The sequence below is a fragment of the Acinetobacter sp. NIPH 298 genome (genome assembly GCF_000369505.1).
Lineage (GTDB): Bacteria > Pseudomonadota > Gammaproteobacteria > Pseudomonadales > Moraxellaceae > Acinetobacter.
In genome coordinates this window covers 2263542-2321212 of sequence record NZ_KB850055.1, presented here as the reverse complement: position 1 = coordinate 2321212, position 57671 = coordinate 2263542, and the positions used below count along the sequence as shown (strand labels likewise).

At 39.6% G+C, this 57671-nt stretch carries 56 protein-coding genes and 1 pseudogene (2 of these 57 cut by a window edge); 44 read left to right on the top strand and 13 right to left on the bottom strand.

Annotated elements, in window-relative coordinates:
- On the bottom strand, positions 1-86 hold the 5' portion of the coding sequence (locus tag F903_RS16515; protein ID WP_005198548.1) for a YhfG family protein. 82 nt of this gene lie to the left of the window's left edge; only the first 86 of its 168 coding nucleotides appear in the window; its start codon is at positions 84-86; its stop codon lies off the left edge, out of view.
- Positions 87-583: 497 nt separating this feature from the next.
- Between F903_RS16515 and F903_RS15735 the strand changes: the two genes are divergently transcribed.
- From F903_RS15735 to arsH, 17 genes and pseudogenes are all read left to right on the top strand, one after another.
- Positions 584-2314, top strand: a complete 1731-nt coding sequence (locus F903_RS15735) for a class I SAM-dependent DNA methyltransferase (protein WP_005198546.1) — start codon at positions 584-586, stop codon at positions 2312-2314.
- A 13-nt stretch (positions 2315-2327) separates the two neighbouring features.
- A pseudogene (locus tag F903_RS15730) lies at positions 2328-2702 on the top strand (LexA family protein); the annotation flags it as partial.
- The gene (locus tag F903_RS15725; RefSeq protein WP_005198542.1) at positions 2699-4036 is read left to right on the top strand and encodes a restriction endonuclease subunit S; all 1338 of its coding nucleotides are present in this window, start codon (positions 2699-2701) and stop codon (positions 4034-4036) included. The pseudogene F903_RS15730 and the gene F903_RS15725, both read left to right, overlap by 4 nt.
- Before the next feature lie 2 nt (positions 4037-4038).
- Positions 4039-4590, top strand: a complete 552-nt coding sequence (locus F903_RS15720; protein WP_005198540.1) for a hypothetical protein — start codon at positions 4039-4041, stop codon at positions 4588-4590.
- Positions 4587-5411: a hypothetical protein gene (locus F903_RS15715; RefSeq protein WP_005198538.1), complete on the top strand. Its 825-nt coding sequence runs from the start codon at positions 4587-4589 to the stop codon at positions 5409-5411. Before F903_RS15720 ends, F903_RS15715 begins: the two co-directional genes overlap by 4 nt.
- A 259-nt stretch (positions 5412-5670) precedes the next feature.
- Positions 5671-8790: a type I restriction endonuclease subunit R gene (locus tag F903_RS15710; protein ID WP_005198527.1), complete on the top strand. Its 3120-nt coding sequence runs from the start codon at positions 5671-5673 to the stop codon at positions 8788-8790.
- A 137-nt stretch (positions 8791-8927) separates the two neighbouring features.
- Entirely contained in the window at positions 8928-10472 is a 1545-nt protein-coding gene (locus tag F903_RS15705) for a DUF262 domain-containing protein (protein WP_005198525.1), read from the top strand.
- Positions 10465-12465: a DUF262 domain-containing protein gene (locus tag F903_RS15700; RefSeq protein WP_005198524.1), complete on the top strand. Its 2001-nt coding sequence runs from the start codon at positions 10465-10467 to the stop codon at positions 12463-12465. The genes F903_RS15705 and F903_RS15700 overlap by 8 nt, the downstream gene beginning before the upstream one ends.
- A gap of 94 nt (positions 12466-12559) precedes the next feature.
- The gene (locus F903_RS15695) at positions 12560-13180 is read left to right on the top strand and encodes a HEAT repeat domain-containing protein (protein ID WP_005198514.1); all 621 of its coding nucleotides are present in this window, start codon (positions 12560-12562) and stop codon (positions 13178-13180) included.
- A 62-nt stretch (positions 13181-13242) separates the two neighbouring features.
- A complete protein-coding gene (locus F903_RS15690) occupies positions 13243-13578 on the top strand; it encodes a hypothetical protein (protein WP_034595184.1) in 336 nt (111 codons plus the stop codon).
- 800 nt (positions 13579-14378) lie between these two features.
- The gene (locus F903_RS15685) at positions 14379-14972 is read left to right on the top strand and encodes a LysE family translocator (RefSeq protein WP_005198509.1); all 594 of its coding nucleotides are present in this window, start codon (positions 14379-14381) and stop codon (positions 14970-14972) included.
- Positions 14973-15017: 45 nt separating this feature from the next.
- On the top strand, positions 15018-15236 hold the full coding sequence (locus F903_RS15680) for a hypothetical protein (RefSeq protein WP_005198501.1): 219 nt from the start codon (positions 15018-15020) through the stop codon (positions 15234-15236).
- A gap of 252 nt (positions 15237-15488) precedes the next feature.
- Positions 15489-15923 (top strand): arsenate reductase (glutaredoxin), encoded by a 435-nt coding sequence (gene arsC / locus F903_RS15675; RefSeq protein WP_005198500.1) that lies wholly within the window; start codon positions 15489-15491, stop codon positions 15921-15923.
- A 70-nt stretch (positions 15924-15993) separates the two neighbouring features.
- Positions 15994-16314, top strand: coding sequence for a metalloregulator ArsR/SmtB family transcription factor (locus tag F903_RS15670; protein WP_005198498.1), 321 nt, complete (start codon positions 15994-15996; stop codon positions 16312-16314).
- 6 nt (positions 16315-16320) lie between these two features.
- Positions 16321-16794, top strand: a complete 474-nt coding sequence (locus F903_RS15665) for an arsenate reductase ArsC (RefSeq protein WP_005198497.1) — start codon at positions 16321-16323, stop codon at positions 16792-16794.
- A gap of 11 nt (positions 16795-16805) precedes the next feature.
- Entirely contained in the window at positions 16806-17846 is a 1041-nt protein-coding gene (arsB, locus tag F903_RS15660; RefSeq protein WP_034595100.1) for an ACR3 family arsenite efflux transporter, read from the top strand.
- The gene (gene arsH / locus F903_RS15655) at positions 17839-18555 is read left to right on the top strand and encodes an arsenical resistance protein ArsH (RefSeq protein WP_005198494.1); all 717 of its coding nucleotides are present in this window, start codon (positions 17839-17841) and stop codon (positions 18553-18555) included. The genes arsB and arsH overlap by 8 nt, the downstream gene beginning before the upstream one ends.
- A 356-nt stretch (positions 18556-18911) precedes the next feature.
- Here arsH and F903_RS15650 read toward each other — a convergent pair whose 3' ends face one another.
- Positions 18912-19730 (bottom strand): LysR family transcriptional regulator, encoded by an 819-nt coding sequence (locus tag F903_RS15650; protein ID WP_005198491.1) that lies wholly within the window; start codon positions 19728-19730, stop codon positions 18912-18914.
- 147 nt (positions 19731-19877) lie between these two features.
- Between F903_RS15650 and F903_RS15645 the strand changes: the two genes are divergently transcribed.
- The 7 genes from F903_RS15645 to thpD all read left to right on the top strand — a co-directional run bounded on the left by F903_RS15645 (position 19878) and on the right by thpD (position 25501).
- On the top strand, positions 19878-20168 hold the full coding sequence (locus F903_RS15645) for a putative quinol monooxygenase (protein WP_005198489.1): 291 nt from the start codon (positions 19878-19880) through the stop codon (positions 20166-20168).
- 53 nt (positions 20169-20221) lie between these two features.
- Positions 20222-20746, top strand: a complete 525-nt coding sequence (gene gloA, locus F903_RS15640) for a lactoylglutathione lyase (RefSeq protein ID WP_005198487.1) — start codon at positions 20222-20224, stop codon at positions 20744-20746.
- Between the two features lie 931 nt (positions 20747-21677).
- Positions 21678-22112 (top strand): MarR family winged helix-turn-helix transcriptional regulator, encoded by a 435-nt coding sequence (locus tag F903_RS15635; RefSeq protein WP_004672461.1) that lies wholly within the window; start codon positions 21678-21680, stop codon positions 22110-22112.
- Positions 22113-22239: 127 nt separating this feature from the next.
- On the top strand, positions 22240-22815 hold the full coding sequence (ectA, locus tag F903_RS15630; RefSeq protein WP_005198486.1) for a diaminobutyrate acetyltransferase: 576 nt from the start codon (positions 22240-22242) through the stop codon (positions 22813-22815).
- Between the two features lie 48 nt (positions 22816-22863).
- Complete coding sequence (ectB, locus tag F903_RS15625; protein ID WP_005198485.1) at positions 22864-24183, top strand: diaminobutyrate--2-oxoglutarate transaminase; 1320 nt, start codon at positions 22864-22866, stop codon at positions 24181-24183.
- On the top strand, positions 24180-24593 hold the full coding sequence (locus F903_RS15620) for an ectoine synthase (protein ID WP_005198484.1): 414 nt from the start codon (positions 24180-24182) through the stop codon (positions 24591-24593). Before ectB ends, F903_RS15620 begins: the two co-directional genes overlap by 4 nt.
- Before the next feature lie 2 nt (positions 24594-24595).
- Entirely contained in the window at positions 24596-25501 is a 906-nt protein-coding gene (gene thpD / locus F903_RS15615) for an ectoine hydroxylase (RefSeq protein ID WP_005198483.1), read from the top strand.
- Between the two features lie 52 nt (positions 25502-25553).
- On the opposite strand, the gene F903_RS15610 is transcribed toward thpD, so the two are convergent.
- On the bottom strand, positions 25554-26741 hold the full coding sequence (locus tag F903_RS15610) for an MFS transporter (protein WP_005198482.1): 1188 nt from the start codon (positions 26739-26741) through the stop codon (positions 25554-25556).
- A gap of 19 nt (positions 26742-26760) precedes the next feature.
- The gene (locus F903_RS15605) at positions 26761-27180 is read right to left on the bottom strand and encodes a RidA family protein (RefSeq protein WP_004672467.1); all 420 of its coding nucleotides are present in this window, start codon (positions 27178-27180) and stop codon (positions 26761-26763) included.
- Between the two features lie 71 nt (positions 27181-27251).
- On the opposite strand from F903_RS15605, the gene soxR reads away from it, so the two are divergent.
- From soxR to F903_RS15585, 4 genes are all read left to right on the top strand, one after another.
- Positions 27252-27737 (top strand): redox-sensitive transcriptional activator SoxR, encoded by a 486-nt coding sequence (gene soxR / locus F903_RS15600; RefSeq protein WP_005198480.1) that lies wholly within the window; start codon positions 27252-27254, stop codon positions 27735-27737.
- Positions 27738-28440: 703 nt separating this feature from the next.
- Positions 28441-29568 carry a Re/Si-specific NAD(P)(+) transhydrogenase subunit alpha gene (locus F903_RS15595; RefSeq protein WP_004672471.1) on the top strand — a complete coding sequence of 376 codons (1128 nt, stop codon included), beginning with the start codon at positions 28441-28443 and terminating at the stop codon, positions 29566-29568.
- Between the two features lie 11 nt (positions 29569-29579).
- Positions 29580-29906 carry a proton-translocating transhydrogenase family protein gene (locus tag F903_RS15590; protein ID WP_004672473.1) on the top strand — a complete coding sequence of 109 codons (327 nt, stop codon included), beginning with the start codon at positions 29580-29582 and terminating at the stop codon, positions 29904-29906.
- Positions 29906-31372, top strand: a complete 1467-nt coding sequence (locus F903_RS15585) for an NAD(P)(+) transhydrogenase (Re/Si-specific) subunit beta (RefSeq protein ID WP_004672475.1) — start codon at positions 29906-29908, stop codon at positions 31370-31372. Before F903_RS15590 ends, F903_RS15585 begins: the two co-directional genes overlap by 1 nt.
- Before the next feature lie 63 nt (positions 31373-31435).
- On the opposite strand, the gene F903_RS15580 is transcribed toward F903_RS15585, so the two are convergent.
- A complete protein-coding gene (locus F903_RS15580) occupies positions 31436-32257 on the bottom strand; it encodes an SDR family NAD(P)-dependent oxidoreductase (RefSeq protein ID WP_005198477.1) in 822 nt (273 codons plus the stop codon).
- A gap of 277 nt (positions 32258-32534) precedes the next feature.
- Here F903_RS15580 and F903_RS15575 point away from each other — a divergent pair, with 277 nt between their 5' ends.
- Positions 32535-32918, top strand: coding sequence for a hypothetical protein (locus F903_RS15575; protein WP_005198475.1), 384 nt, complete (start codon positions 32535-32537; stop codon positions 32916-32918).
- Between the two features lie 83 nt (positions 32919-33001).
- On the opposite strand, the gene rsfS is transcribed toward F903_RS15575, so the two are convergent.
- The 5 genes from rsfS to F903_RS15550 all read right to left on the bottom strand — a co-directional run bounded on the left by rsfS (position 33002) and on the right by F903_RS15550 (position 39134).
- Positions 33002-33400: a ribosome silencing factor gene (gene rsfS, locus F903_RS15570; protein WP_004672480.1), complete on the bottom strand. Its 399-nt coding sequence runs from the start codon at positions 33398-33400 to the stop codon at positions 33002-33004.
- 81 nt (positions 33401-33481) lie between these two features.
- A complete protein-coding gene (locus F903_RS15565; protein WP_004672481.1) occupies positions 33482-34276 on the bottom strand; it encodes a hydroxypyruvate isomerase family protein in 795 nt (264 codons plus the stop codon).
- 22 nt (positions 34277-34298) lie between these two features.
- The gene (locus F903_RS15560; protein ID WP_005198473.1) at positions 34299-35165 is read right to left on the bottom strand and encodes an NAD(P)-dependent oxidoreductase; all 867 of its coding nucleotides are present in this window, start codon (positions 35163-35165) and stop codon (positions 34299-34301) included.
- 292 nt (positions 35166-35457) lie between these two features.
- Positions 35458-36246 (bottom strand): crotonase/enoyl-CoA hydratase family protein, encoded by a 789-nt coding sequence (locus F903_RS15555; protein ID WP_005198471.1) that lies wholly within the window; start codon positions 36244-36246, stop codon positions 35458-35460.
- 77 nt (positions 36247-36323) lie between these two features.
- Entirely contained in the window at positions 36324-39134 is a 2811-nt protein-coding gene (locus tag F903_RS15550) for a GacS-like sensor histidine kinase (protein ID WP_005198463.1), read from the bottom strand.
- 147 nt (positions 39135-39281) lie between these two features.
- On the opposite strand from F903_RS15550, the gene cysM reads away from it, so the two are divergent.
- From cysM to F903_RS15530, 4 genes are read left to right on the top strand one after another with little or no spacing between them, the layout of a single operon-like run.
- Positions 39282-40232, top strand: a complete 951-nt coding sequence (gene cysM / locus F903_RS15545) for a cysteine synthase CysM (protein ID WP_004672486.1) — start codon at positions 39282-39284, stop codon at positions 40230-40232.
- A gap of 17 nt (positions 40233-40249) precedes the next feature.
- Positions 40250-41071: a 3'-5' exonuclease gene (locus F903_RS15540; protein WP_034595183.1), complete on the top strand. Its 822-nt coding sequence runs from the start codon at positions 40250-40252 to the stop codon at positions 41069-41071.
- A 9-nt stretch (positions 41072-41080) separates the two neighbouring features.
- On the top strand, positions 41081-42472 hold the full coding sequence (gene rlmD, locus F903_RS15535) for a 23S rRNA (uracil(1939)-C(5))-methyltransferase RlmD (protein WP_005198461.1): 1392 nt from the start codon (positions 41081-41083) through the stop codon (positions 42470-42472).
- Positions 42473-42518: 46 nt separating this feature from the next.
- The gene (locus tag F903_RS15530; protein WP_005198460.1) at positions 42519-44825 is read left to right on the top strand and encodes a RelA/SpoT family protein; all 2307 of its coding nucleotides are present in this window, start codon (positions 42519-42521) and stop codon (positions 44823-44825) included.
- A 98-nt stretch (positions 44826-44923) separates the two neighbouring features.
- Here F903_RS15530 and F903_RS15525 read toward each other — a convergent pair whose 3' ends face one another.
- Together F903_RS15525 and F903_RS15520 are read right to left on the bottom strand one after the other, a co-directional pair.
- On the bottom strand, positions 44924-45352 hold the full coding sequence (locus F903_RS15525) for a hypothetical protein (protein WP_005198459.1): 429 nt from the start codon (positions 45350-45352) through the stop codon (positions 44924-44926).
- A 397-nt stretch (positions 45353-45749) separates the two neighbouring features.
- Positions 45750-46520: an SDR family oxidoreductase gene (locus tag F903_RS15520; RefSeq protein WP_005198458.1), complete on the bottom strand. Its 771-nt coding sequence runs from the start codon at positions 46518-46520 to the stop codon at positions 45750-45752.
- Between the two features lie 98 nt (positions 46521-46618).
- On the opposite strand from F903_RS15520, the gene mazG reads away from it, so the two are divergent.
- The 9 genes from mazG (at position 46619) to yjgA (ending at position 53288) form a co-directional block, all read left to right on the top strand.
- The gene (gene mazG, locus F903_RS15515; protein WP_005198456.1) at positions 46619-47425 is read left to right on the top strand and encodes a nucleoside triphosphate pyrophosphohydrolase; all 807 of its coding nucleotides are present in this window, start codon (positions 46619-46621) and stop codon (positions 47423-47425) included.
- Complete coding sequence (locus F903_RS15510; protein WP_005198455.1) at positions 47394-47822, top strand: ComEA family DNA-binding protein; 429 nt, start codon at positions 47394-47396, stop codon at positions 47820-47822. Before mazG ends, F903_RS15510 begins: the two co-directional genes overlap by 32 nt.
- Positions 47823-47961: 139 nt before the next feature.
- Positions 47962-49416, top strand: coding sequence for a polynucleotide adenylyltransferase PcnB (gene pcnB, locus F903_RS15505; protein WP_005198453.1), 1455 nt, complete (start codon positions 47962-47964; stop codon positions 49414-49416).
- Positions 49413-49901 carry a 2-amino-4-hydroxy-6-hydroxymethyldihydropteridine diphosphokinase gene (gene folK / locus F903_RS15500; RefSeq protein WP_005198451.1) on the top strand — a complete coding sequence of 163 codons (489 nt, stop codon included), beginning with the start codon at positions 49413-49415 and terminating at the stop codon, positions 49899-49901. Before pcnB ends, folK begins: the two co-directional genes overlap by 4 nt.
- 39 nt (positions 49902-49940) lie before the next feature.
- Positions 49941-50750, top strand: a complete 810-nt coding sequence (gene panB / locus F903_RS15495) for a 3-methyl-2-oxobutanoate hydroxymethyltransferase (RefSeq protein WP_004672503.1) — start codon at positions 49941-49943, stop codon at positions 50748-50750.
- Between the two features lie 3 nt (positions 50751-50753).
- Positions 50754-51599 (top strand): pantoate--beta-alanine ligase, encoded by an 846-nt coding sequence (panC, locus tag F903_RS15490; RefSeq protein ID WP_005198448.1) that lies wholly within the window; start codon positions 50754-50756, stop codon positions 51597-51599.
- Positions 51600-51628: 29 nt separating this feature from the next.
- Positions 51629-52480 (top strand): RNase adapter RapZ, encoded by an 852-nt coding sequence (rapZ, locus tag F903_RS15485; RefSeq protein ID WP_004672505.1) that lies wholly within the window; start codon positions 51629-51631, stop codon positions 52478-52480.
- Entirely contained in the window at positions 52477-52746 is a 270-nt protein-coding gene (locus F903_RS15480) for an HPr family phosphocarrier protein (RefSeq protein WP_005198445.1), read from the top strand. Before rapZ ends, F903_RS15480 begins: the two co-directional genes overlap by 4 nt.
- Before the next feature lie 2 nt (positions 52747-52748).
- A complete protein-coding gene (gene yjgA / locus F903_RS15475; protein WP_004672508.1) occupies positions 52749-53288 on the top strand; it encodes a ribosome biogenesis factor YjgA in 540 nt (179 codons plus the stop codon).
- Positions 53289-53331: 43 nt separating this feature from the next.
- On the opposite strand, the gene F903_RS15470 is transcribed toward yjgA, so the two are convergent.
- Positions 53332-54975, bottom strand: a complete 1644-nt coding sequence (locus F903_RS15470; protein ID WP_005198439.1) for an acyl-CoA synthetase — start codon at positions 54973-54975, stop codon at positions 53332-53334.
- Positions 54976-55241: 266 nt separating this feature from the next.
- On the opposite strand from F903_RS15470, the gene thrS reads away from it, so the two are divergent.
- Both thrS and infC read left to right on the top strand, forming a co-directional pair.
- Entirely contained in the window at positions 55242-57164 is a 1923-nt protein-coding gene (gene thrS / locus F903_RS15465) for a threonine--tRNA ligase (RefSeq protein ID WP_005198437.1), read from the top strand.
- A 5-nt stretch (positions 57165-57169) separates the two neighbouring features.
- A protein-coding gene (gene infC / locus F903_RS15460) for a translation initiation factor IF-3 (protein ID WP_081398967.1) crosses the window boundary here: on the top strand, positions 57170-57671 show its 5' portion. Its footprint extends 50 nt past the window's final position; the window shows 502 of its 552 coding nt (coding positions 1-502); the start codon lies at positions 57170-57172; its stop codon lies beyond the right edge, outside the window.

The window sequence follows — 57671 nt, the reverse complement described above, 5'->3', positions numbered from 1 at the left end:
ATTCCTTCAAGTTTGAGGCTCGCAAGGTAGTTTTGCAAACGTGTGTCTTGAATATATTTTTTTTTCTGTTCGGTGGTCTTAAGCACTTTGAGACTCCATCAATTTAACAACAAAAATGAGTATAGCAGAGAATGCATCCATACATCAGTGTGACAAATCATGTCTTTTTATTGGAGACTTTAAAAGCTAAATTATTACTGGGGATAATGAAGTCGCATAGCTAGCCTAGCTTAGACACGGCGAGCAACTGTATGCAAGCGTACTTCGCGACAACAAGTGCAACCTTTTATTATTGGGTGAATTGCAGTGATTCGCCAGCATGGAAAATACTAAATTAGGTTAAATCTAAGCGTCCAAGTCGAGTAATGTCGTAGGTTGTATTATTTGTACGTCAACACATGTCGCAACAATTATAAAACGGCTATTTTGCTTTTGCGTATTACGCTAAAATTGGCACACTTAACCCATGCCATTTTTTTGTTAAGAGCATGACTTTTAACAGGTCGCAGTTATGCTACCTTATGCCTATTATTGAACATAAAGTATAAAACCAAAGCGGTTAATCTTAGACTGAGGAAATTACATGCAATCGTTGGAACAAAAGTTTCTAAATGACCTAGATGACAAGCTCTGGAAAGCCGCTGACAAACTCAGAAGCAGCCTAGACGCTGCCAACTACAAACATATTGTCCTTGGGTTGATTTTCCTAAAATATGTGGCAGATGCCTTTGATGAACGTCAGTCTGAACTTAAAGATTTATTTGCTCAAGCAGATGATCACAACATCTATTACATGCCTCGTGATCAATACGACACAGAAGAGGAATACCAACAAGCAATCGCTGATGAATTAGAAATTATCGATTACTATCAAGAAAAAAATGTGTTTTGGGTGCCTAAAGCAGCACGTTGGACAACATTGCAAAATACAGCCGCTTTAGCGATTGGTTCGATTATTTGGCAAGATGAACATGGGCAAGATGTCAAATTACGTTCTATCTCTTGGTTAGTTGATAATGCTTTTGATGAAATTGAAAAAGCCAACCCTAAATTAAAAGGCATTCTCAACCGTATTGGTCAGTATCAGCTAGATAACGACAAGCTGTTGGATTTGATCAACACCTTTTCGGACACCAGCTTTACCAAGCCTGAATACAATGGTGAAAAACTCAGTCTGCACAGTAAAGACATTCTCGGGCATGTTTACGAATATTTTTTAGGGCAGTTTGCTTTAGCCGAAGGCAAGCAAGGTGGGCAATATTACACACCTAAAAGTATCGTGACTTTGATTGTGGAAATGTTGCAGCCCTATAAAGGTCGAGTCTATGACCCTGCAATGGGTTCGGGTGGTTTCTTTGTGTCCAGTGAAAAATTCATTGAACAACATGCACAAGAAAAGCACTACAAAGCATCGGAACAGAAAAAGCATATTTCTATTTACGGGCAAGAAAGTAACCCGACCACGTGGAAACTGGCTGCCATGAACATGGCGATACGTGGCATTGACTTTAACTTTGGTAAAAAGAACGCCGACACCTTTTTAGACGACCAACACCAAGACTTACGTGCTGACTTTGTGATGGCAAATCCACCGTTTAATATCAAAGATTGGTGGCACGCTTCACTGGAAAGTGATGTACGTTGGAAATACGGCACACCGCCACAGGGCAATGCCAACTTTGCTTGGATGCAGCACATGCTGCACCATCTATCACCAACGGGCAGTATGGCACTTTTGCTTGCCAATGGTTCGATGAGTTCCAATACCAACAATGAGGGTGAAATCCGTAAAAACCTGATTGAAGCAGATTTGGTCGAATGTATCGTGGCATTGCCAGGGCAACTGTTTACCAATACGCAAATCCCTGCCTGTATTTGGTTTCTGACCAAAGATAAAAAGAATGGTTTATCCCTAGATAAAAAGAAAGCCAATCGTGAGGGCAAGACTTTATTTATTGACGCTCGTAACTTGGGCTATATGAAAGATCGTGTACTGCGTGACTTTACTGATGCAGATATTGCCAAAATTACCAATGCCTTACACGCTTGGCAACAAGGTGAAAATTTTGAAGGTGAAGCTTATCAGGATGAAAAAGGCTTTTGTTTCTCGGCTGAGTTAAAAGACATTCAGAAGCATGATTATGTACTGACCCCAGGACGTTATGTGGGCGCAGTCGAGCAGGAAGATGATGGAGAACCTTTTGCCGAGAAGATGGCACGCTTAACAGGGCAACTGAAACAGCAATTTGCTGAAAGTGCTGTACTGGAAAGTGAAATCAAAAAGAACTTAAAAGGCTTAGGTTATGAGCTTTGAGCAACCCTCTCTACTGTGTGAAGCTGAAAAACTGGCAACACCTGAATTTTTAGAAACCAATGATTTTTTTGATGTGAAGCTATACCGTCCTGTGATTGATTTGGAAAGTGGTGCAATAGGTGGTGCAATTGATCATTCAAGTGGTGTAATAGAGGGTTTAGGTGGTGCAATCGAAGCAAATCAACTCACCGAACGCCAACAAGAAATTTTAGTTTTAATTCAGCGTAATCCGAAAGTTTCTTATCGCTCTTTGGCAGAGCAACTTGGCATTAATCAGTCTGCCTTACAAAAGCATCTGAATCATTTAAAAGATGCGGATTGGCTTGAGCGTGTGGGTGGAACACGTGGGTATTGGGCGATTAAAAAAGAGTTTGGGGGTGAGTTGTGAGTTTTGAGACAATAAAGGATATTGTGGATTTTAATCCCAGCCGTCCGTTATCTAAAGGTAAGGAATTTCCTTTTATTGATATGGCATCTTTACCTGTAAATGGCAGAGATATTAATGAAGTTTCGAATAAAGTTTTTAATGGTGGCGGAGCAAAATTTAAAAATGGTGATACCTTATTTGCACGAATCACTCCATGCTTAGAAAATGGTAAAACAGCTAAAGTCGAAAATTTACCAGTAGGTTGTATCGCCCACGGTTCAACAGAGTTTATAGTTTTGTCAGCAAAGTCAAAAGACGACGAAGATTTTGTTTACTATCTCGCACGATTACCCGATTTTAGAAGTTACGCAATTTCAAGAATGGAAGGAACTTCTGGAAGACAAAGAGTTTCTTGGCAAGCATTGGCAGAATTTAATCTACGATTACCAGAGAAAGCTAAACGGAAAAAAATAGGTAAAATTTTAAAATCACTAGACGACAAAATCCATCTAAATAATCAAATCAATCAAACCCTAGAATCCATTGCCCAAGCCCTCTTTAAAAGTTGGTTTATCGACTTTGAACCTGTGCGTGCCAAGATTACAGCAAAGCAAGCAGGACAAGACCCTGAACTTGCTGCTATGTATGCGATTAGTGGAAAAAGTGAAGCTGAACTTGAGCAAATGGCAGAAGATGATTTTGCAGAATTGCAAGCCACTGCTGCACTATTTCCTGATGAGTTGGTAGAGAGTGAGTTGGGGGAGGTGCCGAAGGGGTGGGAGTTACAGCAAATTAAGGATATTGCAAAATACTGTACTAATAAAATTTCATTAAAAGATTTAACTCTTGAAAATTATATATCTACAGAAAATATGTTACCTGAAAAAAAGGGGATCGAAAAAGCAAGTTCATTACCAAAGGCAAATAGTGTTCCAGCGTTTAGGCAAGGGAATATTTTAGTTTCCAATATCCGACCTTATTTTAAGAAAATTTGGTTTTCTTTTTTCGATGGTGGGCATTCTAATGATGTATTGAACTTTGATGTCTTAGAAAAAGGTACGGAAGAATATTTATATAATTTAATTTACCAAGACAGTTTTTTTGACAGAATGATGGCTTCATCTAAAGGTTCAAAAATGCCTAGAGGTGATAAAAAAGCAATTATGGATTTTCAGATAATTGTACCGCCGATAAGTTTAAGGTGTTTGTATTCTGCAAAAGTAAGATCATTTTATTTTTATCAAAATAAATTAAAAATTGAAAATCAAACATTGATTGATTTAAGAGATACTTTATTACCAAGGTTGTTGTCGGGTGAGGTGGATTTATTGGATTTGCATGGTGAGAGGGATTAATTATGAATATAATATTCCGATTCTTACTCACTTTAAATTCGACATCATTATTGTTGATAATTTTTTTGATTAAGGAAAAGTATGTTTTATGGCAAGGAGTTTCTGAATATTTATCATATATTGTATATGTTGTTTCACCAATTTTGATGACATATCTTAGTATTCTTTTATGTTCTAAACTTGGTAAAGATAGTTTTAAATGTGAATTAGACAAAACAGGAGCTAAAAGCTACCCCATACAAGAAATTGAGTATGCAAATAATAGTTTTTTACCCAGTTATCTAGGTTATTTTTTTGTTGCATTGAGTGTTAATAATATAGAAACATTGGTATGTGTTTATGCCATATTGTTTGTATTTACATTTTTATCTCAAGCTTTATATTTTAACCCATTGTTTTTGTTATTTGGGTTTAATTTTTACAATATCAAAACTAAACATGGTGCATCCATATTTTTAATCACAAAATATGATTATAAAATTCCAGAAGATGTTGAAGTTGATGTAGCATACCGAATTAATAGTTATACTTTTATCGAAAGAGGAAATGAATGAATCAATTAATAGCACGAGTAAAGGGAAGGAAGAAACCTTTTTTCTATAAGTTACTTGATGATAAAGAAATTTATAACTTTGATGTTAGTAATGTCAGTCTAGTAGAGTATTCTTCTGACCATCTTCTTGATGAGGATAGCTGGTTTAAAATTGATAGTTTTAGTGAACAAGAATTTTTCCTGGATTTTTTAGGAAAACAGTTTGTTTCTTCAGAATATAACAGTATTCCAAAATCTAAGTATAAAGATATAGTCTACCTTTGTTCAGTCCAAAATGAAGATTACTTCTTTCAAAAGGTTACACCATCATCTTATGTGACTAAAAAATTCCTTACTTTAGGTGATGAGCTAGTTATTGAGGATAATGTCGACCGAGTTGTTATTAACCATTTGCCTGATGCTATATATTTCAAAAAAGAAGATAGACTAATCTTTAGAAACTTAGCTACTATTTCCAGCATTTTTAAGGGAATAGATATGCTGTATAAAGAGGCTACTCAAGAAGAGGTGCAACAATTTATTGATTTGGATTTTATAAAAGTATCAAATGATTATGATGCTCAAAAAGTTGGTAAACAAAATAGAAAACGTATAGCTTTGGCTTTAGCTACATTCACGGCTATGAGTGATGCTGATAAAGACACAATTTTTGATTATGTCCAAGAATATTGTGCAAATCTAAAATTTGATAAATCTGCTAAAAATTTTGAAATATCATGCGAAGAAGATATGAAATTTTTATTGTATGGAATTGAACAGAGATTTTATACAACTGTTTGTGGGAAAGAAAAGCGACTTGCTAATTCTGTACAACGACTTTAGTTTTTTTAAGCTAAAGTCCCGATATATTGCTATATAAAGACTTTGTATACTCTTTCTACATATGGTAGATGAGCTATGTATATGCTAAGTTAATTTAACTTTTTTGGCAACAATCGATGCAAAAGGACAACATATTTTTCATTTCATCACAAATGGAAGTAGATAATAATTTTAATTTAAGTATTTGATATAAAATATTATTGTTATTTCATTGCAAACGGAAGTAATTTAAAAAGGCTAATATAAGAGAATTTCAACCATGAACGAAACACAACTCGAAAACCTCTGCCTAGACTGGTTCTTAGATAATGGCTGGGAAGTCGTTCATGGTGTGGATATTGCACCTGACAGTAGCAATCCTTTACGCAAAGATTATAAGCAGGTTCTGATTGAAGCAGACTTACAAACTGCCTTTGAACGCTTAAATCCACATTTGCCAGTGAGTTGTTTTGAGCAGGTTTTACAAAAACTCACTAAGCCTGAAAGTCTGGATTTAATCACCAATAACCGTGCTTTTCATCAAATGTTACTGGAAGGTGTACCCGTCAGTTATAAAAAAGAAGATGACTGGGTGAATGACCATGCGTTTTTGGTTGATTTTAATCATATTTACCAAAATCGCTTTGTTGCCATTAATCAATTTACTATCCAAGGCACAAAGCAGCCAAGACGGCCTGACATTATCTGCTTTATTAATGGCATACCTTTCGCTGTATTAGAACTAAAAAGCCCCACCGATGAAAATGCAGATATTTGGGATGCGTTTAATCAACTACAAACCTATAAGGAAGAAGTTTCTGATCTGTTTGTATTTAATGAAGCATTGGTGGTAAGTGATGGCATTACAGCTCGGGTCGGTTCATTAACAGCAAGTCAAGAACGTTTCTTGCCGTGGCGTACCATTAAAAATGAAGATGATAAACCTGCTTTAGAGTGGGAGTTAGAAACAGTGGTTCGAGGTTTCTTTGATCGTGAGTTATTCCTCGATTACATCCGCTTCTTTGTGTTGTTTGAAACTGATGGTGGCTCTCAACAAGCCGCAGGCGCTACCATTAAAAAAATTGCGGGTTATCACCAGTTTCATGCAGTGCGTGAAGCTATTCAAGCCACTATTGCCGCATCGAATCCGACTGGTAATAAAAAAGCAGGCGTGGTGTGGCATACCCAAGGTTCAGGTAAAAGTATCTCGATGTGTTGCTATGCAGGTAAATTGCTTCAACAACCAGCCATGCAGAATCCTACCTTATTGATTGTGACTGATCGTAATGACCTAGATGGACAACTATTTGAAACCTTTAGTCAGGCACAGGAATTATTAAAACAAACGCCAGTACAAGCCAATAATCGTGATGAGCTGAGACAACTCCTTGCTGAACGTGAATCAGGCGGAATTATCTTTACCACGGTACAAAAGTTTGCTTTGCTCGATGGAGAAGCTGAGCATCCATTATTGAATGGTCGGCATAACATTGTGGTGATGTCTGATGAAGCCCACCGTAGCCAATATGGACTCAAAGCCAAACTGTCTAATGATGGTACTTATAAATTTGGCTATGCCAAGCATATGCGTGATGCTTTAGCGAATGCGGCATTCATTGGTTTTACAGGTACGCCAATTTCTAGTGAAGACAAAGACACACGAGCTGTCTTTGGTGATTATGTTTCGATTTATGATATTCAAGATGCAGTCGAGGACGGCGCAACCGTGCCGATCTATTATGAATCCCGTTTGGCAAAATTGGACATCAATAAGGCTGAAATCGAGGAACTCTCTGATCAAGTCGATGAGGTGGTGGAAGATGAAGAGGATGTCGGTAGCCGTGAAAAGACCAAAGGGGAATGGAGTCGCTTAGAAAAGTTAGTGGGTGCAACCCCACGCCTGAAACAGATTGCTGCGGATTTGGTGACGCACTTTGAAGCCCGTACTGAAGCCACGGCAGGCAAAGGTATGATTGTGACCATGAGCCGTGAAATCTGCGTGCATTTGTATAATGAAATTATTGCTCTGCGCCCAGATTGGCATGATGATGACCCGAAAAAAGGAAAAATCAAAATTGTGATGACGGGTTCGGCATCGGATAAGCCATTGCTACAGCCTCATATTTACAATAAGCAAGTGAAAAAAAGCTTAGAGAAACGTTTTAAAGATGTGAATGACCCTTTGCAGTTGGTGATTGTACGTGATATGTGGCTGACAGGTTTTGATGCGCCATGTACGCATACCATGTATATCGACAAACCAATGAAAGGGCATAACTTGATGCAGGCGATTGCCCGCGTCAACCGTGTGTTTAAAGACAAGCAAGGTGGCTTGGTTGTTGACTATATTGGGATTGCCAATGAGTTAAAGCAGGCATTAAAAACTTATACTGATGCCAAAGGAAAAGGTGAGCCAACCTTACGTGCGGAAGAAGCTTATGCCGTGCTTGCTGAGAAAATGGATGCTATTCGTGGGATGTTTGCCAAGACCAATGACCAAACTGGATTAGACTTAAGTGGTTATGAAACGCAAGCACATCGCTTGATAATTCCAGCAGCCAACTATGTGCTGAGTCTAAAAGATGGCAAAAAACGCTTTTTAGATTTAGTGCTTGCAGTCAATAAAGCCTTTTCACTGTGCGGTACTTTGGATGAAGCTAAAAACCTGCATAAAGAAATTGCGGTTTATTCAGCCATTAAAGCAGTGATTAGTAAGCATACCTCGGTAGACCGTAAATTATCGCAAGCTGAAAAGGATAGTACGCTTAAACAAATTTTGGATAATGCTGTCCTTGCTGATGGTGTAGCAGATGTATTTGCACTTTGTGGTTTAGATAAACCTAATATTGGCTTACTGTCGGATGAGTTTTTAGAAGATGTTCGGCAGATGCCTTACCGTAACTTGGCTGTCGAATTATTAGAAAAATTATTGAATGATGGTATCAAGGCAAAAACGAGGAATAATCTCGTACAAGAAAAACGTTTTTCAGATCGTTTGCAGGAAACTCTAAGGAAATATAATAACCGTGCGATTGAAACCTCTCAAGTCATTGAAGAACTGATACAAATGGCGAAAGACTTTCAAGCTGAAATGGAACGTGAAGCGTCGCTAGGTTTGAACCCTGATGAAATCGCTTTCTATGATGCTTTAGCAAATAATGAAAGTGCGGTGCGTGAATTGGGTGATGATACGCTCAAGCAAATTGCCCGAGAAATTACCGAGAAGTTGCGCAAATCAACGACAGTGGATTGGCAAGTTCGGGATAGTGTACGTGCGCAGCTTAAAATTCTTGTACGTCGTACTTTGCAGCGTTGGAAGTACCCACCAGATAAAGCGGCTGAGGCGATTGAATTGGTCATGAAGCAGGCAGAGACTTTGTCGAATGCTTGGACGCGATAGAATTAAAAAATTCATATCAGGTCAAAGCCTACACAATTTAGAGATGCTCTAACCTTATTAAAATATATTTATTGATTAAGTATTAATCACTAACATGAAATTATTGTTTAAATAATTAGCTGAGGGTCAATTAAGAAATGCAAGAAGAGACTTCCGACAATGTATCGGTAGAGCTGCTGAGCTTTAATAATTTAAGCCTTGAAGGTTATCCATTGGTATTGGATAACTATCAGCGTGCCTATGTTTGGGGAGTTGATAAAGTCATCCAGCTTCTAAATGATTTATTGTCTTTTATCCAAGAGAGTGAAGATGAGGATGCCTATTACATGGGCACCTTATTGTTGCATAAGAAAATTGGTGAAAAACAGAAAGTTTTGTGTGTGATTGATGGGCAACAACGTCTAACGTCGCTTGCTGTATTGTATTGGCTGCTAAACAAGCAATTACCTACCCATATTCAATTTTCTTTCCGCTCATCTCGTTCAATGGTCAATGTCCAGCAAGCGAAACAAACAATACAACACTGGCTTGCTGAAAACAATTTAGAGATTGATAAGTTACTTGGAGTGTTTGATCGTCTCCGTTTTACTGTAATCATAGTAACTAGAGAAGATCTCGCATTTACTTTTTTTGATACTCAAAATAATCGTGGTGTGCCTTTAGGTAGTACAGATTTACTAAAATCCTTCCATTTACGTGCTATTCATAGTGACGATGCACAAATAGATGAGCTATTGCAAAGCCACTGTGCTTCACGTTGGGAAAAAGTGCAAGTACAAGGTGAATTGGGAAAACTTAGCTCCAATCATGACTTTGCACCTGAGCTTTTTCACTATTATTTATGGCGAGCACGCAACTGGACGGGAAATGAAGTTGTTGAGTTAGAAAGTAAAGATGAAATGCTTTCTCATTTTGGAGAGCGTACTAAAATTACAAAATTGGGCGAAGTCATACTGTATCCTGCTGGTGCAAACCAGTGGGGGCAGTCGCTAAGACTTACTCATAACAATGACTTTTACTTAACTCCAGCCAGTCAGCAATTTGGTGTGCAATCGGCATATTTGCCATTTGGGCTACGCCAACCGATCAGTCGTGGTGTAGGCTTTTTCTTATACGCTGAAAAATATGCAGTAATGCTTAGCTTGCTTTTGTACAAACCAAGTAGAGATCTTGAAATCCAAGCAGTGCAGCAATTTTACAATGATGTAGTGAAGACACTTTCTAATTACTTGCAAAGCTTAGTCCGTTTGTGTTTGCTGGTCTATTGTGATCGTTTGGGTAGTAACGGGTTATTGCGTTTTACTTTATGGCTCGATCATCGGATTGGTGGAATTCGTTTATCTCAAGATGATATTAGGCGAGAGACTCCTATTAAATTTTTAAGAGATCCTAAGCGTAATTTGCTTGATGTTATTGCTTCCGCTTATCAATGTGATGATGTCATTGATTTTCTAAAACAAGTGGATGTAAGTAAAACTTATAGTTCAAATGAGGGGTGGGTGAAGCACATTAAAAGTAACCGACGTGTACAAGAGCGTTATGTCGCTGCAATTGCCAAATATTATCGTATTGAAAGTTTAGAACAGAAAACAGCAGAGTGTATTGAGCGTTCTGTGGAAAGCCAGTTATCTAACCAAAAAAAACAAATTGATTCAAGGTTTAAAGGAGCCGCTCATGTCTGAGTTTCAATCTAAATTAATTACCTTGAACGATGTTATTGATCAACAATTTTTCTTTAACATTCCAATTTATCAGCGACTTTATGTTTGGGGTAAAGAGCAAATCCATACTTTACTGGATGATATTGTTGCAGCATGGTTGGAGGAAAAAAACGAGTTTTATTTAGGTGGTACTTTAGTTATTGAGCGAGCTGTGAATGGCTCTGAGGATATGCGATATTTTGACTTGATCGATGGGCAGCAGCGTTTTACCACTTTATGGCTCATTAGTGTGGTATTAAAAGAGCATTTGGCTGCCTACATACAAGCAGATACCAAACAGGGTAAACGTTTGCGCATTAGTTTTTCAATTCGACCACAAGTGACAAAATTCTTTGAAAAAGTATGTGAAGGTCTACCAGCTAGTTTGCCAGAAGCGATGCAATTAGACGATGCCTTGCAAGAAATCCGATTTTATTTTAATGGGAAAGAAGCATTAGATAAACGGGCACTTTCTGAGTTTATTCTAACTAAGGTACAACTGATTCTAACCACAGTACCGGATCACACAGACTTAAATAAGCTTTTTGAAGTCATCAACAACCGAGGTGTACAGTTACAACATCATGAAATATTAAAAGCCAAGTTATTGGAAAAAATAGAAAATCATGATGAGCGTGAGGCGTATGCTTTGTTGTGGGATGCTTGTGCCAATATGAATGGTTACGTTGAGCGTCATTTAAAAGCAACAACCAAACTCGACACAGTTTCTCTCTATGAAAAAAAAGTAAATTTTAAGAATGGTGAAAGAGAGCAGTTGGCTGATGCAAAAGCCGTTTTAGATGAATTGAGAAAAACCACTAAGGCTTCAGACGATCAAAGCATCAAGCTTGAAGATATTTTGAATCAAACAGAAATAGTTGCGACTTCAGAAAATGATCCAGGTGAAGATATAGATTCAGGATTACCTGTTAGGATCACTAGTATTATCACATTTCCAATGCTGTTACAGCATGTATTAAGAATTTACTTACAGCAAAAGAAGACGGTGAAACAGCACACATCAGATATCGAAAAAATTTCTGACAAGGATTTGTTGTTCATCTTCAAAAAATTCTGGCTTGATGAGAAGCCGAATGAAATTGATACCAAACAGTTTCTTGAATTGCTTTGGGATGTGAGATACCAGTTTGATAAGCATGTTATTAAATGGGTATCGGTTGAGGAAGAAAAACAACACGCTATTCGTCGTATACGTATCAATTATAACAATAAGCAAGAGACTGCCTATCTTCAACGCGAAACTAAGGATGCCTTACCAGATTTTGCATTACTGCAAAGTATGCTCTACCACTCGCAGCAAATGACAACACAATATTGGTTAACGCCTTTACTTATGTTTTTACTTGAAAACCAGTCTGATCATAAAAATCTTCTTTATTTACAACATCTTGATAATCATTTGTTATGCAGTCGAGTTGAGGGGTCACTTATAATACGAACACATCGGTTTTTACAGAACTTATGGCACAAAGAGACTCTTATTGATGCCAAAGAAAGCTTAGGTCAAAAATACGAAAATGGCACTCAGTATCCGCATTATTGGTTTTATAAGTTGGAATATGTGTTGTATCTCAAACTTAAAAGAAATAATAGTTCGCTTGTTGATAATTTTAAAATAACTTCTAAAAATTCGGTTGAGCATGTTACACCTCAAAACCCCGAGCAAAAGCAGGATGAGATCCCTTCCGAGATATTACACAACTTCGGTAACTTGGCACTAGTAACCAAAAGCATTAACTCAGAGATGAGTAACAAAGGCTTTAGTATTAAAAAAGTTGAGTTTGAGCATAGATACAAGGGCAAAGGGGTTTCTTTAAAGTTAGAAGATATTTTTGCCAAAACGCAGTGGAAAAAGGATGAAATAAGAGTACATCAACAGCAAATGATCGATGATTTTAATGAGTATATGAAGTCAGTAAGCAGGCAAACTGAGAAGAATACGGTGAATGAGTAAATTTATGTGTAATGTATTATTTCACCAACATAATCTACCCATATGAGAATTACTCTGATGAAAAAGTGATGTTCCTGTAGGAAGGCGTAAGTTAATGAATGAAAAAACAGTTGAAGTTTCTGACCAGCAAAATGAATCTCAAAGAATAATTACTGATAAGATATTTGCTTTAAATCAGATCAGGCATACAGATCCTTTGATTCGCGCTTTGTGTACCACCTGGGAAGAGTGTGCATTACAGTTAGTTCATGATCCTGATACATTTGTTCGAATGGAATGTGCTGGAAAATGGCAAGCATGTGCCGAATTACTTTTTGATGATGGCGATCCAGTTGTTCGTAAGGTTTGTGCGGAAAACTATGAACATCTAGCCGCTAAGCTTATAAATGATCGTGATGAAAATGTTCGTGCAACATGTTCAAAATGGGAAACTTTAGTTGCTGAATTAATCCATGATTCTAGCCCTCTTGTTCGTAGAAGTTGTGCTGAGAGCTTTCATCATTTGGCCGAACTGATGATCAATAGCTCAGATTGGGAAGTGCGTGCAGGCTGTGCAATCTGGGAAGATTTAGCAGTGAAATTAATTGATGATGTCTCTTGGGAGGTAAGAGCTATTTGTGCTCACCATAAAAAGTTAGCAAGTCAGATGAAAGATGATAGCGATTGGAGAGTAAGAGTAGTTGTTGGTAGCTGTTTAAATGAAATTTCTTTTTAAAAATCATTTTATTAACTGTAAATAAAAGTAAAAACTACTGCTATGGAAAAATGAGGTCAAAATTGAGAATAGGTATCTTTTGGTTTTATGATAATAAAGTTATTGGCGTTGCCCATGATTTTTCTTTGAAAGAAGCTGATTCAATAGGATTAATTGATAGTAAGTACACTCATGTAGATTATTGGGAATTATTGAGACGTCAACTACCTGAATTGAAAGATAAAGAGTATGAACAGCTTCCAAGAGGAAGGGTTATTTTTGATACGAATAAAAATAAAGCTATTATTTATCTTGATAAAACTTTATTGAAAAAAAGAAAAGTTAATGAAGTTCTTAATTTTTTTGATCTAGACTTTACATGTGCCGTATTAAGAACAGATCCCCATTACATGATATAATCAATAATCTGAATAACTACCAAAATCCTAGAAACAGGAAACTATATTTATGATTGGTATTTGGTGATCCTAAGTTCGATTAAGAGCTAATTAGTATTAAAAGCCTTATTGGTCTCATTCTCAATAAAATTTACACCAAATTTACGCCACATCTTCTTTTTAATGATACTAACCATTTGATATTCAATATTTACTTAATATTGTTGGTCCAATCCATCATCGGGGCGACACTGATTCTTGGGTTTGAAGTTGTTTCAATGGTTTGGTTCGGCGTCATTAAAAATCATACCTTTGTTTCAATGTTAAATAGCCGACAGGATTGCAATCAAGCAAAGGGAATACATGCAAATTTGTAGGCTGAATATTGAATACAATACATTTGACTGGAGAAGAGATCGAAAACTGAAGCCTATATTTGATCTTGCTGAATGATCAAATCGGCAATTTGCGCGCAATATTAGCATAAAACTAAAAGTAGTACATTTGCTTATGAATCATGTCTAAACTCCTTGAAAGGTGTGTGGGCTTTTTCCAATGTTTTATTCAATTTTAACAATAAATTCTTCTGAATAATCAGAATCTTGTGTGATTCAAAGACAGCTGTATTATCTAAAAAACTTAATAAAAGGTGATTTCGGTCACACATTTGATTTGTGCTGAATCAAAGTGTTCTTTGATTTAAGATATTGATTTGTATAGAAAGTTTTGTTTTAATTATTTTTGGTTACAACCATTTTGTCGACAAACCTTTATCTATTTTGCCATATTTCGCTTGCACAATTTATCAAAGGGATTTGTCTATGGTGACATTTTTATTCTTTGGTTTGATTATTACGATCTTACTTACACCAGGTCCAACGAATACATTATTGGCTTCATCAGGAATCCAAGTAGGTATCAAACGCTCACTTAAATTAATTCCATCGGAGGTACTCGGTTATTTTATTGCAATTACTGCATGGGGGTTTTTACTTGAGTCCGTTTCGCACTATATGCCTTGGTTACCACCTCTCATAAAGTTGTTTAGCGCCGCCTTTATCATTTATTTAGCAATTAAACTATGGATAACTTCTACCAAAAAGATGGATTTAAACCAGCCATTAATTACCTCAAAGGCTTTATTTTTCGCAACTTTACTTAACCCTAAAGCTCTGTTGTTTGCTTCAGCTATTTTCCCGCATACGGTTTGGTTGAACCTCCATCAATATATAATTCATATGGGAACTTTTTTAGCACTGATAACACCAATCGCATTTTTATGGATTGCTTTTGGATCAGTCTTAATTTCAAACAAAATTACTTGGTTGAATCAGCGTAATTTACAACGTAGTGCATCATGTATTTTAACTGTCTTTGCTATGCCTTTGGCTTTTTCTGCAATTACATCATTTTAATTTTATTTATTTGTGTATTTTAAATCTGTAGAACTGGAGTTTCTAATGAAAAATATAAAAATCAAAGTTAAGAATCAATTTGACTCTGAAAAGATAGTTATTGCTAAAATTAAAGAATTAAATAATCGAGAAGATCTTTCGTTCAAATATATAGAGCAAATTGAAGTGGACGGCGATATTCTTTTACCTAACATTGATTTGCTTTTTGAAAACCCAAAAGATGGCTGCATTTATCGCTACGTAGATATCGTTGAATCAATTTAAATGGGTAATGAGCAACTGTATTCGTAATCCGTAAAATGGCGTGATCATATCCAATAAGTAATAGTGATATAGAGAAAACCACAACTTTATTGTTGTGGTTTTCTGTTTTTAAGCGCTTAATTTTATTTGATATATTGTTCTTGATTCAGAGCTTATGCTGTTTAGAAAGGAAAAAAGAGCGAGATGTATATTGAGTATATATGCTAATTCGTATATAAAGATATAAGCATATACAAACTAGAGTTCATTCAAATGACAACTTCATTAGACGTGAAGATTTTTCACAACCCAGCTTGTGGAACTTCAAGAAATACCTTGGCTTTAATCCGCAATACAGGGATTGAACCGACTGTGATTGAGTATCTAGTGACACCACCCACCCGTGAGGAACTGATTCAGCTCATTCATGATGCTGGTTTAACGGTTAGGGAAGCGATCCGTAAAAATGTCGATCCATATCGTGATTTGGCACTGGAGCGTGAGGATTGGACGGATGAACAACTCATCAATTTTATGCTTGAACATCCGATTTTGATCAACCGTCCTTTTGTTGTGACTGACTTGGGTACTCGCCTTAGCCGCCCTTCTGAAATCGTGTTAGATATTTTGCCATTGCCGCAAAAGGGTGCTTTCACCAAAGAAGATGGTGAACAAGTGATCGATGAAAATGGACAACGGGTAAATTAAAAAATTTAGCACTGAATTGTCAACAAACCCTAACTATCTGCATATTCAAATAAACAAATAAGGTGCCAATATGGATCAAGTTAATTTTTTTAAATGCTTATCAGATGAAACCCGTCTCAATATCGTCACTTTAATTGTAGAGAATAAAGAGTTGTGTGTTTGTGATCTCACTGAAAAGTTACAACTCAGTCAACCCAAGATTTCAAGACATCTCGCTTTATTGCGTTCATCTGGATTACTACAAGACAGACGCCAAAGCCAATGGGTGTATTACAGCATAAATCCACAGTTACCGAATTGGTGTCATGACATTTTAAATGTATTGACCACACAGCAATCCAACAATATCCCAACATTAGCTGCTCTACCTACACAGAGCTATTGTGAGTAAAACATCATGAAATTTCTTTTTTTATGCACTGGAAATAGTTGCCGCAGTATTTTGTCAGAAGTCCTTTTCAATGATCGTGCACCAGCGGGTTGGAAGGCATATAGTGCTGGCAGTAAACCATCTGGCCAAGTTCATCCACTAACGATCGAAACCTTACAAGCTTTAAATCTTTCTACTGAGGGATTGTGGAGTAAAACCATTGATGACTGCGAACAGTACCAAGCTGATGTGGTGATTACGGTGTGTGATTCGGCGGCCCAAGAAGCATGTCCGTTGTATCTCGGTGGCGCGATCAAAGCGCACTGGGGCTTGGTCGATCCTTCGCATTTAGATTTACCTAAAGAAGAAAAACTCAAAGCTTTCCAAGTGACTGTCGATCATATCAATCGTCGCCTTGATGCGCTATTTGCACTTGATGCGGCCAATATGGCACGTCCTGAAATGATTGCAGCAATCAATCAAATCTCACATATCGATTAATTGGGTAGAACATGGCTAAATCAGGATTGTCCTTTTTAGATCGCAACCTCACGCTATGGATTTTCATGGCGATGGGATTGGGTGTTGCGATCGGTGTATTTTTCCCGCAAGCGTCTGTTGCTTTAGAGCGAATGAGTTTTGACTCAGTCAATATCCCGATTGCGATCGGTTTGATTTTGATGATGTATCCACCGTTGGCAAAAGTCGACTATGCAACTTTACCTGAAGTGTTCAAAGACAAGAAAACGTTAATCTTGTCATTGGTACAGAACTGGTTGATTGCACCGATATTGATGTTTGCATTGGCAATTATCTTTTTGCATAGCTATCCAGAATACATGACCGGTTTAATTCTGATTGGACTGGCACGCTGTATTGCGATGGTCTTGGTCTGGAATGGTTTAGCTTGTGGTGATAACCAATACGTCGCAGCCTTGGTCGCATTCAATAGTATTTTCCAAATCTTATTTTTTAGTACCTATGCGTGGTTATTCTTAACGGTGTTGCCGCCATATTTTGGCGTGGCAGGACAGGTGATTGACGTCGATTTCTGGACGATTACCCATGCTGTGTTGGTTTATTTAGGTATTCCATTCTTCCTTGGTTTTATGACGCGATTGATTTTGGTCAAATCTAGAGGTTTGGATTGGTATCAAGATAAATTCTTACCCAAAATTAGCCCCCTAAGCTTGTTGGCATTGTTATTCACGATTGTGGCGATGTTTAGCTTAAAAGGCAGTGATGTGGTGAGTTTGCCTTTGGACGTGATTCGTATTGCGATTCCATTGACGATTTATTTTGTGCTGATGTTCTTTATTAGCTTCTTTATGAGTAAGTGGATGGGGAACAATTACCCGCGTACAACCGCGATTTCGTTTACGGCGGCTGGAAATAACTTTGAGTTAGCTTTGGCAGTCGCGATTGCAACCTTTGGTTTAGCTTCTCCAGTAGCATTTACTACGGTCATTGGTCCATTGGTGGAAGTGCCTGTGTTGATTGCGCTGGTGAGCGTATCACTGTGGTTAAAGAAGAAGTGTTTTCCAAATGAATAAATCAGATGTTGATGTAGCGAATATTGATCTTGAATTACTGCCAAAACCTGAATTTCAACAGGTTCAAGCGCTAAAGCTCGATCATCCACCCCGTATTTTATTGTTATATGGTTCTAATCGAGAACGCTCTTATAGTCGATTGGCGGTGATGGAAGCAGGTCGTATTTTGCAGTATTTAGGTGCTGAGGTGAAAATCTTTCATCCTAAAGGACTGCCTTTACCCGAAGATGCGGATATGGAGCATGCGAAAGTCAAAGAGTTGCATGAACTGTTGGCATGGTCTGAGGGAATGGTATGGTGCTCGCCTGAGCGTCATGGTTCGATGAGTTCGATCTTTAAATCACAAATTGACTGGATTCCACTGGCTGGTGGTGCGATTCGTGCAACGCAGGGCAAAACCTTGGCCTTGATGCAGGTCAGTGGCGGATCGCAGTCATTTAATAGTGTCAATCAAATGCGTATCTTGGGCCGTTGGATGCGGATGATCACGATTCCAAATCAGTCTTCAATTCCCAAAGCATTTTTGGAGTTTGAAGAGGATGGTCGTATGAAAGCATCGTCTTACTATGATCGTATCGTGGATGTGATGGAAGAACTTTATAAGTTCACTTTATTAACACGTGGACAAAGTCGCTACTTGACCGATCGTTATTCTGAACGCAAAGAATCTGCTGAAGAACTTTCAAAGCGTGTCAATCAACCAACGTAGTTTATAAAATCAATGTTATACCATTGATTAACAGGTAAAAAGAATCTTTAGGAATTCCATTTTATGTTCTTAAAATTCTTTTTACTTGATTCAAAACAATTTGATTCCATTGATAGGGCCATATCCGTTGTCAAAATGACATCACGGACAAATTCGTAGTTATTAATACCTGCAACGTCTAAGCATTATAACTGCATTAATGATGAATTATCTTGGACGTAATTTTCATTGATATTACTAGCATTTTTTTGCGAGAAACAGAGCAGCAGAATTAGGATGAATTCCCAATAGGTTGCCTGCCGATCTCGTAACTACCCCTAGTAAATATGGTGTTGGATCGGCCAAACAGGTAGTCTTTATTCTAAGCTAAAGTATTCGATAAATTTTGTCAGGGCACTGGATTTATTGAGTTTGTGCCAAATCATATAAATATCGCATTTAATTGAATAGTTTGAGTCAACAAAGGGTTTAAATTGTATATTTTGCTGAATAATCGAGTTAGGAATAAAAGCCATACCCATGCTACTATGAATGAGTGTGAGCATTAATGGATAAGATTCAATTTCAATAATTCGAAAATCTTTAAGATACTCTCTTGCCCATTGTTCAGTGTACTCGCGATATGTGCATGTTTTTCCATAGGAGTAGATAGTCGGGTTATCACCAATCTCTATATTCCTGACCAGAAGTAATTGTTCCTGAAATACCAATTTACTGTCGAGTCGAGGTGATTTAATCGGGCCATCTGAAAAGATGAGATCATATTCGTGGTTAGAAATCATCGATTCTAAACCACGCGAGTAACCACGTAATATTTGAAAATTTACATTTTTATTGGCTATTTGATATCGGTAAATATACTTGGGAAGAAAGTAATCCAATGCGATGTCAATCCCACCAATGAGCAATTTGATCTCTTGTGACTGCAGGGTAATTTCTTTAAAGCGTTCTACGTCATTGATAAACTTTTTAGATTGTTCATAAAAAAAACGACCATAAGGTGTAAGTGTCAATTCTCTGTGATCGCGATTAAAGAGCGTTTGCTCATTCCTAGATTCTAATTCATTGATTAATTTTGAAATATTTGATGGAACACAAAACATTTTTTCAGCTGCTTTAACAATTCCTCCTTCATCGACCACCGCTATAAATGCTTCGAGTTCTTTAATTTTCATTATTTCAATCCGCTGGAGAGCATACTTTTAGCATAGCTTTATTTTCCATTTTGGAAAACTTTAACTTCATTATTTTTCAATTTTTTTAAAATATCGTTTCGATATACTGGCTTTACTGAAACAAGATGGATTAATAGGTGAGCTGATATGATTACTTTAAATGTATTCTTTAATGTAAATTCTGAAAAGCGTGCTGAGTTCTTAAACGTTCTCAACAACATGGTGGTCGAGTCAAATAAAGAGCAAGGGTGTCTAATATATAAACTTTGGCAAGACACCAATGCGGTCGACTCGTATGTATTAATTGAACTTTGGGAAAATAAAGAAGTGTTGAGTAAACATCAACAAACACCACATTGGATTGCGTTTAATGATGTAGTTAACTCTTATTTAACTGAACCGTATGACGAACATCATTATCAAGAAATCGCACACTAATTTTAAATATAGGTGTTTCTCTCAATTGATATGTCTTATTTGAGGAAAATATAATGGCTTTAAGTGATCTACTTGAAAAATTTAACGTTTCTGAGGCGATAGAAGAAGAAACCAAGCACTATGTATTTAACCATACCATGTTGCGGGTAAAAGACTTAAATCAGTCGATTGAGTTTTACTCGAAGGTACTTGGTTTTGTGCCTGTTTATGAAGAAATATTTCATGACGCTGTATTTACTATTGTGTATTTGGTTCGAAGAGCCTTTAGTGACATACCGACTGATGATATGCAACGCAAAGAGTGGGTGCTGAGTCAATCGGGTGTGCTTGAGTTGACACTAAATCATGGTACAGAAACAGATGAATCGTTTAAGTACCATAATGGTAATAGTGAACCTCGAGGCTTTGGTCATCTGTGCGTGTCGGTACCCGATGTGGTCGCTGAATGCGAACGCTTTGAGCGTTTGGGTGTTAAATTTCAAAAGAAACTTTCAGAAGGACGTATGAACTATGTTGCGTTCATTAAAGACCCAGATGATTATTGGATTGAAATTTTACAACCGACACCTCTACGATAGCTTCAACAGAATACTAACAGTTGAAATACTGTAGTCAATTTTGAACTGCTGATCATTGTTGATTTACGTTTTAGTTTTGAAATAAGTAGATATTAAAAAACACCTGATGAATTTCATTGGGTGTTTTTAGATTTTAGTGGCTGCTGATATTCATGATTATTATTATTTTTAAATTTTGGATTCATCTTAGTCACTTTTTATGGCTTTAGGTTTATTAAGTAAAAACTGGTTGTTTACGATATAAGTTTTATTTTTTAGATATTATAAATAGCAATTCTATCAATGGATGATTTGGTCTTATATTCTTATTTAGTAATGACATTAAGATGTATACCGTAAATAGACACACTACTTCAAAAATCGTTATTCTGAACGCAAAGAGTCTGCTGAAGGTCTTTAAAAGTGTGTCAATCAACCCAGCTTATAAAATTTCAGTGATGATCTAAAACATACTTGTTGTCATCAGCAGATATGTTTTAGATCGTCATTTTTTTAGAAGTTGAATCCGCAGATTTTGTTGAGAAACTTCAGCAATTTCCTCTGAATCATACATCCTGATAAAACAACAAAAATCGTAAAATATTGATCATGGCATGAATCTTGAATGGTTGTTTTTTGTGCATTGTTTTGGCTTTACATGAATTTGATAGGTTACACAAAATTACATAATTTATAATACTTTGATTTATATAAATATTTAAAAATGATTCATGATAAAATCATTCTTATTGAAACTATTTGATATGAATTGATTTGAAGAAAAAATATTCACTACCTATAATGATTTCTACTCAAGGTATCGGGAAATAGATGTACTTGGCGTTAGGGTCAAGCGTAAAGAAATAACGCGGTGATGTTTTATTAAAATACAGACAACATCATGTACAACGTACTACAATAGTGTGTTTAGCTTTTTTTGTGCGTGATTGAGATGGATGATGCTGTTCGTGTTTTACAAAGTGTTCGGCGGATTGAGCAGTGTGTGGAGCTTTATTCCAAAAGATTGTCTCAACTTCACCAAATCACGACACCGCAACTCGTTGCGCTGATGACCGTTGCAAAAATAGGCCCATGCAGTATGTCTGTCATTGGCAAAGCAATTTTTGTGAGTCCGAGTACCGTTGTTGGAATTATTGATCGTCTCGAGGAAAAAGGTTTGGTCTTGCGTGTAAGGGATACACAGGACCGTCGACATGTACATGTCAGCCTAACCGCGAAAGGCGAACAATTATTAGATCAATCACCGTCTGCGTTACCTGAAGGTTTTTCACTGGCTTTACAAGCTTTGACCAATGATGAGCGACAGCATCTCATTGTGTCATTAGAGCGGTTTGCCCAGTTACTTGAGGCAAAAGTTCCAAATTAAATCCAGTTGAAAATAGGGCAATACAGATTATCAATGTGATTGTTATTCAATGACATGCGTAGACACTATCCTGATACCACACTTATAACTTGAGTATGCCGATTATGGAAATACAAAAGGAGATAGCGTGGAAGCTTTATCAAGACAGTCAATTCGCTTGACTAAACAATCAGTGATTCATCAACTGAATCAATGCAGCGTTCGTAATTTTAAACCGAAAGATGTACGTGAAGTACACGCGCTGATTCAGTCCTGTCCATCTTTGGACCTCAACTCACTCTATGCATATGCATTACTTGCTGAACATCATACCGATACCTGTTTTGTGGCTTACAACCACAAAGGTGAAATCTCGGGTGTGGTGACAGGCTATATTTGTCCAGAAGATCCAGATACGTACTTCCTCTGGCAAATCGCGGTCTCGCCCAGTGAGCAAGGAAATGGGATCGGCTCCTTACTCCTTGATAACGTAAAAGAACAATGTTTAGAAAACCGCCAATTAAAATTCTTAAAAACAACAATTTCTCCAAGCAATAAAGCCTCTCAAAATCTTTTCCGCAGTTTTGCCTCTCGCTTTGATGTTCCTTGTAAAGTCAGTCCGTTTTTATCCAAGCAAGCGCTGCAACCTTTACAACCCGAACCATTCGATACTCAGCACGAGCCAGAAGACTTATACACCATCGGTCTTTGGGATTGGGATTGAGCAGTATTTAGGACATTTATTCCTTTTTAAATTAACTTGGAGTTATTCATGAATATTTTCAGTCGATTGGAGTCTGAAGTACGAGGTTATATTCATTCTTTTCCAACCATCTTCAAAACTGCAAAAAATGCGGTTTTGGTGGATGAGAATGATAGATCTTATATTGATTTTCTCGCGGGTGCGGGCACATTGAATTATGGGCACAATCATCCCGTGCTGAAACAGGCTGCAATTGATTATTTGATGCAAGACGGCATTGTGCATGGCTTGGACATGGCAACCTCTGCGAAAAAGGCTTTTATAGAAAGCTTTGAGCAATATATTTTAAAGCCACGTGCTTTAAATTATAAATTGCAGTTTACCGGTCCAACAGGAACCAATGCCGTAGAAGCAGCAATTAAGTTGGCGCGTAATGTCACCAAGCGCCACAATATTATTGCATTTACCAACGGTTTTCATGGGGTGAGCTTAGGCGCACTTGCATTAACAGGAAATCAAAAGTTTCGTGAAGCTGCGGGTGTGGCTTTGGGCAATGTTCATCATGCAGCATACGCGGGCTATTTTGGTGAAGATGTCGATACCATTGCGATGTTAAATCAGCTTTTAACTGATCGTAGCAGTGGCATTGATCTACCAGCCGCAATCATTGTTGAGTGTGTGCAAGGCGAAGGCGGCTTAAATTCAGCCAGTATTGATTGGCTAAAGCGACTTTCAGCTTTGTGCAAACAACACAAAATTCTATTAATTGTCGATGATATTCAAGCAGGCTGTGGACGTTCAGGTCATTTCTTTAGCTTTGAAACAGCAGAGATTACCCCTGATATCGTGACTTTGTCTAAGTCTTTATCTGGGTTTGGTTTGCCTATGTCTTTGGTTTTGTTTAAACCAGAATTGGATATCTGGCGTCCGGGTCAGCACAATGGCACATTCCGTGGCAATAATTTAGCATTTGTCACAGCGACTAAAGCGATTCAACACTTTTGGGCGGATCAAAGCTTCCAGACAGCGTTGGCGCAGAAGTCCGAATTGGTGAGCCGTCGATTACAAGAGATGGTGAAGAAATTCCCAGCGGCAGAGTTAACCCATCGTGGTCGTGGTTTGATGCAAGGTATCGCATTTAAAAACCCAGACTGGGCCGATGAAGTGACAACACAAGCTTTCCAACTTGGTTTAGTGATTGAGACTTCTGGCAGTCGTGGTGAAGTGGTGAAATTACTACCGCCATTGACGATTGAGCCTGAAATCTTAGAACAAGGGATTGAGCTGTTAGAGCAGGCGATTGAACATGTGGTTCAGGTCTATACCCAAGCCAATTTATCTCAAGCGAAAATAAAATCGACAGTTAAAGTACACGGAGTAGTTTCATGATCGTACGTCAATTACAAGATATTCTAAATACTGATCGTGATGTGCAGACAGAAACGTGGGCAAGTCGCCGTTTATTATTACGTGAAGATGGTATGGGCTTTTCGATGCATGAAACCACCATTTTTGCAGGTACAGAAACGCATATTTGGTATAAGAACCATTTAGAAGCGGTGTATTGTGTCAAGGGTGAGGGCGAGATTGAGCTGATTCCGTCTGGAGAAGTCTTTAAAATCACGCCAGGAACACTCTATGCCTTAGACAAGCATGACAATCATTATCTACGTGCGACCACTGATTTGGTTTTGGTCTGTACTTTCAATCCTGCCTTGGTAGGCAATGAAGTACACGACAAAGACGGCGTGTATGCAACACCAGAACAAATGATCAAACAGACTGGGGAGGAGGTGTAATCGTGCAAATGAGTAACCCTTACCTGACTCGAAGAAGTGATGCTGCGGCAATCATTTCGCGCGCAGATCCAGTGGTTTATCAGCAAGATGTCGTTCAAGGTGCAACCGAACAGCAAAAGCAGGATTATGCAAAAAATGGCTTTTTGCAAGTTGATCAATTGTTTAGTCAAGATGAAGTACAACATCTACTGAATGAGTTGCATCACATGCGCCAAGATTTCGCCGTGCAACAACGCCCTGAAGCGATTATTGAGCGTGAAAGCCAAGAAGTGCGTTCGATTTTTAATGTACACCGTTTAAATGATGTATTTCAAAATCTAGTCTCCGATGAACGAGTATTAAACATTGCTCGATCATTACTGGGAAGTGATGTTTATATACATCAGTCGCGGATTAACTATAAACCGGGTTTGCATGGCAAAGAGTTTTTTTGGCACTCCGACTTTGAGACATGGCATAGTGAAGATGGCATGCCGAGAATGCGTGCTTTAAGTTGCTCGATTTTACTGACGGATAATGATGATCATAACGGGCCACTTTTGGTGATCCCTGGTTCACATCAACACTATATTTCTTGTCAGGGTGAGACCCCTGATGAACACTATAAAAAGTCGCTCAAAAAGCAAGAGTATGGTGTACCCGATGGTAGCTTATTGCGCTATTTGGCCGATATGGGTGGCATACATTCGTGTACAGGGTTGGCAGGTAGTGTTGTGTTCTTTGACTGCAATTTAATGCATGGATCAAACAGTAATATCACCCCATTCCCACGCAGTAATATTTTCTTTGTCTATAATAGTATCGACAATCAATTACAGCAGCCATTGGGTGGGATTAAACCCCGACCTGAATTTATTGCGGCGCGAGAGGATATTGTTGCGATTGAGCCGAATAACTTAAGACTTTAAACGCTATCCTTATAGAGATGCCAAGAAGATGATTCTTCTTGGCATTTTTCGTTTAGGCTGAAATGGTTTTGGATGAAACCAGCTTATCCAAGAAACTAAAGAACATACAAGCGAAAACCAAACTGAGACCAACCAAACAGGTCATGCTCCAGCCTCCATGATTCCATGAGAAAATTCCCAGTGCAGAACCGCAAGCGCCGCCAATAAAATAGGTGGTCATATAGATGGCATTGATACGTGACTTGGCATCAGGGCGTAAACGGAAAATAATGCTTTGATTACTGGTGTGAACGAGTGCTAGAGCCAATTGGATCAGCGCGAAGCCAAGAATATAACTGAATAAATAAGTCTGACCATAATAGAAGCAGATCCAACTCAAGATAAATAACCCACAACCCATCCATGTCAATTGTTGGGTATAGCCTCGATCTGCATATTTACCGATATATTGTGTCGATAATGCACCAAAGATGCCGACCAATCCAACCATGCCAATCAGCAGATCAGACAGTTGATGTGCGGAAGCTAACAGTAAGGCGATGGTCGAAAATAAAATGCTGACGGCAGCAAAAGCAAATCCACCTGAAAGGGCACGTAATAAAAGGCGTTTTTCTTGTTTCAGTAGTTGTGCCATCGATGCAAACACTTGCCCATAATTCATTTTCATCCGCATCACATACGGTAAACGGCTTTTTAGGGCATAGGCCAATATCAACATCAATACACCACTGACCGCATAAATCATTTTCCAGTGAAATAAATTGGAAAATAACCCTGCTAAACTGGTCGATAGTAGAATCCCGACCAATAGTCCACTCATCAAGAAGCCAACCACTTCGCCCGTTTTTTCAGGCTGAACGGTCATGGTTGCCAATGGAATCAGGATTTGTGCAGCAACTGAGAATAAGCCAGCTAAGACTGTGCCAAGCCATAACATTGGTAAATTCACTGAAAAAGCACTAATAAATAAACCGACCGCACAAAAACACATTAATAAAGGAATAAACTTGGTTTTATTGACCACATCGCCCATTGGTACAATAAACAGTAAGCCCAAGGCATAAGAAACCTGTGCAAAAGTGACGGTGAGGGCCGCTTGACCCTCCGTCACAGCAAAATATTGCTGAATCGAATGGATCAACGGTTGACTATAATAGTTTGCACCTGCGCACAAACCACATGCCACCGCCATAAACCAGAGCAGGGCTTTATTTTGACTAATATCTTGGGAGGCAGACATAATTCTCTCTATAACGGGTCTAAGCGGTATATGCAGTTGCTTCAATTTCGATTTGCATGTCTTTTAATGCTAAACAGGGCACAGGAATAAGTGTGCAAACAGGGAAAACATGATTTTTCCACAAACGCTGCATGATATGAGTCAATTTTTGAAGTTTCTCAGCATCATGATCGACAACCAGAATACGTAAAACAGCAATATCTTGAAGTTGGGCTTGAGCTGAAGTTAAAGCATGTTGGATATTATAAAAGACTTGTTGTACCTGTTGGTCAAAATCTTGTGACAGTTCACCATTTTTATTTTCACCGCCTTGACCTGCAATATGAATGGTACGCATATTGGGTTGTACGATGCTGACATGGCTATACCCATTGGCACGTGGGTCATACAGCTCATTTGGATTGATTATGGTAAATGCTTGCGTATTTGTATTATTCATTGGAAAACACCATTCAGAAAACTGAGTTATGTTAGTATCAAAGCTCAAGTTAACTAGAGGTCAAGCATATTTTGGAACAAGAACAATTACAGGCTTGGCTCACGATTGGTGAGCTTGCAAAGCGAAGTGGTGTAAGTGTTGCAACCATTCGTTTTTATGAAGAAAAAGAACTGATATGGAGCGTACGAACTTCAGGTAACCAGCGCCGTTATCAACGCGCTATATTGCGGCGAATTGCAATTATTAAAGCAGCGCAACAAGTTGGGATTAGCTTGGGGCAAATTAAAGAGACCTTTGTTTCTTTACCTAAGCAACAAATTGCCAGCAAACAAGACTGGCAAACGATGTCTCAGCAATGGCAAGGCCAACTTGATCAGCAAATCATGATGTTATTGCAATTACGTCAACAACTCGATCAATGTATTGGTTGTGGCTGCCTGTCTTTGGCGCAATGTCCATTGCGGAATCCTGATGATTGTTTAGCAAAAGAGGCAATGGGCGCTCATTTTCAGGAAATTTTATTTTTACTCAATCAAAAAAATGATGCGACAGGCTAATTTGCTTAAAAATCGCACCAATATTGTGCAATATACGGAAATTTGCTGCTAAAAAATAAACAAATATCACTTGAGAAAATGCCAAGCTACGTTTTTACATTTCTTTTTTAATTATGCTTATTATTTAATCGCCAACATTACATTGAATGGATTGAAATTTCGATTCATTCAAGCTTGGTTAAATTTAAGTGAATAACAGGGCTAATAAAAAGTAGCCGAAAAAAACAATAAAAGTTTAAATAAGCCAATCCACTCGCGTAATCGCATGCTTATGATGCCGATTCAGGTCGTCAATCTGTAGATACCCGACGCAAGTGCCATTGATATGTAACGCATTTGAACAAGGCTTATTTATAGTGAACGCTGTGCTGTAGATTTATTTCAATAGATATCGCTTTGCTATTCAATCGCGCATGCGATACAAAGTGTAGATATGAGCAGATTTATGTGGATGATAATGGCATATCATCTTTAACGAGTATCGAAGCGTAGGTTTGCATTATAAAAATCAAACATACCAATCATACAAGTTTGAGACATTAATATGAATCATCAGTTCAAAATATAGGTATTTATTAAATAAATATTGGGTGGAATTTTAAAAAAGTTCCATTAAAATCCTAAGTCTCTACAAAGAATACTCCTGGGGGAAACATTGCGATTCGCGATGTTTACTTAAGAAAAACTAGCTTGAGGAACGCTCATGCAGATCGGAATCCCAACCGAAACTGTCGTCGGTGAAAGTCGTGTTGCTGCAACACCAGAGACAGTGAAGAAGTTGATTAACGCAGGTCATAGCGTTGTTATTGAACGTGGCGCTGGTGTTAAAGCTGCGTATATTGACAGTGCTTATGAACAAGTTGGCGCAGCCATTACGGATGATGCATATACAGGTAGCCAAATTATTTTGAAAGTACGTGCCCCGAGTGGTAACGAAATTCAAAAACTTGCGGCGAATACATCTGTGATTGCAATGTTTGACCCTTACCGAAATCCAGAATTAGACCAATTTGCTGCTCAGCAAGTGTCTGCTTTTGCTTTAGAGTTGCTTCCACGTACACTTTCACGTGCACAAAATATGGATGTACTTTCTTCTCAAGCAAACTTAGCAGGTTATAAATCTGTATTGTTGGCTGCGGCTGAATATCAACGTATGTTCCCAATGTTAATGACGGCTGCTGGTACTGTAAAACCTGCACGTGTTGTGATCATGGGTGTTGGTGTTGCTGGTCTGCAAGCGATTGCGACTGCAAAACGTTTGGGTGCAATCGTTGAAGCGACCGACTTACGTCCAACCGCTAAAGAGCAAGTTGAGTCTTTAGGTGGTAAATGGTTAGACGTGCCGATGTCTGATGAAGAAAAGCAAAAAGCTGCCGACGCTGCCAAGAATGGTTATGGTTGGATGCCGGGTGAGCAATACATTCAAGATCAAGCTGCGATTGTGGATAAAGCGGTATCAAATGCAGATATCGTGATCACCACTGCTTTGCTTCCTGGTCGTAATGCGCCGCGTTTAATTAAAGCTGAAACCGTTGCCAAAATGAAACCGGGTTCTGTCATTTTAGATATGGCAGTTGAAACGGGTGGAAACGTTGAAGGTTCTAAAGAAGGCGAAACAGTAACAACTGAAAATGGCGTGAAGATTTTGGGTATCCCAAATATTCCGGGCACAGTTGCAACTGAAGCATCTGCATTGTATGCACGTAACGTATTTAACTTCCTTGAGACATTGTTTGACAAAGACAAAGCCTTTGCGATCAATCAAGAAGATGAAATCCAAAAAGCGTTACTCGTGACACATGGCGGTCAAGTACTGCTCAAGCGTGGTTAAGGAGAGTTCTTATGGTTGAAACGATTACAATTTTCGTCCTTGCCATCTTCGTAGGTTATTACGTTGTTTGGGGTGTAACGCCAGCGTTACATACGCCATTGATGGCTGTAACAAACGCATTGTCTTCAATTATTGTTGTTGGCGCAATGATTCAAACCGTCGGTTTGCCATTTATTGGGATTGAGGGTTCGGTTTATTTTGAGACCATTAACCCGATTAGCATTTTAGGTGCAATCGCTGTGTTCCTTGCAAGTATTAACATTTTCGGTGGTTTCGCTGTAACGGCGCGTATGCTTGAAATGTTCAAACCTAAGCAAAAGAAAAAAGAGGGCGTGTGATGGAATTTATTCGAGACTATGCGGATTGGTTCTACCTGATTGGTGCTGTCCTCTTTATTTTAACTTTACGTGGTTTGTCAGGTCCAAAGACAGCGATTGCGGGTAGCCGTTACGGTATGATTGCGATGGCAATCGCGGTTGCAACGACATTCTTTGTGGCTGAAGGTCCAGTGGTTTGGATGATCGGTTTGGCAATGGTTGCTGGTGCAGCGATCGGGATTACCAAAGCGCGCGCAGTACCTATGACGCAAATGCCTGAAATGGTTGCATTGATGCACTCATTGGTCGGTTTAGCAGCAGTATTGATTGCGATTGCGACTGTATTAAAAGCGGCTCATTTTGGTCAGTTTGATGCAGCACAATTGACTTCTGTGAACGAAGCGATGTTGGCTGAAGGCTATACAGCATTTACTGGCTTTAGCAGTACTTATCGTTTTGAATTGTTTGTGGGCTGTTTCATTGGTGCGATTACCTTTACAGCATCTGTATTTGCTTACGGCAAACTTGCAGCAAAGAAATGGGCGAAAACCATTTCAGGTGCATGGGTAAAACCACTACAAGCTTTGTTGTTTATCACAATGTTAGTTTTCGGTGGTGTGTACTTCGCTACAGATAGCTTGACTGCGTTCTACATCATGACTGCATTTGCTTTGGCATTTGGTTGGATGTGGATTGCACCAGTCGGCGGTGGTGATATGCCAGTGGTAGTATCGTTACTGAACTCATTCTCTGGTTGGGCAGCAGCAGGTATTGGTTTCACACTTGAAAACAATATGTTGATCGTTGCAGGTTCACTTGTTGGTTCTTCTGGTGCGATTCTTTCTTACATCATGTGTAAGGCGATGAACCGTTCTATCATCAATGTATTATTTGGTGGTGCAATGGGTGGCGCAGCAGTTGCAGTTGATAAAGGTGAGCAAGTACAACGTAACTATCGTTCTGGTTCTGCTGATGATGCTGGCTTCTTGATGTCAAATGCGGATAGCGTTGTGATCGTGCCGGGTTATGGTATGGCGCAAGGTCGTGCACAGAATGCAGTTAAAGAGTTGTGTGAAATCTTAAAAGAACAAGGTGTAAAAGTTCGTTTTGCGATTCACCCAGTTGCTGGTCGTATGCCTGGTCACATGAACGTATTGTTAGCTGAAGCAGATGTTGCGTATGAAGACATCTTAGAGATGGATGAGATTAACTCAGACTTCCCTGCAACTGATGTTGTTCTTGTTATCGGTGCAAATGACGTGGTTAACCCTGCGGCGAAAGATGATCCGACATCACCGATTTACGGTATGCCGATTCTTGAAGCACACAAAGCTCGTACGATTATGGTGATCAAGCGTTCTATGGCAACAGGTTATGCTGGTCTAGATAATGACTTGTTCTACAATGAAAAAACCATGATGGTCTTTGGTGATGCGAAGAAAGTGGTTGAAGATATGACTAAAGCAATCAATGGTGGTGGTCACTAATCTGACCTCAAGTAAGATTGTAAAAGCCACCTTCGGGTGGCTTTTTTGATTGCTACTTTTTGATTAAAGATACTTTTCTACAAGATCCATAGATTGAGCATATAAATCACGTGCAAGCTGTTGGTTTTTAGCATGAGGTGATTTCCAGTCTGGCATATGTGCACTCACATACTCGCCATTGCGATTTTCCCATTCACCGCCAATCGCCATTTCAGTTATGAGTTTGGCTGGAACAGAAGTGGGTACTAAACCAATTTTCATCACTTCATAAATGGGCTTCGGCAAATCGCGATAAATGTCAGAAGCGACACCACCAGGGTGTAGGGCGTTGTTGCTAATGGTACTACCTGCCATCTGTTCGGCTAATGCATTACTGAATAGTAAGTTGGCAAGTTTAGACTGACCATAATAGAACAATGGGTTGTAGAAACCCTCGGCACGAAATTTATTGGGTTTGATTGATCCAGCCCAATGTGCAATTGAAGCGAGATGGATAATTCGAGCTTTGGGTGCTTGCTGTAAAACTGGAATAAGTTTGTGCGTTAGCAGAAAATGACCAAGATAATTGACACCAAATTGTTGCTCAAAACCATTTTGTGTTAATTGTTTGGTCTTTGAAAATAGTCCAGCATTGTTAATTAGAACATCTAGGCTGCCATAGCGATTGGCAATTTCATCTGCTGCTTTACGTGTATTTTCGAGGCTATTTAAATCAAGTGATACTAAGTCGACTTGACCTTGATCCAGTGCGCGGAGTTTGTCTTGTGCCGCTTGGGCTTTTTGCGGGTTGCGACAGGCTAAGATGACATGCTGTCCTTGCTTAACTAATTGTTCAGCGGTGGAAAAACCAATACCTGTATTTGCACCAGTAATGAGAATCTTCACTTTGTTTACTCCAGTTATGACTTTTTATAGATTGAGTGTTTAAGCATTTTTATAATACGTTAAATTTGACAATTTAGCATGTCAGTTTTAAAGCTAGGAGAGGCGATCTTCTTTTGATGTGAATAAATTTATGTGGGATTGATTGATTTTAGCTTTGGTGATGCGAAGTTAGTCGTTGAAAATTTGAGAAGGCTGCCTTAGGTCGTTTTTTGTTTTAATTAGATATTAAGGATGGTAGTGTTCTACGGACATATTTAAATTATTTTAAGAGGTTCGGGTGATCAAAAGAACAATATTTTTCGTGATTTCATTTATCTGTTTTTCTTTTTCTTCTATGGTCTTAGCAGAGCCTCTTGAAGAGGCCAGTGAAAAATATGCAAATTGTTTAATACAAAAAGTTGAGCCACAGATAAAAATGAATAAAGATGAAAATGCTATTGTTGAATATGCTTTTTATGAGTGTAGACAAGAAGAGCGGCAATTGATGGGGACGTTTGATATAAAAAACTTGGCGGGTGACAACTATAAAAATATAAGTAAAGAGCAACTAAAGTTGATTGATGAGCTAAAAAGTGGGAGGGTAGAAAAAATGAGGAAAGAAATGTCCGAGATAATGCTTGAAGTTATTCGAGAGGGAAGAAAAGACACGATTGAGCAATAAAATGTGAAGATATAAAAAGAAAATCTGACCTTTAAAAATTAAAAAAAGCGATCTATATAAGATCGCTTTTTTACTTAAAATATTTATGCGACAGACTCAGGAGCGCGCCATAAACTTTCAAGGTCATAGAATTTACGAGCAGTAGGCAACATGACGTGTACAACGACGAAACCTAGGTCAATTAAGATCCATTCAGCGTCTCGTTCACCTTCGACACCGATTGGGCGAAAACCTGCTTTACGTGCTTCATCAGCAACATTATCCGCGAGGGCTTTAACATGACGGGTTGAAGTGCCGCTGGCAATAACAATTGCATCAGCAACATTGCTAATAGAACTGACATCTAGTTCTAGAATATCTTTGGCTTTTACATCAGTAAGGGCTTCATGTACGACTTTTAAACAAGCCTGTACATCGGTGCTTGAAGTTTTGATTTTTAGGTCGTGAGAATTAGAAGCGCTGGGCGATGGTTCTAAATTCATGGGGCGTATATTTTCCTGACAATTGCTCATTGTCAAATATACCGTTTTTAACAAAAAAATTCAAATTTTAGCCGTAACAGATTATGTGTTCACATCATTGGAAAAATATTTCTTTTTCCATGCAAATGATTGATCTGAGTGAGTTTCTGGTCTGTATTCGGCGGCAATTAAACCTTGATAATCACTTTGTAACAACCAGTCAAAGATTTGTTTATAAGGAATATTTCCAGTGTCAGGCTCATGGCGGCTCGGACAATCAGCAAATTGTATATGCCCAATATGATGAAGATTCTCTTGTAAACCCGCTAAAACATCTTCACCCATCATTGCCATGTGATAGCAATCATATTGCATTTTAAGTGCAGGATGATTCACTGCTTCAAGCATTTCTTGCGCTTGGGCAATATTTTGTATTAAAAAACGGGGCATATCTGTGCCATTGATCATTTCAAAAACAGGCTCAATATCATGCTCCGTGAGCATATGACATGCGAGTTTCAGATTGCTTGCTAGTGTGTTTAAGCAAGGTAGTAAATCGGCATCTAAAGGTTGTTTGCCTGCGAGTATGTTTATGCGAGGTACATTCAATGCATTGGCATAGCTGATCGCAAGTTCAAGTGCTTGATAAAATGTCGTTTCTAATCCAGGAACACCAGCCAATCCATTACCACCTTGCATCAGGTCTCCCGCAGGGGCATTAATGAGACACAAAGAGAGGTTGTATTGGTCAAGTTGGGTTTGGATATCAAAAATTTCTAATTCATAGGGAAATTGAATTTCAACATGCTGAAAACCATGTGCGTGTGCTAAAGCAAAGCGCTCGATTAAAGGTACTTCAGTAAAAATCATCGATAAATTGACGGCAAGATGACTCATATTAACCTCCATGATTCATTAATTATTGTTCTATATGTTGAATGATAGTAGCTAAATCATTCTCAGCAAAGCCATTTTGTTGGTGTGCTTGTAACTGTAGTAGAGCTTTTTGTGCGACAGGTATCTGTAGGTTAAAGCTTTGTGCAAGTTGTAAAGCATTGTTTAAATCTTTAGAGAGGGTTTGGACTTTCCACTGTACTGGTTCAAAGGTATGAGTCGCCATACGGGGAGCAAGTATTTGTAGAGGTTTGGAATCAGCAAAACCGTCTGCAAGTGCAGGAGCGAGTAAAGTCGTATCCACACCAGCTTGGTCGGCAAGTGCAACAGCTTCAGCAATCAAGGTGCTATTGGCTGCAACAATCAGTTGATTGCAGATTTTTGTGGCTTGTCCTGTTCCTGAATCGCCCATACGGGTTACACGTTGCGATAGGACTTGATAGATTGGGTTCAGTTGTTCGATGGTCTGAGCATTTCCACCTGCAAAGATAACCAGTGTGCCTTGTTCTGCGCCCATCGTTCCACCCGAAACAGGGGAGTCGATCCATGTGACTTGTTGTTGTTGAGCTGATCGAGCCAATTCTTGGGTTGCTGCTACCGATAAGCTAGAGAAATCAACGATAATTTGTTGTGGTTGTAGGTAAGGCTGAATTTTCATGAAAACACTTTGAACTGCTTTGTCATCCGCCAAGCAGGTCAAAATAACGGGATAGTCTGCAATCTGATCGAGTTCTAAAGCAGTTGCACCTTGTTTAATCAATGCTTCACAAGCATGTGGGCTGCGGTTCCAAACGGCAACTGAGTATCCTGCTTGAAGGAGTCGAGCTGTCATGCGTGTACCCATTAAGCCCATACCTAAAAAAGCGATAGGTGTTTGTAGATTGATTTGCATATAAAAACTCAATAACTTAACGATTTTGATTTAAGATTTTTCACTGAAATATGATATCTGGAAACGCCATTTGTAGCCTATGTCATATTAAGCTTTAAAATTTACGTAGCCTCATAAAGTGCGAGGAATTGAATTGTCTTTGCGTTGGCATTGACCTTACTTTTCACGGATGAAAAGTAACAAAAATCCTTTGTTGGACAGAGGGTACGTCGATGTTACCCCTGTCCAACAGGCGACATCCATGTCGCCCCACGATAATAAATAATGGGATAGATTTGAGATTAAATTCAGCTTATTTATATTGTCTTGGCAAGAACTCAACTTCAGGGTTCTTATCTTTCTTGCGTGCAAGTGCGCTGTTTTTACCTAAAATCAGTTTAAGCTGCCACAGCTTTTCTAAGCGTAGTGCTTTTTCTGGCTGATGTTGCATCGCATCTAATACGCGTTTGGCAGCCATCAATGCATCTGGAGAGCGTTGTAACATTTCTTGGGCAATGAGATTTGCCTTTACTAATGGATCAGCGTCCAAATGCGTGACCAAGCCGATTTCTTTGGCGTATTGCGCATCAAAAATACGTGCTGTCAGGGTCAATTCTTTGGCTAAATCAACGCCGATTAAACCCTTTAAAGAACGGGTTAAGCCCATATCAGGCACAAGCCCCCAACGACTTTCCATGATTGACATTTGTGTATTAGGTGTGGCAATACGAATGTCGGCAGCGAGTGCAAGTTGCATACCTGCACCGAAACAATAGCCTTCAATTGCCGCGATGACTGGAATCGGTAAGTTTTGCCAAATTAAAAACGCTTTTTGAAAAAGACTTTGTCCCGGTTTAATCAGTTCCCATGCCGCAAACACGGTATTTTTAGGGTTATTTAGATCAGACAAGTCAATGCCTGCACTAAACACCTGCGCTTCACCCGTTAAAATGACACAACGGATCGAACGATCTTTTTCAATTTTTTTGGCAGTTGCGACAAGTTCCTTTAACAACGCAAAACTCATTGCATTGCGTTTGTCTGGACGGTTGAGGTAAACCGTTGCAATGCCATTATTCTTTTCAACGCGTAAAACGGCCATCTGTCATACTCTTATTGTGTTTGATGATCGGCAGCATAGCATGAGTTTTTAAGATGAAACATGACACAACAGTCACCTTAGTTGTCATTCAAATTTAAGATTAAATTTGCTGATTGTCTGACTTGTTCAATTGCAAAATTTAGCTCATTAAAACGATGGTTTGTTTCTTGAATAAAGCCTTCATCCGCTTTGCGACGTTCTTTACGTAGCGTGGAAACAAATTGTTCAAACTCACCTGCAACACGTTGTAAGGTCGGGGTGCCGACATATCGCGTTGCGCCATAAAGACGGTGGAGCACGTGTTCAAGTTGGGGGAAGTCTTCTACCTCAATCAGTTGTTGCATTTCAGTGAGTTCGGTATCAAAACTATCGACTAACATACGCAATAAGTCTTGAGCTAAATCTTCTTTATTGGCAGCCAATTGGATACTTTGTTGCCAATTTAAAATCTGTGGATCAAGCGATTCTATTGGGCGTTTGGTTTCATTTGTTACAGGCTGAGCGCTAAAGTTATTCTTGGTCCACTGCGTCAATATTTGAATGATTTGCTCCATTTGAATTGGCTTGGTGACATAGTCATTCATACCAACTTTGAGGAGTTTTTGTTTTTCATCTGCCAGCGCATGTGCAGTCAGTGCAATGATCGGCAGTTGCATACCTGAGTCTAAAGTTGACTCTAATGAGCGGATCGCACGTGTTGTATCAATGCCTGACATGACAGGCATTTGGATATCCATAAAGACCAGATCGAAAGGAGGAGATTTTTGTTCAATGCGCTCTTGAATGATATCAATGGCTTTCTGTCCACTCAATGCTTTGGTGGTGGTGACATTCAGTTCACCTAACAGGGCTTCAAGCACGATCAAGTTGGGTAAATGGTCATCCACCGCTAAGATATGTAGGCCTTGACCATTAAAATCCTCTGGCTCTTGCTCAAAAATAGGTTGATTGCCTAACAGTTGGATCAGTTCACGACGGCTCAAAGGTTGGTAGATTGGTCGAGCACGGTACTCATTTAACATGTTCGGATCGAGGTTCATCTGATAGCCGTAAACAGCGAGATTGCCATGATAACGTTGACGAATTTCTTTGAGCAATGCCTCGGTATCACCACTATAATCGACGATGAGCCACGTATTTTCTTGTTGATTGAGATGATTGAGTCGACTAAATAAATCTAAAATCGACTGTGTTTCGATATGATCAACATGATAATTTTCGAGATATAAACGGAGTACACTTGCCGTTGCTGGATGCGCTAAATAAGACACCACTTGTAAATGGTCAAATCGAGGATGTTCGATTATTGCATCTTGTTCTTCTACTTTAAATGAAGCGGTAAACCAGAACGTTGAGCCTTTTTCAGTCGGTGCGCGTTCTTGGTTGTCTTCAAAGCCGATTTGACCTCGCATCAAATGCACCAGTTGTTTGGAGATGGCTAAGCCTAGCCCTGTACCACCAAATTGACGTGTGACAGATGCATCACCTTGCGAGAAGGACTCAAACAATCTCTTGCGATCTGTGCCGCTTAAACCAATACCACTGTCTTGAACACTAAAATGTAATAGACATTGTCCAATATCATCATCTTCCATACGCACACGAACGATGATCTCACCATCAGGTGTGAATTTAATCGCATTTGAAATGAGGTTGGTTAGGATTTGCTTAAAGCGTAAGGCATCACCGACCACATGTTGTGGGATATTATCCGCATAATAAAATGCCATATTGATATGTTTTTGTGCGGCCAAAGGAGACAGCATATCCATCACATCAAAGATGGCTTCTTCTAAGTCAAATGGCGCAGTTTCAAGCTCTAATTTTCCAGCATCAATTTTAGAAAAATCAAGAACATCGTTGATGAGCGCTAGAAGGTGTGCCGATGATTTGCGAATGGTTTGTAGGTATAAATTCTGTTCGTTGCTTAAGTTCTGCTGACGTAGCAATAAGTGAATAAAACCATCAATACTATTCAGTGGTGTTCTTAATTCGTGGCTAATGTTGGCAAGAAAGACCGATTTCGATTGGTTTGATGAAATGGCTTGGTCACGTGCCTGACGATAAGTAATGTTTTGAACTTCTAAAGTATCGAGTGTTCGGCGTAAGTCTTCCTCAGTTTGCTCAGTATGTTCTTTTAATTCTAAGAAACTGAAGTGTAAGCGCTTAACCACATTGGCAATGTCTCGTTGGAGTAAGCGGAGTTCACCTGTACTGTTGACCACAATATGCTGATCCAATGTATCGGCATTGAGGCGTTGCATTTGCATACGGATCTCGTATAACGGGGCGAGCCAACGACGAGAAAAAACATTTAAGCAAAATAATAAAATTAAGAGTGTCAGCAGTCCTGTGGCAACCAATGAAAGTAAAATCTTATAGCGGGCGAGTTCAAGTGAGTGGTTGTTCAACTCAATCATTAACCAGACTGAATTGGGGTTGCTGTTATCTAATCTTACCCCGTAAATATTATTGTCATTATGTGGGATAGGTCCAAAAAAATGACCATTTTTGGGGAAGTTCGGCCAGAATCGGTTGTTTTGATAGCCAACGGTTAAGTAGGTTTGTCCTTTGTTGTCAATTAGCACTGCACGTTGTAAGTTTTTTTCATCAAACATCTTCTGCATCAGGTTTTGAGCACGATCGTACTGATCTGGATGTTCTTGTATCAGATGAAATAATTCAGTTGAGGTCTGATGGTAACGTGCCAAAATGGCGGAAGCTTCAGCGTTTTGTTGTTGTTTGGCGGCATTGGTTGTTTCTGATAAAACCCAGATGATTCCCACGGCTGTCAAAATGGCGATTGGCACGAAAATGAGTGCAATCAGTTGTCCGTAAGCATGATTGAGCCGTAAACGTTTAGAGATGACTTTATTGAAATTTGACATAGTTGGGGCAGATTTATCATTCTGCAAAATATCTTAGCACGCTTTACATCGCGTGAGCGTTTAGCGGCCAATAAAAAGCAGCGTGAAAAGGTGCAGTTTCTCTGTTTTTTTCATACAATAGTCGCCACATTGATATCGGTGTCGATCATGACGAACATGCAAACTGATTTTTTAGCAAATGAATTTTTACTCGACGACTATTTGCTAGATCGTTATGTTGGTAAAACTCCTTTAGTGCGTTTACAGCGGTTAGCAAGTCATACTCAGGCCACGGTATTAGCCAAATTAGAAGGCAATAACCCAGCAGGCTCAGTTAAAGATCGTCCTGCATACAATATGATTATCCAAGCAGAAAAGCGCGGACAAATTCAGCCGGGCGATACTTTAATTGAAGCAACCAGTGGAAATACAGGGATTGCTTTAGCGATGGTCGCAGCGATGCGCGGCTATAACATGAAGTTGATCATGCCGAACAACATGAGCCAAGAACGAAAAGATGCCATGTCGGCGTATGGGGCTGAGTTAATTGAAGTGACACAGCAACAAGGCATGGAAGGTGCGCGTGACTTGGCGCTACAAATGCAAGAACAGGGCAAAGGCTTTGTACTCAATCAGTTTGGCAACCCTGATAATGTAGAAGCACACTATCTCACCACAGGCCCTGAAATCTGGAAGCAAACTGCTGGAAAAATCACGCATTTTGTCAGTTCGATGGGAACCACAGGCACGATTATGGGTGTCTCAAAATATCTAAAAGAACAAAATCCTGAGATTCAAATTATTGGTCTACAACCTTCGGATGGATCGAGTATTGCGGGTATTCGCCGTTGGCCACAAGAATATTTACCTACCATTTACGATGCTAGTCGAGTCGATCGTATTATGGATATTCCGCAGATCGAAGCGGAAAGAACCATGCGTAAACTGGCTCGTAAGGAAGGCATTAGCGCGGGTACATCTTCGGGCGGTGCCGTTTGGGCGTCGCTTAAAATCGCAGAAGAGAATCCAGACGCCGTGATTGTTTGTATTATCTGCGACCGAGGTGATCGTTACTTGTCGACTGGATTGTTTTCAGTGCAAGATGAAGACCAAGCCTAGATGAATTGTATTGAATGATGAGCTTACGTTTACCGATTTTAGTTTTTGATATTGAAACGCTGACTGATTTAAAAGCTGGTGCTCATCTTTATCACCTTGATTTACCTGAAGCCGATGTGGAACAGGCACTGACCAAGATCCGTCGTCAAGAGTCTGGTATAGACTTTCAGCGTTTGCCTTTACATGAGATCGTGTGTATCTCAGGTTTATGGATTGATGAAAAAGGTTTTCGATTGTTTTCATTTAGTCGAGAACAGAATTCTGAGGCGGAAATGTTGACTAAGTTTTTATCTATTTTTGATAAGAAACAGCCAACTTTGGTCAGTTGGAATGGATCACAGTTTGATTTGCCTGTGATTTTATTCCGAGCCATGTATCACGGACTTACGGCACCGAGCTTATTTGATCAAGGTGAAATTGATAACCAAAAACGCTTTAATAATTACCAGAACCGTTATCATCATCGTCATGTTGATTTGATGGATGTTATGGCGATGTTTAATGGTCGTAATTTCCAAAAGCTGGATGATATTGCGTGTCTTCTTGGTTTTCCTGGTAAGCGTGGTGAGTCTGGCTATCATGTGCCTGAGTATGTTCGTACAGAGCAGTGGTTAAAACTGACCAGTTATTGTGAAGGCGATGTTTTAAATACGTGGCTAGTATATTTACGTTGGTTACTATTAAAAGGTCAGCTAAATCAACAGGATCATCAGCAAATGATTCAGTCAACAGTTGAATATTTACAAACGCAAACGCAACAATCAGATTTTTTACAGGTATGGCAGCGAACATCGCAATATACTGTATTCACCGCACACACTTTTGCGCCCCAAAATTAGGTTCATCTTTTGAAACATAAAGCGAAACAGCGTCCAGCCCAAAATCCCATTTACACCTTTCAAGTCGAAGCTTTTTCGCATGAGGGGCGAGGGATTGCGCATTATGGAACGCATGCAGATCATCCGAAAGAAAAGCAGGGTAAAAAAGTTTTTATTCGTAATGCTTTGGTCGGTGAAATTGTTCAAGCAAGAATTACCCATCAGACCACACGTCTAGAAGAAGCTGAAATGCTGACGCTTGAGAGTGAGGCTGCTGAACAGCGAATAGAGCCGATTTGTCCACATTATGGGGTGTGTGGTGGCTGTAGCTTACAACATATTCACCCCGATGAGCAGATTCGACTGAAGCAAAATGTGTTGCAGTCTCATCTACAGCACTTTGCGGGTTTACAGCCTGAACAGTGGCTCGATCCAATTCGTTCGGTTAAAGCGGACTATCGACGTCGTGCTAGGATTGGTGTTCGCTACATCGCAAGACAAGACCGTTTAGTGATGGGCTTTCGAGAGCATCATAGTAATCATTTAACTGCGATTCAGCAGTGTAGGGTGTTGGAACAAAGCTTATCGGACACACTACCTGAGTTAAGAGCGCTACTTGAAAACTTAGCGGGTAAAGCACAGATTGGTCATATTGAGTTGGCGATGGGCGATACCGAGGTCGCATTGTTAATTCGTCACTTAGATGAATTAAATGTGTCGGATGTCAACCAATTACGTCAATTTGCGTTAGACAAACAATGGCAGTTGTATTTGCAACCTAAAGGTGCGAACAGTGTACATCGCGTGGATGATCCGCGAGCGTCGATGCGCTTGCATTACCGTTTAGAAGATTTTGATGTCAACTTTGCATTTTCACCTTTGGATTTTACACAGGTAAATGGCGCTATAAATGCTAAAATGGTTCAATTGGCATGTGAATTGCTAGAATTACAGCAAGGAGAAAGGGTACTTGATCTATTCTGTGGGTTAGGTAACTTCTCTCTGCCTTTAGCACGTTGTGTTGGTGAGTCGGGTCAAGTGGTAGGTGTTGAAGCAAGTGATGAAATGGTACAACGGGCCACAGAGAATGCGAAAGCAAACGATTTGGCTCATGCTGTGTTTTTTTCACAAGATTTAACAAAAGACTTTTCGCATCATTCTTGGGCAAAACAAGGATTTGATGCATTATTGATTGATCCACCTAGATCGGGTGCATTTGAGGTAATGCAATATGTACCGAACTTTGGAGCAAAAAGAATCGTTTATGTTTCATGTAATCCTTCAACACTGGCAAGGGATGCGGGTGTATTGGCGCAATATGGTTATCGGCTTAGGAAAGCCGCAGTGATGGATATGTTTACCCATACTGAACATGTTGAATCTATTGCCTTATTTGAAAAAAATCAGTTTGATAAAATCTAAGAGATAAACGATTAGAAAATGAGTTATATATCCAGAGGAGAATGGTATGGTCACAGTACGTGAACAGTTACCTGGACGATTCCAAGAATTGTCTGAGGAAGCGACTGTAGAACATGCCGCTGAAGCGCAAAGTAGTCTAGTTTCTTGGCTAGATCGAGTGTGCGATATCTTGGATAGGGATGAGCTAAAACAACTACAAAAAGTTGCAGAGCTTACCTTAGCAAAAGAGTTAGAAACTACGGTTAATCATCATACCAACACCTTTAGTACTGGGATTGGTATGGCAGATATTCTAGCGCATTTACATGTAGATGAAGATACGTTGTCAGCGGCAGTATTATATCGCAGTGTACGTGAGGGCTTAATCACTCTAGAAGATATTCAGCGTGAGTTTGGCGAGCAAGTATTGGCGCTCGTCAAAGGTACACTTGCGATGGGTAAACTGTCTGAGTTGATTGAAAAAAATAAGCGACTAGAAGATCATTTTAATAATAACCAGCGTGAACATTTAAACGGCATATACAAGATGCTCATCTCAGTGACAGAAGATGTGCGTGTTGTTTTAATCAAGCTAGCAGAACGTACTTATGCGTTGCGTGAGTTAGCCAATGCAAGTAAAGAGCGTCAAGAACGTGTCGCTCGAGAAATCTTAACCATTTACTCTCCGTTGGCACATCGCTTAGGGATTGCGCAACTTAAATGGGAGTTGGAAGACCTTGCCTTTCGTTATTTAGCGCCTGAACGTTATAAAGAAATTGCGTCGTTACTAAATGAAAAACGTTTGGAGCGAGAGCAGTATATTCAATTTGTGATTGACAAGCTCAAGACTGAATTGGCTGTATATGATATTGATGCTGAAATTACAGGGCGAGTGAAGCACATTTATTCGATTTATCGAAAAATGAAAAGCAAAAATCTCAGCTTCGATCAGCTCTATGATATACGCGCAGTGCGTGTATTGTTGAAAAGCGTACCCGATTGTTACCATGCCTTGGGGATTGTGCATCAGTTATGGCGGCATATTCCAAATCAGTTTGATGACTATGTCACCAACCCGAAAGCCAATGGTTATCGCTCTTTGCATACGGCAGTCATTGCAGAGAATAAATCTCTAGAAGTGCAAATTCGTACTTTTGAGATGCACGAAGAAGCCGAACTCGGGGTTTGCTCGCACTTTAACTATAAAGAAGGTGCAAAAAATACCGATCATTCTTTTAATGATCGTTTGCATTCATTGCGTGCAGTACTTGAGCATTATCAGGAACGTACTGAAACCACACCACATGGCGAAGATGATGAGTCAAATGGTATAGATCAGATTCAAGATTTTGAGAATTTTGAAAAGATTTATGTGTTTAGTCGTGATGGTGATATTAAGGAGTTAGCACGTGGTTCAACGGTTCTCGACTTTGCATATCATGTGCATACTGAGGTGGGGAACAAATGCTATGCCGCACGGGTAAATCAGCGTTATGTGCCATTAACCTATACCTTAAAAACGGGTGAACAGGTTGAGATTTTAACCAAGAAAGATCGAGAGCCAAACCGTGATTGGTTGGTAAATTCCTTAGGTTATATAAAAACTTCGCGCGCACGAGACAAGCTACGTCACTGGTTTAGACAACAAGATCGTAGTAAGAATATCGAAGTGGGTCGAGAGCTGCTGAACAAGGAGCTTGCACGCCTGGCGATTCACCCAAAAAGTATTGATTTAAAAGATTATTCATCTCATTTTAATCTAAAATCTGGTGATGACATTTTGGTGGCATTGGTCAGTGGAGACATTAGTCTGCATGCGCTGATTAACCAAGTGAATCGTCAGATGCATTTGGATCAAGATGAGCCTGAGTTGGTGTTGAAGCCAGCATTGAATCCGCGTGCCAGTCATACTTTATCTGCACATGGGATCTTGATTGATGGTTTGGATAATGTGGAACTACACATTGCTCAATGTTGTCAGCCTGTACATGGTGAGTCGATTGGCGGCTACATCACTTTAAATCGTGGTGTGAGCATCCATAAGGTCGCTTGTACGGATTATATACGGATGACAGGGCTAGAGCCTGAGCGTGCAGTAGAAGCGGATTGGGAAATGCAGCCAACCCGTGGTCAGAGTGTTCAGATCGTGGTTGAGGCGTATGATCGCCGTGGTTTGCTCAAAGATTTAACTCAAGTGATTTTTTCTGATCAAATCAATATTCGTCAGGTCAATACGATATCTGAGTCAGATGGTATTGCCAATATGAAGTTGCTAATTGAAGTCAAAGGTTTAGCACAACTCTCTCGTTTGTTGGCTCGTTTAGAGCAACAACCAGGGATTATTAGTGCAAGACGTTTGGTTCAAGGCAGTTAAATATTGTTGGATCATAATAAGACCCGCTTAAGCGGGTTTTATTATATCTGCGATCAATAAATATGAATGATCAGATTTATCTGAACATAATATTTATATTAGATTTTGCATTTTTTGCTTTTTTGATAAGTGGCAATATTATCAATATTGGTTTGAGCCTTGGCTTTAACTGCTTCTTGAACAGAAAGGTTGTTCACATCAGAAGTATCGTCTTCACCTGCAATATTATTTGCAATTTGACTTGCTTTCGCTGTTTTCTCAGAGTTACCGCCAAATGCAGCTAATGCACCACCCGCAACGCCAGCCCATTTGCTAATTGCTTTACCCGGTGCTTGAGCGTTGGCGTTAATGTTGGCAATATTTTTTTCAGCTGCAGCGAGTTCACGTTTCGCATTGGCTTGCTCAACAGAAAGCGTTGGGCAGTCCATCGCTCTTAATTCAGTCGTTGAGAAAGGTTTACCCTCAGTTGCTGCAAAAGTTGAAAAAGAAAGGGCTGCAGCAGCAGTTAAAACTAATAATTTTTTCATATTATAAACACTTTAAAAGGTTTTCGGTTAAATGACCAAGATATGTTTGGCGGGTGGATTCTATTTAATTTATTTTTAAATGTCACGATTTTTTAATAATTTTTTAAAGAATTGTCTGTCTACATTATTATTTAACTTCATTTTAGTTATATTAATCATATTTTTTATAAAGAATTTATTTTTGTAAATAATTGATTTTTATAATTTAATTTATTTATCATTGCTGCTTTGTTGATGTGTTTAATATTTCTTGAAATTATAAAAATTTGTTTTTATGGCCATATTTTTTTAAAAGCTGGGTTTTATGTGAAATTTCAACTAAACATAGGGTGGAGTTTTGAAAATCATCCACCTTATATTTTATTTTAAGATAATGTTTCGATTAAAATGATTTGTTTTACCTAGATAATAATAAATTGCTGAGCCGATTTAGAAATTGTGGACTAATACTAGACAGTTGATACATAAGTTTGGTTTTAATTCCGACAGGCGTATGTGTTGGGAGCAGTACGTGATCTTTTTGTTGTGCTAAATACAGGACCTGCTTTGCAACATCGGCAGGGGTTAAATCCACGCCAATACTTTGAATACTCCCTGCATTCATGTCTTTCACCATATTGGTTTGCACAAACAAAGGCATGACATCCAAGACTCGAATATTATATTTTTGCCACTCTACATCAAGTGCTTCGGTTAAACCGCGCACTGCAAACTTACTGGCAGAATAGGACGCTAAATCAGCTTGACCATAAATTGCAGACGCTGAAGAGAGATTAATCACGCGAGCAAAACTGGCATTTTTAAGATATGGAAAAGCAGTATGACAGCCGTTTAAAACCCCTTTGATATTAATATCCATCGTACGCTGGTGTGATTGAATTGAAGTCTGTTCAAATGCACCAGAATATAAAATTCCAGCATTATTGATTAAAATATTCAGTTCACCTGCCCAGTGCTGAAACTCTTGTAGCGCGATTTGCCATTGTTGATCATTGCTCACATCTAGGTATCCGGCTTTAGCATTTTCCCCAAGTTCTTGAGCTAAAGTTTGGGCCTGTTGTTCATTGATATCATAGATTCCGACTCTGAAGCCTTTTTGATGAAAAAGTCGAGCGATTTCCGCACCGATTCCTTGGGCTGCTCCAGTGATAAAAACGCTATATTGCATGGCTTTCCTTTATATTGATATTTCTTGAGTGGGTGTATATTACGCATAAGCTGCTTTATGCTGCAACAATTCGGCTGTATTGGGTTTAGGAGATCATCATGGAAAAGTTATTAGAAATCATGCAACAGTTACGAGAAAAATGTCCATGGGATCAACAACAAACACCAAGTAGTTTGACTCGCTATGCTATTGAAGAGGCTTATGAGGTTGAAGCTGCGATTCGAGCGGGAGATTTAGATGAAATCCGTAATGAGCTCGGAGACTTGTTACTCCAAGTCGTATTCCAAGCGCAGATGTTTAGTGAGCAAGGCGCATTTGATTTTCAAGATGTTGTGGATGCGATCAGTGAGAAACTCATTCGCCGTCATCCGCATGTATTTCAAGCTGAGAAATTTCAAAATCTTAGTTCCGAACAAGTCAGTGCGTTATGGAAACAAATTAAGCAGCAAGAGAAACAGGGCAAAACTCAGTCGCGTTTAGACGAGATCAAACATGCACCTGCACTGGTGCAGGCTCATGAAATCCAGCACAAAGCAGCACAACTCGGTTTTGACTTTGAAACAGTAGAAGATGCCTATGAAAAATTGGATGAGGAATTGGCAGAGTTACAGCAAGCGATAAAAAACCAAAAAGCCGATGAAATAGAAGAAGAATTTGGCGATTGTCTATTTTCTTTGATCAATGTAGGACGTAAACTTGGGCTGTCGAGTGAGACAGCACTGTTGGCAACGATTCATAAATTTAGACATCGCTTTGCATTTATTGAACAACAGGCACAACGGCAACAGAAAGACTTGCAAGAAATGAGTTTGACAGAAATGGACGAACTATGGGAGCAAGCAAAACGACAATTAAAACTTCAGGGGACATCCAATGAATTTGCCGCAACTCAGCAGCAAACATAATATTTTTTTGTGCATGGTTTTATGCTTGGGTTTGGTGCCGAGTGTTCACGCACAGCAGTTTGATCAATCCTATGAAAAATGGAAAGCGCAGCAGCAAACACGTGATCAACAATTGGCGAATCAGCCTAACAATAACTATTATCTATCACGACCTACACAGCAGCAAACAACCAAGCAAGTTTCATCTTCTGTAAATATTCGCGGTGATAAAATTAGTTTAAATCAGGCGAACTTACAGCAGTTGCAAACTTTAGCTGGTGTTGGGGAGAAAAAGGCGCAAGCTATAGTTGAGTATCGTCAAAAGAATGGTGGTTTTAAAATGGTGGATGAACTGATGAATGTAAAAGGAATTGGACCAAAGTTACTTGAAAGGAATAAAGCAAGACTGGTGCTTTAAAAGAGGTTTTGTTATGAAATCACACATTAAACGCATCGATCTATTGAATCTTCAACAGAATAAATTGCCCTTTGTGTGTGTTAGAGCTATGATTAGCGACAAATTGTTATTTACGTCCTGACGTAGGAGACAGTGTCTTTTGCAAACTTTGCGTGCGTCAAAATGTGGTTTATCCACAACTCAACTTCCTTCCTCAATATTAGATGTGATTGATAGCCTGACTAAAGCAGGTTATGAGGCATATATTGTGGGCGGTGGTGTTCGTGACTTGATGTTAGGTCTTAATCCAAAGGATTTTGATGCAGTTACTGATGCAACACCCGCTCAAGTGAAAGAAGTTTTTGGTCGACGTTGCCGGATTATCGGGCGACGTTTCGAATTAGCACATGTTTATTCTGGTCGCGAGCTTATTGAAGTTGCGACATTCCGTGCACCCCCTAAAAAAGCAGTCACCAGTGCATCTGGTATGATTCTTCGTGATAATAATTGGGGAACGATTGAGCAGGATTTCGCGCGTCGAGATTTCTCAATCAATACTTTGTATTATCAACCTAGACAAGGCATCGTGCTGGATTTTTGCAATGCTGTTGAAGATGTAAAGTCGCGTACATTACGTTTCCTCGGTGAACCTGCGCAGCGTTTTGAAGAAGATCCAGTGCGTATGTTGCGAGCATTGCGTTTTGCAGCAAAACTGAATTTTCAAATTGATCAATCGATTCTCGATGTATTTAATCCAGATATGACGCAGTTGTTGCGTGATGTCTCGCCACATCGCTTATATGATGAATCGCAAAAGCTCTTTACCATGGGTCACTTGGCACGTGTGTTACCAATGTTGATTGATTTTGGGGTATGGAAGCAGTTATTTGCCGAAATTCCACCGAATATCACCGCATTTATAGAGCGTGCGGCTCGAAATACCGATCAACGGATTCAAATTGGGAAAACCATCAATCCTGCATTCTTTTATGCAGTATTACTATGGAAACCCTTTCTAGAGCGCTGTGACTTTTATTTAAATAAAGGGGTTGTTCCTGCTGAAGCACGTGCTCAAGCTGGACTCGATGTGTTGAAGCGTCAAGCAACGCGAACGATTATTCCACGCTTTGCTGAAACTTTTATCCGTGAAGTTTGGGAAATGCAAACGCGTTTATTGAATCCTAAACCACAGCAAATAGAAGCTTTGGCTGGGCATGCACGCTTCCGTGCTGGATTTGATTTCTTGTTACTTCGTGAGAAATCTGGCGATACCCAAACTGAAGGTATGGGTGTTTGGTGGGAAAACTACCAAGAAATGTCAGCTGATCAAAAAGAAGCGGCAATTCGTCAGTACAATCGTCAGCGCACAAGAACTCGTCGCAAGGTTGCTGATGCGGATGACATTAAAGTTACTGAAATAGAACCTTTAGTCAATGAGCCAGAACCAAGAAATCGTCGTGCGAAGAAAGAACGCGTGAGAGCACCTGAAGCTGCGAGTCGATTCGCTGAAAAAGCAACGATGGATCCGCATAAGATTCATGCAGATCATCCGATTCTCAAGCGTAAGCGTGTTCAACGTGATTTGAGCCAAGTGGTATTTGGACCAACGCAATGACAATTCGCACTTTTATTGGTCTTGGAAGTAATTTAGGCGATTCGCAACAGATTTTAAAAGAAGCTGTTGCGAAACTCTCGACTTTAGGTTCTGTAAAGGTTTCCAAGCTCTATCAAAGTCCACCGATGGGGCCTCAAGATCAACCCAATTTCTTAAACGCGGTTGTTCAACTGGATACCACACTTGCGCCTCTGGCTTTATTGGATCAATTACAACACTTTGAGCAAGAAGCAGGGCGTGTACGTTTACGTCGTTGGGGCGAACGTACCCTTGATCTAGACTTACTGATCTATGGTCAAGAGCAAATACATAATGAACGTTTGACTGTACCTCACGCAGGGATTCTTGAGCGTGATTTTGTGGTCATTCCTTTGTTAGATTTAGATGCCGATTTACAGTTAAATGGTCATCCGTTAAAAGATTTAGAACTGGTACAGCAAGCAAACTTGATTGTAATCGCAAATCAGTCTTGGGCAAACGCTTAAGATTATTTTGTTCTGGAAATGCCTGTAGAGGACATCATCATGATTAGTCTAAGTGACTTAAGAAAGTTTAAAGCCGAAGGACGCAAGTTTTCTTGCCTAACTTGCTACGACGCAAGCATGGCGAAAGCAATGGAATTGGCTGAAATTGATACGATTTTAATCGGTGATTCTCTAGGGATGGCGATTCAAGGAAGAGACTCAACCCTTCCTGTCACAGTGGAAGATATGGCTTACCATACTGCGGCGGTACGTCGTGGCAATTCGCATGCCTTAATCATGACTGATTTGCCATTTATGAGCTATGCGACTCTTGAAGATGGTTTGAAAAATGCCAGAGCAGTCATGCAAGTTGGCGCACAAATGATCAAGATTGAAGGTGGGGCTTGGCTGAGTGAGTTGGTTCAAGTCTTGACCCGTAACGGCGTTCCTGTCTGTGTACATTTGGGCCTAACACCACAATCTGTACATGTATTTGGTGGTTATAAGCTTCAAGCGAGAACGCGTGAAGCGGCAGATCAATTGATTGCTGACTGCCAAGCGGTTGTGGATGCTGGTGCGGCTGTTTTATTACTCGAATGTGTTCCTGCACAACTCGGTAAAGAAATTGCTGAATTATTCCCAAATACACCTGTGATTGGGATTGGTGCGGGAAATGAAACCGATGGGCAAGTGCTCGTTGCACAAGATATGTTGGGCTTAACTTTTGGACGTGTTGCACGTTTTGTTCGTAATTTTATGAAAGAGCAGGCCGGTGAAACTGCTATTTTAGATGCATTTAAAGCGTATCATGCTGCAGTTCAAGATCAGTCTTTCCCTGCAAAAGAACATACTTTCCAAGTTGAGCTTTGATTCATGAAAACAGAAACAACGATACAAGGCTTAACTGCGTCACTTGCACCTGCACGCAGTACAAAAAAAATGATTGGTTTCGTACCGACGATGGGAAATTTGCACGAAGGTCATTTGACTTTGGTGCGTGCTGCAAAAAAGATCTGTGATGTGGTAGTGGTCAGTATTTTCGTCAATCCCATTCAGTTTGGTGTGGGCGAAGATTTTGATAGTTATCCGCGTACTTTAGAGCAAGATAGTCGGTTATTGGCAGATGTGGGTTGCGATATTATTTTTGCACCTTCTGTTGAGCAAATGTATGGCAAGCATCCTCGTTTGACCAATGTTCGTGTGAATCAAATCACCGAAGATTTATGCGGTCAGTCACGCCCAGGCCATTTTGATGGGGTCGCTGTGGTGGTCACTAAGTTGTTCAATATTGTGCAACCTGACTATGCCTTTTTTGGTGAAAAAGACTATCAGCAGTTGGCTGTGATTCGTCAGTTGGTTCAAGACTTAAACATGCCACTTGAAGTCATCGGTGTGCCGATTGTGCGCGCTGAAGATGGCTTGGCGCTAAGTTCCCGCAATGGATATTTGTCTGAACAACAACGAGCTGTTGCACCTACAATTTATCAATCGTTAAAACAAGCTGAGCAACAATTGTATGAGGGACAAGCACTTTCACAAGTGTTAGCAAATGTCTCCGCTCAATTGACACAAGCAGGGTTCATTGTGGATTATGTGGAAGCTCGACAAACCAACTTGCAACCTATTGAACAATTTGACCAAGATTTGGTTTTATTTATTGCTGCAAAACTAGGTTCAACGCGGTTGATTGATAATTTACAAATACATTTTAAAACTTAGAACTTGAAAAATAAAAAGGGCAAAATGCCATGAAGCGTATTCTTATCGTCACAGGACAATCTGGCTCAGGGAAATCCTCTGCATTACAAGTGCTTGAAGATCTGGGATATTATTGTATAGATAACTTACCTTTGGCATTGTTGCCTGAAATAGTGGCCAAACTGGATCGTGAAAATAATCTGGAACAACTCGCTTTAGGTGTCGATGTTCGAAGTACTCGTGCCGATATGCGAGACTTCGATCAAGTTTTTGACCAATTACAAAAACATGGTTCGGTGGATATTATTTACTTAACCACACAAGATCAAAATTTGATTGCGCGTTTTAGTGCATCACGAAGACCGCATCCATTGGCCAATCGTTTTAATAGCCTGTTGCAATGTATACAGGAAGAAAAACAACTGTTAATTCCGATACAATTCCGCTCTACAGTGCATATTGATACCTCGGATAAAAGTGTCCATGATTTAAAGCATATTTTGTTGTCTAAACTTGGGCAATCGAACAATTTGATTGTTATTTTACAGTCCTTTGGTTATAAGCACGGTATTCCACTGGATGCTGATTATGTATTTGATGTACGTCATTTACCTAACCCGCATTGGGATTTAGAATTACGTCGTTTTTCTGGCTTGGATGAGCCAGTACGCCTTTTTTTAGAAAGTAGTCAGCAAACCAATGAAATGTTTGAAGATATTTATGCTTTCTTAGATAAATGGTTGCCTGCCTTTGCAGAGGGACATCGTCACTATATGACCATTTCAGTGGGATGTACTGGCGGGCAGCATCGTTCAGTTTATATTGTGGATAGACTCAAACAAGCCCTTGAGGCAAAATGGGCTGTCCAAATCTTACATAGAGAAATGAAGCACTGGTCATGATAGACACAACGATTGATGTAATTAATAAACTCGGCTTACACGCGCGCGCATCTGGTAAACTTATTGAGGTGACGACGAAGTTTCGTTCTTCTATCCAAATTGGTAAAGGCGATAAGTTGGTTGATGCAAAAAATATTATGTCGTTGTTGATGTTGGGCGCCGGTAAGGGCACCACATTAAGATTAGTCATTGAAGGTGCTGATGAAGAAAAGGCACTGGAAGAAATTCAATCGCTGTTCGCAGCAAAATTTTATGAGGCAGAGTAATAGTGTCACGTCGTACCCAGCAGCGTTATACCGATGAAGATTTTGAGTCATTAGAAGGGCGTGCAAGTAGAACTGAGCAAAAAAAAGCAGTACAGCGCATGGCTGCTTTGGGTGAACAACTGGCTCAATTGAATCCAAAACAGATTCAAAAATTGCCTGTCGATGAGCGTTTAATTGATGCACTGCTTGATGTACAAACGATTAGTTCATATGAAGCAAAACGTCGTCAGTTTCTACGAATTGGTAAATTATTGCGCAATGAAAATGAAACAACGATTTTATCTTATCTAACCCCACAGCAAGGTGCGAAGAAACAAGCACAGTTGTTACGTTGGGTCGATCGTATGATTGATCAGGGTGATCCAATCATTAATGAATTTAGTAAAGTCTATAATGCCTCTGAACGCCATACTTTACGCCAGCATGTATTGCGGATCCATCGTGATGTTAAACGAGAAGTGAGTGAAGAAGAGCTAGCAGCCTCTAAGCTTAAATTAGTGAATTATGTACAGCAAGTGGCGTTGTTATCTGAACAAGGCTAAAGACTAAAAAGAAGTTTCATTAGAAACTTCTTTTTTTTGGGGATTAATTTCCAAACTCACCTGACGCACGTTGTTTAGCCCACTCGCGTAAAATAAATTTCTGTAATTTGCCTGTTGATGTCTTTGGAATTTCAGTAATCACGATATCTTTAGGAACTTTAAAACGAGCTAGCTCTTTGTGACAGTGCGCAATGATCTCTTCCGTTGACGTAGATGCGCCTTGTTTTAATTCAATAAATGCACATGGTACTTCTTGCCAGCGAGGATCTGGCTTTGCCACCACAGCTGCAGTGAGTACTGCTGGGTGGCGATAGAGCACATCCTCAACTTCTAATGAAGAAATATTTTCGCCACCTGAAATGATAATATCTTTAGAGCGGTCGGTAATTTTGGCATAGCCATCCGGATGACAGACGGCCAAATCACCGGTATGAAACCACCCTCCTTTAAACGCCTCTTCCGTTGCTTGAGGGTTTTTCAAATAACCTTTCATGACGATATTGCCACGGAACATAATTTCTCCCATAGTTTGACCATCATTCGGTACAGGTTGCATGGTCTCGGGATCAAGTACACGCATACTGTCTTGCAACGGATATGGCACACCTTGACGGGAATGAAGCTGAGCTTGTTCCTGAATAGATAAATCACTCCAGCCTGCTTGCGTCGCGCAAAGTGCCGAAGGGCCATAGGTCTCGGTTAAACCATACACATGATTGACATTGATGCCGATATGATGCATCCCTTCAATGATGGCAACGGGAGGGGCGGCACCAGCGACCATGACTTCAACACGGTGTTCAAATGCTATTTTTTGTTCTTGAGGTGCGTTGATCAACATGGATAACACAATCGGCGCCCCACAGAAATAATCAACTTTATGCTTGGCGATATATTTAAAGACCAGCGTTGGATCAACACGGCGTAAGCAAATATTAGTACCACCACTGGCTGCAATTGACCATGCAAAACACCAACCATTGCAGTGAAATAGGGGGAGTGTCCATAGATACACCGCGCGTGGTTTCATGCCACAAGCTAAAATATTGCTTGCAGCATTGAGGTAGGCTCCTCGATGGTGATAGACCACACCTTTTGGATTACCCGTTGTGCCTGAGGTGTAATTTAGGCTGATCGCATCCCATTCATCTTGAGGTAAGTGCCATTCAAACTCAGGATCACCTTGGGCGATCCAAGATTCATATTCGTATTGTCCAATCGCAATTTGCTCACCATCGAATTCGGCATCAAATACGTCAATTACAATAATTTCTTGTGCAATAAGTGCAAGTGCTTCTTCAGCGATTGGGCGAAATTCTGGATCGACCAATAGGACTTTTGCCTCAGCATGTTCAAGCATAAAGGCAATGGTTTTTGCATCAAGGCGAGTGTTTAAGGTATTTAAAACCGCACCGACCATCGGTACAGCAAAATGTGCTTCAATCATGGCCGGAATATTGGGTAATAACACCGAGACGGTATCATTTTTCTGAATGCCTAATTTTTCGAGTTGATGGGCGAATTGACGGCAGCGTTGATAGGTTTGTTTCCATGTAATATGACGTTCACCATGAATAATCGCAGCTTGATCTGGATAAATATAAGCGGCACGCTCTAAATAGCGTAATGGTGATAAGGCTACGAAGTTTGCGGGTGTTTGTGGTAACTCATCATATGCACTAACCATGTGTATTGCTCCGTGAATGTTATTGTCATCTTTAACTAGATCAACATAGTGTTTAGTTCAATCTAAATCATTTAGGCTTTAGTCTGAGAGAAAACCTTGAATGATCTTGGGTTTTTATGACACAAAGGTTTCATCCTAGCCTAAACCTGTGTAAAATCTTCGATACTTTTTATCCGCCGTTTTTTATCTTTTGGGGTTTACCTCAATACATAATCTCGCGGTGATATGCTCCTTCGTAGAGGGCATCACTCCTTAAGGATTTTATTATGCCAATCATTACTTTACCAAATGGTGATCAGAAACAATTTGATCAGCCGATATCTGTGATGGAACTTGCTCAAAGTATTGGGCCTGGTCTTGCAAAAAATACCGTTGCGGGACGTATCAATGATCGTTTGGTGGATGCTTCTGATCTCATCACAGAAGATGCAACAGTTCAAATTATTACACCTAAAGATGAAGATGGTTTAGAAATCATTCGTCATTCATGCGCACACCTCGTTGGACATGCGGTTAAGCAATTGTTCCCAGAAGCGAAAATGGTAATTGGCCCTGTTATTGAAGAAGGCTTTTACTACGATATCTGGATGCCACGTCCTTTTACTTTGGATGATATGGCTGCGATTGAAGCGCGCATGAAACAGCTCATCGATCAAGATTACGACGTTATTAAGAAAATGACGCCACGTGATGAAGTGATTGCTGAGTTCACCGCACGTGGCGAAGAATACAAATTACGCTTGATCTCAGACATGCCAAATGAAACACAAATGGGCTTGTACTATCATCAAGATTATTTGGATATGTGCCGCGGTCCGCACGTACCAAACACTAAATTTTTAAAATCATTCAAGCTCACTAAAATATCTGGTGCTTACTGGCGTGGTGATGCGAAAAATGAACAGCTACAACGTATCTATGGTACAGCTTGGGCTGATAAGAAACAGTTAGCTGCATATATTAAACGTATTGAAGAAGCTGAAAAGCGTGACCATCGTAAAATTGGTAAAGCTCTAGACTTGTTCCACATGCAAGAAGAAGCACCGGGTATGGTGTTCTGGCATCCGAACGGCTGGACTATTTACCAAGTGCTTGAACAATACATGCGTAAAGTTCAGCAAGACAACGGTTACCAAGAGATCAAGACACCACAAATTGTTGATTTTAGCTTGTGGGAAAAATCTGGACATGCGGCAAACTATGCTGAAAACATGTTTACGACGCACTCAGAAAGTCGTAACTATGCAGTGAAGCCAATGAACTGCCCATGTCACGTACAGGTCTTTAACCAAGGCTTAAAATCTTACCGTGATTTACCAATTCGTTTGGCTGAGTTTGGTTCTTGTCACCGTAATGAGCCATCGGGTTCTTTACACGGTATTATGCGTGTTCGTGGATTTACGCAAGACGACGCACATATTTTCTGTACCAAAGAGCAAATTGGTAAGGAAGTCGCTGACTTTATTAAACTGACTTTAGATGTTTATAAAGATTTTGGCTTTGAAGAAGTACAAATGAAATTGTCAACACGTCCAGAAAAGCGTGTGGGTGATGATGCACTTTGGGACATCGCTGAGAAATCTTTGGCAGATGCACTGGATGATGCTGGCTTGGCTTGGGACTTGCAACCTGGTGAAGGGGCGTTTTATGGTCCGAAAATTGAATTTTCATTGAAAGATTGCTTAGGTCGTGTATGGCAATGCGGTACAATCCAGTGTGATTTCAACTTGCCGATTCGTTTAGATGCCTCTTATGTCACAGAAGATAACGATCGTGATCAACCTGTTATGTTGCATCGCGCAATTCTTGGCAGTTTCGAGCGTTTTATTGGTATACTAATTGAACACTACGCTGGTTTCATGCCACCTTGGCTTGCACCGACCCAAGCTTGTGTAATGAATATTACCGATTCACAAGCTGAAGCATGCGAACAAGTGGTTGCAAAACTCAAAGAAAATGGTCTTCGTGCCATTTCTGACTTGAGAAATGAAAAAATCGGATTTAAGATTCGTGAGCGTACCCTAGAGCGTATTCCTTATCTTTTGGTTCTTGGTGATCGAGAAGTTGAAGAAGGTACCGTAAATGTGCGTACTCGCTCAGGAAAAAATTTAGGTACTATGTCAATCGATGCATTTGTTGACTTAGTGAAATCTGCCGTCGCCGAACGTGGCCGGTACATTGTGGAGTAATAAAGATTAAACAGCCTGACCGTAACCAACAACAAGGTGCTAAAAGTAACCGTCCTGCCATTAACGATGAGATTCGTGCAAAAGAAGTACGTCTTGTCGCAGCTGATGGTGAACAAAAAGGGGTCGTTTCATTAACTGAAGCGTTGCGTGCTGCTGAAGAAGCGCATCTTGACCTTGTTGAGATTGTTGCTAATGCAGAACCACCTGTTTGTAAAATCATGGATTACAACAAGCACTTGTTTGACCTAAAGCAAAAGCAAAAAGATGCGAAGAAGAAACAGCATCAAGTGCAAGTGAAAGAAATCAAGTTACGTCCTGCAACGGATGTGGGTGATTATCAGATAAAATTGCGTGCAATTTTACGTTTCCTTGAAGAAGGAAATAAAGTGAAAATCACCTTGCGTTTCCGTGGTCGTGAGATGGCACATCAACAGCTTGGTTTGGTTCAGTTGCAAAAAATTGAAGCTGATGTGGCTGATTTTGGTGTTATTGAACAAGCACCAAAAA

Bases quoted from the DNA above. Each gene is read 5' to 3' on its own strand.
- F903_RS15470 (WP_005198439.1), bottom strand. From the start codon at position 54,975: ATGGTTAGTGCATATGATGAGTTACCACAAACACCCGCAAACTTCGTA.
- F903_RS15590 (WP_004672473.1), top strand. From the start codon at position 29,580: ATGGTTGAAACGATTACAATTTTCGTCCTTGCCATCTTCGTAGGTTAT.
- F903_RS15650 (WP_005198491.1), bottom strand. From the start codon at position 19,730: ATGAAAATTAAAGAACTCGAAGCATTTATAGCGGTGGTCGATGAAGGA.
- F903_RS15610 (WP_005198482.1), bottom strand. From the start codon at position 26,741: ATGTCTGCCTCCCAAGATATTAGTCAAAATAAAGCCCTGCTCTGGTTT.
- thrS (WP_005198437.1), top strand. From the start codon at position 55,242: ATGCCAATCATTACTTTACCAAATGGTGATCAGAAACAATTTGATCAG.
- panB (WP_004672503.1), top strand. From the start codon at position 49,941: ATGATTAGTCTAAGTGACTTAAGAAAGTTTAAAGCCGAAGGACGCAAG.
- rsfS (WP_004672480.1), bottom strand. From the start codon at position 33,400: ATGAATTTAGAACCATCGCCCAGCGCTTCTAATTCTCACGACCTAAAA.
- F903_RS15645 (WP_005198489.1), top strand. From the start codon at position 19,878: ATGATTACTTTAAATGTATTCTTTAATGTAAATTCTGAAAAGCGTGCT.
- F903_RS15705 (WP_005198525.1), top strand. From the start codon at position 8,928: ATGCAAGAAGAGACTTCCGACAATGTATCGGTAGAGCTGCTGAGCTTT.
- F903_RS15550 (WP_005198463.1), bottom strand. From the start codon at position 39,134: ATGTCAAATTTCAATAAAGTCATCTCTAAACGTTTACGGCTCAATCAT.
- F903_RS15525 (WP_005198459.1), bottom strand. From the start codon at position 45,352: ATGAAAAAATTATTAGTTTTAACTGCTGCTGCAGCCCTTTCTTTTTCA.
- F903_RS15595 (WP_004672471.1), top strand. From the start codon at position 28,441: ATGCAGATCGGAATCCCAACCGAAACTGTCGTCGGTGAAAGTCGTGTT.
- F903_RS15540 (WP_034595183.1), top strand. From the start codon at position 40,250: ATGAGCTTACGTTTACCGATTTTAGTTTTTGATATTGAAACGCTGACT.
- F903_RS15720 (WP_005198540.1), top strand. From the start codon at position 4,039: ATGAATATAATATTCCGATTCTTACTCACTTTAAATTCGACATCATTA.
- arsH (WP_005198494.1), top strand. From the start codon at position 17,839: ATGAATAAATCAGATGTTGATGTAGCGAATATTGATCTTGAATTACTG.
- gloA (WP_005198487.1), top strand. From the start codon at position 20,222: ATGGCTTTAAGTGATCTACTTGAAAAATTTAACGTTTCTGAGGCGATA.
- F903_RS15680 (WP_005198501.1), top strand. From the start codon at position 15,018: ATGAAAAATATAAAAATCAAAGTTAAGAATCAATTTGACTCTGAAAAG.
- F903_RS15635 (WP_004672461.1), top strand. From the start codon at position 21,678: ATGGATGATGCTGTTCGTGTTTTACAAAGTGTTCGGCGGATTGAGCAG.
- F903_RS15685 (WP_005198509.1), top strand. From the start codon at position 14,379: ATGGTGACATTTTTATTCTTTGGTTTGATTATTACGATCTTACTTACA.
- F903_RS15480 (WP_005198445.1), top strand. From the start codon at position 52,477: ATGATAGACACAACGATTGATGTAATTAATAAACTCGGCTTACACGCG.
- rapZ (WP_004672505.1), top strand. From the start codon at position 51,629: ATGAAGCGTATTCTTATCGTCACAGGACAATCTGGCTCAGGGAAATCC.
- F903_RS15735 (WP_005198546.1), top strand. From the start codon at position 584: ATGCAATCGTTGGAACAAAAGTTTCTAAATGACCTAGATGACAAGCTC.
- F903_RS15520 (WP_005198458.1), bottom strand. From the start codon at position 46,520: ATGCAATATAGCGTTTTTATCACTGGAGCAGCCCAAGGAATCGGTGCG.
- ectB (WP_005198485.1), top strand. From the start codon at position 22,864: ATGAATATTTTCAGTCGATTGGAGTCTGAAGTACGAGGTTATATTCAT.
- F903_RS15695 (WP_005198514.1), top strand. From the start codon at position 12,560: ATGAATGAAAAAACAGTTGAAGTTTCTGACCAGCAAAATGAATCTCAA.
- F903_RS15510 (WP_005198455.1), top strand. From the start codon at position 47,394: ATGAATTTGCCGCAACTCAGCAGCAAACATAATATTTTTTTGTGCATG.
- mazG (WP_005198456.1), top strand. From the start codon at position 46,619: ATGGAAAAGTTATTAGAAATCATGCAACAGTTACGAGAAAAATGTCCA.
- arsC (WP_005198500.1), top strand. From the start codon at position 15,489: ATGACAACTTCATTAGACGTGAAGATTTTTCACAACCCAGCTTGTGGA.
- F903_RS15670 (WP_005198498.1), top strand. From the start codon at position 15,994: ATGGATCAAGTTAATTTTTTTAAATGCTTATCAGATGAAACCCGTCTC.
- F903_RS15585 (WP_004672475.1), top strand. From the start codon at position 29,906: ATGGAATTTATTCGAGACTATGCGGATTGGTTCTACCTGATTGGTGCT.
- F903_RS15710 (WP_005198527.1), top strand. From the start codon at position 5,671: ATGAACGAAACACAACTCGAAAACCTCTGCCTAGACTGGTTCTTAGAT.
- arsB (WP_034595100.1), top strand. From the start codon at position 16,806: ATGGCTAAATCAGGATTGTCCTTTTTAGATCGCAACCTCACGCTATGG.
- cysM (WP_004672486.1), top strand. From the start codon at position 39,282: ATGACGAACATGCAAACTGATTTTTTAGCAAATGAATTTTTACTCGAC.
- F903_RS15605 (WP_004672467.1), bottom strand. From the start codon at position 27,180: ATGAATAATACAAATACGCAAGCATTTACCATAATCAATCCAAATGAG.
- F903_RS15715 (WP_005198538.1), top strand. From the start codon at position 4,587: ATGAATCAATTAATAGCACGAGTAAAGGGAAGGAAGAAACCTTTTTTC.
- F903_RS15665 (WP_005198497.1), top strand. From the start codon at position 16,321: ATGAAATTTCTTTTTTTATGCACTGGAAATAGTTGCCGCAGTATTTTG.
- F903_RS15565 (WP_004672481.1), bottom strand. From the start codon at position 34,276: ATGAGTCATCTTGCCGTCAATTTATCGATGATTTTTACTGAAGTACCT.
- F903_RS15620 (WP_005198484.1), top strand. From the start codon at position 24,180: ATGATCGTACGTCAATTACAAGATATTCTAAATACTGATCGTGATGTG.
- F903_RS15555 (WP_005198471.1), bottom strand. From the start codon at position 36,246: ATGGCCGTTTTACGCGTTGAAAAGAATAATGGCATTGCAACGGTTTAC.
- F903_RS15560 (WP_005198473.1), bottom strand. From the start codon at position 35,165: ATGCAAATCAATCTACAAACACCTATCGCTTTTTTAGGTATGGGCTTA.
- F903_RS15700 (WP_005198524.1), top strand. From the start codon at position 10,465: ATGTCTGAGTTTCAATCTAAATTAATTACCTTGAACGATGTTATTGAT.
- folK (WP_005198451.1), top strand. From the start codon at position 49,413: ATGACAATTCGCACTTTTATTGGTCTTGGAAGTAATTTAGGCGATTCG.
- F903_RS15530 (WP_005198460.1), top strand. From the start codon at position 42,519: ATGGTCACAGTACGTGAACAGTTACCTGGACGATTCCAAGAATTGTCT.
- panC (WP_005198448.1), top strand. From the start codon at position 50,754: ATGAAAACAGAAACAACGATACAAGGCTTAACTGCGTCACTTGCACCT.